The 54,661-nt window shown below is 71.8% G+C and carries 55 protein-coding genes and 2 riboswitches (2 of these 57 only partly in view); of the genes, 24 read left to right on the top strand and 31 right to left on the bottom strand.

The window, feature by feature from the left end:
* From ACNYS0_RS29315 to ACNYS0_RS29305, 3 genes are all read right to left on the bottom strand, one after another.
* A protein-coding gene (locus ACNYS0_RS29315) for a DUF3040 domain-containing protein (protein WP_399234661.1) crosses the window boundary here: on the bottom strand, nt 1-370 show its 5' portion. Its footprint begins 53 nt before the window's first position; the window shows 370 of its 423 coding nt (coding positions 1-370); its start codon is at nt 368-370; the stop codon falls past the left edge of the window.
* Between the two features lie 284 nt (nt 371-654).
* The gene (locus ACNYS0_RS29310; RefSeq protein WP_422477666.1) at nt 655-1,458 is read right to left on the bottom strand and encodes a class I SAM-dependent methyltransferase; all 804 of its coding nucleotides are present in this window, start codon (nt 1,456-1,458) and stop codon (nt 655-657) included.
* A 117-nt stretch (nt 1,459-1,575) separates the two neighbouring features.
* On the bottom strand, nt 1,576-2,136 hold the full coding sequence (locus tag ACNYS0_RS29305; protein ID WP_422477664.1) for an SAV_6107 family HEPN domain-containing protein: 561 nt from the start codon (nt 2,134-2,136) through the stop codon (nt 1,576-1,578).
* A 162-nt stretch (nt 2,137-2,298) separates the two neighbouring features.
* Here ACNYS0_RS29305 and ACNYS0_RS29300 point away from each other — a divergent pair, with 162 nt between their 5' ends.
* The 4 genes from ACNYS0_RS29300 (at nt 2,299) to ACNYS0_RS29285 (ending at nt 7,832) form a co-directional block, all read left to right on the top strand.
* A complete protein-coding gene (locus ACNYS0_RS29300) occupies nt 2,299-3,159 on the top strand; it encodes an ATP-binding cassette domain-containing protein (RefSeq protein ID WP_422477662.1) in 861 nt (286 codons plus the stop codon).
* Nucleotides 3,131-5,215: a YhgE/Pip family protein gene (locus ACNYS0_RS29295; RefSeq protein ID WP_422477660.1), complete on the top strand. Its 2,085-nt coding sequence runs from the start codon at nt 3,131-3,133 to the stop codon at nt 5,213-5,215. Before ACNYS0_RS29300 ends, ACNYS0_RS29295 begins: the two co-directional genes overlap by 29 nt.
* 35 nt (nt 5,216-5,250) lie before the next feature.
* Entirely contained in the window at nt 5,251-5,877 is a 627-nt protein-coding gene (locus ACNYS0_RS29290) for a TetR/AcrR family transcriptional regulator (RefSeq protein ID WP_399234650.1), read from the top strand.
* A 458-nt stretch (nt 5,878-6,335) separates the two neighbouring features.
* Nucleotides 6,336-7,832 carry a phytoene desaturase family protein gene (locus ACNYS0_RS29285; protein ID WP_422477658.1) on the top strand — a complete coding sequence of 499 codons (1,497 nt, stop codon included), beginning with the start codon at nt 6,336-6,338 and terminating at the stop codon, nt 7,830-7,832.
* 37 nt (nt 7,833-7,869) lie between these two features.
* On the opposite strand, the gene ACNYS0_RS29280 is transcribed toward ACNYS0_RS29285, so the two are convergent.
* From ACNYS0_RS29280 to ACNYS0_RS29255, 6 genes are all read right to left on the bottom strand, one after another.
* Nucleotides 7,870-8,742 (bottom strand): hypothetical protein, encoded by an 873-nt coding sequence (locus tag ACNYS0_RS29280; protein WP_422477656.1) that lies wholly within the window; start codon nt 8,740-8,742, stop codon nt 7,870-7,872.
* A 45-nt stretch (nt 8,743-8,787) separates the two neighbouring features.
* The gene (metF, locus tag ACNYS0_RS29275) at nt 8,788-9,708 is read right to left on the bottom strand and encodes a methylenetetrahydrofolate reductase [NAD(P)H] (protein WP_422477654.1); all 921 of its coding nucleotides are present in this window, start codon (nt 9,706-9,708) and stop codon (nt 8,788-8,790) included.
* Nucleotides 9,709-9,825: 117 nt separating this feature from the next.
* Nucleotides 9,826-10,473 carry a thiamine phosphate synthase gene (gene thiE / locus ACNYS0_RS29270; protein WP_422477652.1) on the bottom strand — a complete coding sequence of 216 codons (648 nt, stop codon included), beginning with the start codon at nt 10,471-10,473 and terminating at the stop codon, nt 9,826-9,828.
* Between the two features lie 81 nt (nt 10,474-10,554).
* Nucleotides 10,555-10,920 carry an Rv2175c family DNA-binding protein gene (locus tag ACNYS0_RS29265; protein ID WP_422477650.1) on the bottom strand — a complete coding sequence of 122 codons (366 nt, stop codon included), beginning with the start codon at nt 10,918-10,920 and terminating at the stop codon, nt 10,555-10,557.
* A 116-nt stretch (nt 10,921-11,036) separates the two neighbouring features.
* A complete protein-coding gene (locus tag ACNYS0_RS29260; RefSeq protein WP_422477648.1) occupies nt 11,037-12,269 on the bottom strand; it encodes an NAD(P)/FAD-dependent oxidoreductase in 1,233 nt (410 codons plus the stop codon).
* Nucleotides 12,270-12,388: 119 nt separating this feature from the next.
* Entirely contained in the window at nt 12,389-12,736 is a 348-nt protein-coding gene (locus ACNYS0_RS29255) for an avidin-fold protein (RefSeq protein ID WP_422477646.1), read from the bottom strand.
* A 53-nt stretch (nt 12,737-12,789) separates the two neighbouring features.
* A riboswitch (TPP riboswitch) is annotated at nt 12,790-12,903 on the top strand.
* On the opposite strand from ACNYS0_RS29255, the gene thiO reads away from it, so the two are divergent.
* The 6 genes from thiO (at nt 12,901) to ACNYS0_RS29225 (ending at nt 18,632) form a co-directional block, all read left to right on the top strand.
* Nucleotides 12,901-14,097 (top strand): glycine oxidase ThiO, encoded by a 1,197-nt coding sequence (gene thiO / locus ACNYS0_RS29250; protein WP_422477644.1) that lies wholly within the window; start codon nt 12,901-12,903, stop codon nt 14,095-14,097. (Overlaps the previous riboswitch by 3 nt.)
* Complete coding sequence (gene thiS / locus ACNYS0_RS29245; protein WP_399234639.1) at nt 14,094-14,294, top strand: sulfur carrier protein ThiS; 201 nt, start codon at nt 14,094-14,096, stop codon at nt 14,292-14,294. Before thiO ends, thiS begins: the two co-directional genes overlap by 4 nt.
* Nucleotides 14,295-14,301: 7 nt before the next feature.
* Nucleotides 14,302-15,096, top strand: a complete 795-nt coding sequence (locus ACNYS0_RS29240) for a thiazole synthase (RefSeq protein WP_422477642.1) — start codon at nt 14,302-14,304, stop codon at nt 15,094-15,096.
* 101 nt (nt 15,097-15,197) lie between these two features.
* Nucleotides 15,198-17,153 carry a Stk1 family PASTA domain-containing Ser/Thr kinase gene (pknB, locus tag ACNYS0_RS29235; RefSeq protein WP_422477640.1) on the top strand — a complete coding sequence of 652 codons (1,956 nt, stop codon included), beginning with the start codon at nt 15,198-15,200 and terminating at the stop codon, nt 17,151-17,153.
* 48 nt (nt 17,154-17,201) lie between these two features.
* Nucleotides 17,202-18,065 carry a deoxyribonuclease IV gene (locus ACNYS0_RS29230; RefSeq protein WP_422477638.1) on the top strand — a complete coding sequence of 288 codons (864 nt, stop codon included), beginning with the start codon at nt 17,202-17,204 and terminating at the stop codon, nt 18,063-18,065.
* A 66-nt stretch (nt 18,066-18,131) separates the two neighbouring features.
* Nucleotides 18,132-18,632, top strand: coding sequence for a DUF4396 domain-containing protein (locus tag ACNYS0_RS29225; protein ID WP_422477636.1), 501 nt, complete (start codon nt 18,132-18,134; stop codon nt 18,630-18,632).
* 39 nt (nt 18,633-18,671) lie between these two features.
* Here the strand turns inward: ACNYS0_RS29225 and ACNYS0_RS29220 are convergent, their stop codons facing one another.
* Nucleotides 18,672-19,304, bottom strand: a complete 633-nt coding sequence (locus ACNYS0_RS29220) for a sulfite oxidase-like oxidoreductase (RefSeq protein ID WP_422406837.1) — start codon at nt 19,302-19,304, stop codon at nt 18,672-18,674.
* Between the two features lie 174 nt (nt 19,305-19,478).
* Between ACNYS0_RS29220 and bfr the strand changes: the two genes are divergently transcribed.
* Nucleotides 19,479-19,958, top strand: coding sequence for a bacterioferritin (gene bfr, locus ACNYS0_RS29215; protein ID WP_399234629.1), 480 nt, complete (start codon nt 19,479-19,481; stop codon nt 19,956-19,958).
* Between the two features lie 15 nt (nt 19,959-19,973).
* Here bfr and ACNYS0_RS29210 read toward each other — a convergent pair whose 3' ends face one another.
* Nucleotides 19,974-20,231 (bottom strand): (2Fe-2S)-binding protein, encoded by a 258-nt coding sequence (locus ACNYS0_RS29210; protein WP_422477634.1) that lies wholly within the window; start codon nt 20,229-20,231, stop codon nt 19,974-19,976.
* A 157-nt stretch (nt 20,232-20,388) separates the two neighbouring features.
* Nucleotides 20,389-21,741: a class II 3-deoxy-7-phosphoheptulonate synthase gene (locus tag ACNYS0_RS29205; RefSeq protein WP_422477632.1), complete on the bottom strand. Its 1,353-nt coding sequence runs from the start codon at nt 21,739-21,741 to the stop codon at nt 20,389-20,391.
* A gap of 108 nt (nt 21,742-21,849) precedes the next feature.
* On the opposite strand from ACNYS0_RS29205, the gene ACNYS0_RS29200 reads away from it, so the two are divergent.
* Complete coding sequence (locus tag ACNYS0_RS29200; protein ID WP_356388850.1) at nt 21,850-21,909, top strand: trp operon leader peptide; 60 nt, start codon at nt 21,850-21,852, stop codon at nt 21,907-21,909.
* Between the two features lie 119 nt (nt 21,910-22,028).
* The gene (locus tag ACNYS0_RS29195; protein WP_422482806.1) at nt 22,029-23,915 is read left to right on the top strand and encodes an anthranilate synthase family protein; all 1,887 of its coding nucleotides are present in this window, start codon (nt 22,029-22,031) and stop codon (nt 23,913-23,915) included.
* Here the strand turns inward: ACNYS0_RS29195 and ACNYS0_RS29190 are convergent.
* From ACNYS0_RS29190 to ACNYS0_RS29170, 5 genes are all read right to left on the bottom strand, one after another.
* A complete protein-coding gene (locus ACNYS0_RS29190) occupies nt 23,861-24,865 on the bottom strand; it encodes a 2-hydroxyacid dehydrogenase (protein ID WP_422477630.1) in 1,005 nt (334 codons plus the stop codon). The two genes, ACNYS0_RS29195 and ACNYS0_RS29190, sit on opposite strands and share 55 nt — an antisense overlap.
* A 71-nt stretch (nt 24,866-24,936) precedes the next feature.
* Entirely contained in the window at nt 24,937-25,965 is a 1,029-nt protein-coding gene (locus ACNYS0_RS29185; RefSeq protein WP_422477628.1) for a 6-phosphofructokinase, read from the bottom strand.
* Between the two features lie 53 nt (nt 25,966-26,018).
* A complete protein-coding gene (locus ACNYS0_RS29180) occupies nt 26,019-26,714 on the bottom strand; it encodes a response regulator (protein ID WP_422477626.1) in 696 nt (231 codons plus the stop codon).
* Nucleotides 26,715-26,778: 64 nt separating this feature from the next.
* Nucleotides 26,779-27,993, bottom strand: coding sequence for a MacS family sensor histidine kinase (macS, locus tag ACNYS0_RS29175; RefSeq protein ID WP_422477624.1), 1,215 nt, complete (start codon nt 27,991-27,993; stop codon nt 26,779-26,781).
* A 43-nt stretch (nt 27,994-28,036) separates the two neighbouring features.
* On the bottom strand, nt 28,037-28,774 hold the full coding sequence (locus ACNYS0_RS29170; RefSeq protein WP_422477622.1) for a lysophospholipid acyltransferase family protein: 738 nt from the start codon (nt 28,772-28,774) through the stop codon (nt 28,037-28,039).
* 209 nt (nt 28,775-28,983) lie between these two features.
* Between ACNYS0_RS29170 and ACNYS0_RS29165 the strand changes: the two genes are divergently transcribed.
* Nucleotides 28,984-29,781, top strand: a complete 798-nt coding sequence (locus tag ACNYS0_RS29165) for an alpha/beta hydrolase (protein WP_422411401.1) — start codon at nt 28,984-28,986, stop codon at nt 29,779-29,781.
* A complete protein-coding gene (locus ACNYS0_RS29160) occupies nt 29,672-30,439 on the top strand; it encodes a hypothetical protein (protein WP_422477620.1) in 768 nt (255 codons plus the stop codon). The genes ACNYS0_RS29165 and ACNYS0_RS29160 overlap by 110 nt, the downstream gene beginning before the upstream one ends.
* Here the strand turns inward: ACNYS0_RS29160 and ACNYS0_RS29155 are convergent.
* The 6 genes from ACNYS0_RS29155 to ACNYS0_RS29130 form a co-directional block, all read right to left on the bottom strand.
* On the bottom strand, nt 30,436-31,215 hold the full coding sequence (locus ACNYS0_RS29155) for an endonuclease/exonuclease/phosphatase family protein (protein WP_422477618.1): 780 nt from the start codon (nt 31,213-31,215) through the stop codon (nt 30,436-30,438). The two genes, ACNYS0_RS29160 and ACNYS0_RS29155, sit on opposite strands and share 4 nt — an antisense overlap.
* A gap of 67 nt (nt 31,216-31,282) precedes the next feature.
* A complete protein-coding gene (locus ACNYS0_RS29150; RefSeq protein WP_385770772.1) occupies nt 31,283-32,236 on the bottom strand; it encodes an ROK family glucokinase in 954 nt (317 codons plus the stop codon).
* 53 nt (nt 32,237-32,289) lie between these two features.
* Nucleotides 32,290-32,778 (bottom strand): DUF5304 domain-containing protein, encoded by a 489-nt coding sequence (locus ACNYS0_RS29145; RefSeq protein ID WP_422477616.1) that lies wholly within the window; start codon nt 32,776-32,778, stop codon nt 32,290-32,292.
* Between the two features lie 68 nt (nt 32,779-32,846).
* The gene (locus ACNYS0_RS29140; RefSeq protein ID WP_422477614.1) at nt 32,847-33,947 is read right to left on the bottom strand and encodes an ArsA family ATPase; all 1,101 of its coding nucleotides are present in this window, start codon (nt 33,945-33,947) and stop codon (nt 32,847-32,849) included.
* 102 nt (nt 33,948-34,049) lie between these two features.
* The gene (locus ACNYS0_RS29135; protein ID WP_422477612.1) at nt 34,050-34,487 is read right to left on the bottom strand and encodes an SRPBCC family protein; all 438 of its coding nucleotides are present in this window, start codon (nt 34,485-34,487) and stop codon (nt 34,050-34,052) included.
* A 92-nt stretch (nt 34,488-34,579) separates the two neighbouring features.
* The gene (locus ACNYS0_RS29130; RefSeq protein ID WP_422477610.1) at nt 34,580-35,341 is read right to left on the bottom strand and encodes a metallophosphoesterase family protein; all 762 of its coding nucleotides are present in this window, start codon (nt 35,339-35,341) and stop codon (nt 34,580-34,582) included.
* Nucleotides 35,342-35,673: 332 nt separating this feature from the next.
* Between ACNYS0_RS29130 and ACNYS0_RS29125 the strand changes: the two genes are divergently transcribed.
* Complete coding sequence (locus tag ACNYS0_RS29125; RefSeq protein ID WP_422477608.1) at nt 35,674-37,470, top strand: AMP-dependent synthetase/ligase; 1,797 nt, start codon at nt 35,674-35,676, stop codon at nt 37,468-37,470.
* Between the two features lie 838 nt (nt 37,471-38,308).
* On the opposite strand, the gene ACNYS0_RS29120 is transcribed toward ACNYS0_RS29125, so the two are convergent.
* Nucleotides 38,309-39,460 carry a glycosyltransferase family 4 protein gene (locus tag ACNYS0_RS29120; protein WP_422477606.1) on the bottom strand — a complete coding sequence of 384 codons (1,152 nt, stop codon included), beginning with the start codon at nt 39,458-39,460 and terminating at the stop codon, nt 38,309-38,311.
* Nucleotides 39,461-39,552: 92 nt separating this feature from the next.
* On the opposite strand from ACNYS0_RS29120, the gene ACNYS0_RS29115 reads away from it, so the two are divergent.
* Nucleotides 39,553-40,794: a glycosyltransferase 87 family protein gene (locus ACNYS0_RS29115; protein ID WP_422477604.1), complete on the top strand. Its 1,242-nt coding sequence runs from the start codon at nt 39,553-39,555 to the stop codon at nt 40,792-40,794.
* 10 nt (nt 40,795-40,804) lie between these two features.
* Here the strand turns inward: ACNYS0_RS29115 and ACNYS0_RS29110 are convergent, their stop codons facing one another.
* The 5 genes from ACNYS0_RS29110 to ACNYS0_RS29090 all read right to left on the bottom strand — a co-directional run bounded on the left by ACNYS0_RS29110 (nt 40,805) and on the right by ACNYS0_RS29090 (nt 46,287).
* Complete coding sequence (locus tag ACNYS0_RS29110; RefSeq protein WP_422477602.1) at nt 40,805-41,974, bottom strand: hypothetical protein; 1,170 nt, start codon at nt 41,972-41,974, stop codon at nt 40,805-40,807.
* 77 nt (nt 41,975-42,051) lie between these two features.
* The gene (locus tag ACNYS0_RS29105) at nt 42,052-43,086 is read right to left on the bottom strand and encodes a C40 family peptidase (protein WP_422477600.1); all 1,035 of its coding nucleotides are present in this window, start codon (nt 43,084-43,086) and stop codon (nt 42,052-42,054) included.
* A 235-nt stretch (nt 43,087-43,321) separates the two neighbouring features.
* Nucleotides 43,322-44,347, bottom strand: a complete 1,026-nt coding sequence (locus ACNYS0_RS29100) for a C40 family peptidase (protein WP_422406859.1) — start codon at nt 44,345-44,347, stop codon at nt 43,322-43,324.
* Between the two features lie 315 nt (nt 44,348-44,662).
* A complete protein-coding gene (locus tag ACNYS0_RS29095) occupies nt 44,663-46,015 on the bottom strand; it encodes an NYN domain-containing protein (RefSeq protein WP_422477598.1) in 1,353 nt (450 codons plus the stop codon).
* 32 nt (nt 46,016-46,047) lie between these two features.
* Complete coding sequence (locus ACNYS0_RS29090; RefSeq protein ID WP_009309707.1) at nt 46,048-46,287, bottom strand: hypothetical protein; 240 nt, start codon at nt 46,285-46,287, stop codon at nt 46,048-46,050.
* A gap of 113 nt (nt 46,288-46,400) precedes the next feature.
* On the opposite strand from ACNYS0_RS29090, the gene ACNYS0_RS29085 reads away from it, so the two are divergent.
* From ACNYS0_RS29085 to ACNYS0_RS29055, 7 genes are all read left to right on the top strand, one after another.
* A complete protein-coding gene (locus tag ACNYS0_RS29085) occupies nt 46,401-47,144 on the top strand; it encodes a rhomboid family intramembrane serine protease (RefSeq protein ID WP_422477595.1) in 744 nt (247 codons plus the stop codon).
* Complete coding sequence (locus ACNYS0_RS29080) at nt 47,141-47,422, top strand: Lrp/AsnC family transcriptional regulator (RefSeq protein ID WP_266720470.1); 282 nt, start codon at nt 47,141-47,143, stop codon at nt 47,420-47,422. Before ACNYS0_RS29085 ends, ACNYS0_RS29080 begins: the two co-directional genes overlap by 4 nt.
* Before the next feature lie 98 nt (nt 47,423-47,520).
* Nucleotides 47,521-47,814 carry a small secreted hydrophilic protein gene (locus ACNYS0_RS29075; RefSeq protein WP_422477593.1) on the top strand — a complete coding sequence of 98 codons (294 nt, stop codon included), beginning with the start codon at nt 47,521-47,523 and terminating at the stop codon, nt 47,812-47,814.
* Complete coding sequence (locus ACNYS0_RS29070) at nt 47,729-49,261, top strand: sensor histidine kinase (RefSeq protein ID WP_422477591.1); 1,533 nt, start codon at nt 47,729-47,731, stop codon at nt 49,259-49,261. Before ACNYS0_RS29075 ends, ACNYS0_RS29070 begins: the two co-directional genes overlap by 86 nt.
* Nucleotides 49,258-49,920, top strand: a complete 663-nt coding sequence (locus ACNYS0_RS29065) for a response regulator transcription factor (RefSeq protein ID WP_422477589.1) — start codon at nt 49,258-49,260, stop codon at nt 49,918-49,920. The genes ACNYS0_RS29070 and ACNYS0_RS29065 overlap by 4 nt, the downstream gene beginning before the upstream one ends.
* 127 nt (nt 49,921-50,047) lie before the next feature.
* Nucleotides 50,048-51,460 carry an SLC13 family permease gene (locus tag ACNYS0_RS29060; RefSeq protein WP_422477587.1) on the top strand — a complete coding sequence of 471 codons (1,413 nt, stop codon included), beginning with the start codon at nt 50,048-50,050 and terminating at the stop codon, nt 51,458-51,460.
* Between the two features lie 19 nt (nt 51,461-51,479).
* Nucleotides 51,480-52,673 carry a glycerate kinase family protein gene (locus ACNYS0_RS29055; protein WP_422477585.1) on the top strand — a complete coding sequence of 398 codons (1,194 nt, stop codon included), beginning with the start codon at nt 51,480-51,482 and terminating at the stop codon, nt 52,671-52,673.
* On the opposite strand, the gene ACNYS0_RS29050 is transcribed toward ACNYS0_RS29055, so the two are convergent.
* A complete protein-coding gene (locus ACNYS0_RS29050; RefSeq protein WP_422477583.1) occupies nt 52,625-54,010 on the bottom strand; it encodes an aminotransferase class V-fold PLP-dependent enzyme in 1,386 nt (461 codons plus the stop codon). The genes ACNYS0_RS29055 and ACNYS0_RS29050 overlap by 49 nt on opposite strands.
* Nucleotides 54,011-54,185: 175 nt before the next feature.
* Nucleotides 54,186-54,319: riboswitch (SAM riboswitch) on the bottom strand.
* 87 nt (nt 54,320-54,406) lie between these two features.
* Nucleotides 54,407-54,661, bottom strand: partial view of an anthranilate phosphoribosyltransferase gene (gene trpD, locus ACNYS0_RS29045; protein WP_422477581.1) — the end only. 810 nt of this gene lie beyond the right edge of the window; only the last 255 of its 1,065 coding nucleotides appear in the window; the start codon falls outside the window, past its right edge; the stop codon is at nt 54,407-54,409.

Raw genomic sequence — 54,661 nt, 5'->3', positions numbered from 1 at the left:
CCATCATGGAGCGCTTCTGCTTGCCCTGTCGGCGGGCCGGTGGCGCGCCCGCGCCCGGCACAGCTCCCGCTGCTCCGGCCGCCGGCTGCTCCCCCGGCTTGGGGGCCTTGCGCCAGCCGGTGACGGCGAGCACCGCACATCCCAGCATGACGAGGAACCCCACCACGCTGATCCAGATCTGCTGCGCGACCATTCCTGCCATGAGGAGCGCGATACCCACCAGGAAGCCCACGACTGCCTGGTAGACCCGACGTCGGGTGTATGTACGCAGCCCGCTTCCCTCAAGCGCTGTCGCGAACTTGGGATCTTCGGCGTACAGCGCTCGCTCCATCTGCTCGAGCATGCGCTGCTCGTGCTCCGAGAGCGGCACGGAGTCCTCCTCATCGTGCAGTCGCCGGGGCGACCGGGGGTCCCCTTCAGGATAGGCAGGGAATCGCCCCCGTGAAACCCGCCCCTCTACGCCAACATTCGCCATTGCCGACCGCGACACGGCGCCCCGGCTCACAGGGCGACATGCCCCATCGGCCGACCCGTCATGCCGAGCGGTCTCCTCAGATCATACGGCGCCGAGCCTCCGATCGGGGGGCCTGTGGCGTACTCCATCGATCGCTGCGCCGCTGATCAGCGGCGGCTCCCGGCCACCGGCCGGGCCGATCAGCCCTCTTCGGCCACTCGCTTCTCACCGAGCACGTGCAGCTGCGTGGCCACTGCATGGAAGGCGGGCAGCTCGGCGGCGGCGGCCTCGAGCTTCAGCAGCTCCTGCTGCGCGCTCGGTTCGGTGTCCACGAGGACGCCGGGGACGAGGTCCGCGAAGACCCGCACACCGTGCACCGCGCCGACGTCCACTCCGGCCCCGCCGAGGAGCTCGGTGAGCTGCTCGGCCGTGAAGCGGCGCGGCACCGGGTCGCCCTCGCCCCAGCGGCCCGCCGGGTCGTCGAGCGCCTGCCTGGCCTCCTTGAAGTGCCCGGCGAGGGCCCGCGCGATGACGGCGCCGCCGAGGCCCGCGGCGAGCAGGCTGAGCACGCCGCCGGAGCGCAGCGCGCCCACGGCGTTGCGCACGCCCTCCGCGGGCTCCTCCACGTACTCGAGAACGCCGTGGCACAGGACCGCGTCGTAGCCGTCGCGGTCGACGACGTCGAACAGGCCCGAGACATCGCCCTGGACGCCGCGCACCCGGTCCTCGACGCCGGCCTCCGCCGCCCTGCGCTCCAGGGCGAACAGCGCGTTCGGACTCGGGTCGACGACGGTGACGCGGTGGCCCAGCTGGGCGACCGGCACCGCGAAGTTGCCGCTGCCGCCCCCGGTGTCGAGGACGTCGAGGATCTCGGTCCCGGCCGACTTGGCCCGCCGGTCGAGGGCGTCCTTGAGGACGTCCCAGACCACGGCGGTACGGAGGGAGGCGCGGGGTCGCGAGGAGTCGGAGCGCGGCGACGTGGTTCGAGGGCGGTGATCCGACACGGCAGGTGACTCCTCGGGGCGGCTCCGACCGGCGGCGGAGCATGTACTGGTTCGGGCGCCTCCACCCTAATGGGCGCCGCCCTGCGCCCACGCCATCCGTGCGCACGGCCCCGCGCGCTATCCGGCGTCCTGCACCTTCCTCCGGCTCGCGCGCTCGTCCCCCTCCTGCCGGGGCTGGGGCAGCACCGGCTGGAGCACGAGCGCGCGCTCGACGAGGCGCAGGAACATCGCCACGTCACGCAGCAGGTCGTCGGCGTCGCGGGCGGTGGCCGCGTCGCGGATGCCCGCCTCCGCGCGGGCCCGCTTGGTGGCGCCGGAGGCGAAGAGGGCGCTCCACTCCGCCAGTTCGGGTGCTATCTCGGGGAGCACCTCCCACGCGCTGCGTATCCTGGCGCGCCGCCGCGGCGTGGACTCGGGCCTGCCGCGGGCCGCGAGCACGGCGGCGGCGGTGCGCAGCGCGGCGAGATGGGCCGTGGCGTACCGCTCGTTGGCCGTCTCGAGCACGGACGCCTCGTCGAGTCCCGCGCGGGCCTGGGCGAGCAGGTCGAGGGCGGCGGGCGGGGCGCCGGCCCGGCGGAGCACCGGGTGGATGTCGCTCGCCGGTCCGGTGGGTGAAGGGGCAGGGCCGGTGGCGCCGCGGCGGGTGGCAGCTGTGGTGGGTGCCTTGTGTCCAGCCATGACGAACCTCCTGTCGTCTGTGTGACGGCACTGTGGCCGTATGTGCCCATCGTGGGGTACGCCACTGACAATCAGCCCTGACCAGGCATTTTGCTTCGATCGGAAGTTCGGGCTAACTTTTGCACTGACCAGTCAGTTCAAAGAAGTGCCCAGGGGGGACCCATGGACGGCCCGGCGAGCGGGGCGACGAGCCCGGACAACCCAGCCGACGCAGCCAGCGCCGACGAGCACGGGGCGGCGGCAGGAGCCTCGGTGGCCGCCACGGGGTTCGGCCTCAAGGGACCGCGGGGCTGGGCCTTCCGCGGCATCGACGTCGACGCGGCGGCGGGCTCGCTCGTCGCCGTCGAGGGCCCCTCCGGCAGCGGCCGCACCTGCCTGCTGCTCGCGCTGACCGGCCGGATGAAGCCGAGCGAGGGCACGGCGCGGGTCGGCGGTATGCGGCTGCCGAAGCAGCTGACCGCCGTACGCAGGATGAGCGCGCTCGCCCACGTGCCGGGCGTGACGGAGCTGGACCCCGCCCTGACCGTGGCGGAGCACCTGCGGGAACAGGCGCTGTTGCAGCGGAGGTTCGACGGCACGCTCCGCGGGCTGCTGCGCACGCCCGCCGAGCGGCGGGCCGAGGCGAGCCTGCGCATCGACGCCGCGCTCGCCGCCGCGGGGCTCGACACCGAGACCCTGCCGAAGGGCTCCCGCACCTCCGTGCGCGACCTGGAGCGACTCGAAGCGCTGCGCCTGTCCCTGGCGCTGGCGCTCATCGGCCGCCCGCGCCTGATCGGCGTCGACGACACCGACCTGAAGCTCGCGGACGCCGAACGGGCCGAGATCTGGGCCCAGTTGCGGTCCGTGGCCGACGCGGGCACGACGGTCGTCGCCGTGTGCAGCGAGGCCCCCGCGGGGGCGGTCGTCGTGTCGACCGCCCCGGTGAACACCACGAACGACACCACGAACGACACCGCGGACGAATCCGCGGACGAGACCGCGAAGGAGACGGCCGATGCGCTCGCCGAAGCTCGCCGCGCTTGAACTCAGGCGCTTCGGCAGGGGAAAGCTGCCGCGGGCCGCACTCGTCGCGCTCCTGCTGCTGCCCCTGCTCTACGGGGCGCTGTACCTGTGGTCGTTCTGGGACCCGTACGGGAAGCTCGACAAGATCCCGGTCGCGCTCGTCAACGACGACAAGGGGGCGTCGGCCGCGGGCCAGAAGATCAGCGCGGGCGACGACATCACCAAGGGCCTGTACGACAGCGACACCTTCCAGTGGCACGAGGTCAGCTCCGCGCAGGCGAAGAAGGGCGTGGAGGACGGCACGTACTACCTGTCGCTGACCATGCCGGAGGACTTCAGCAAGCGCATCGCGTCGAGTTCGGGCGACTCGCCGGAGACCGGCGCCCTTCAGGTGCGCACGAACGACGCGAACAACTACATCGTCGGCCAGATCTCCCGGACGGTCTTCTCCGAGGTGCGCTCCGCGGCCTCCACCAACGCCTCGCGCTCGTTCCTCGACAAGATCTTCGTGTCCTTCTCGGACATCCATGACGCGACGAAGAAGGCGGCCAAGGGCGCTGACCAGCTCGAAGGCGGCATCGGCAAGGCCAAGAAGGGCTCGAAGGACCTGGCCGACGGCCTGAAGGACGCCAAGAAGGGCAGCGGCGACCTGGAGAGCGGCCTGACCAAGCTCACCACCGGAGCCGGTGACCTGGAGTCGGGCTCCCGACAGGTCTCCGACGGCACGCAGCAGCTCGCCGACAAGGTGAACGGCGCCGCCGACCAGGTGCGCCCCTTCCTGAAGGGCAACAAGAAGGCGATCGCCGACACGGCTCGCCTGGTCGCCGACTCCGCGCAGGGCGTGCGGCACAACCTGGACACCCTGGTGAAGATCGCCCCCACCGCGCGCACGGGCGCGCACGCGGGCTCCGACGCCCTGGACGCCGTCTACGAAAGGCGCTGCGAGAAGTCGGTCATCGACGACCCGGCCTGCCCGGATCTGAAGAAGGCGAAGACGGCGGCGAACGACGTCGCCACGATCTCCGACGACCTGAACACGCTCATCCAGGACGAGCACGGCAACCTCGCCCAGATGGACAGCCACTTGGCGATGCTCCAGAAGCAGTCCGAGAACCTGGCCGCGCACGCCCCGACGCTCGACCAGGACGTCGAGAACGCGGTCGCCCAGATCAACAAGCTCAACGACGGGGCGGGACAGGTCGCCGCGGGCGCCAAGAAGCTGCACACCGGGCTCGGCACGGCACACACCGGTTCGGCGGAACTCGACGCCGGGGTCGGCAGGTTGAACACCGGTGCGGACGACCTGAACGGCGGCATGTTCCAGCTGGCCGACGGCTCGGGCGAACTGGCCGGAGGACTGCACGACGGCGTGCAGAAGATCCCCGACTACGACAAGAAGGACCGCGATCAGCGCACCGGGGTGATGTCCGACCCCGTCAAGCTGGCCTCCCAGTCGCTGCACAAGGCGCCCAACTACGGGACGGGCTTCGCCCCGTACTTCATCCCGCTCTCCCTGTGGGTGGGCGCGATGGTCGCCTACATGCTGATCCAGCCGATGAACCGGCGCGCCCTCGCGGCCGGCGCCTCGTCCTGGCGGGTGGCGTTCGCGGGCTGGCTGCCCGTGGCCGCGCTCGGCTGCCTCCAGGTGGCGGCCCTGATGTCCGTACTGCACTGGGCGCTCGGCCTGGAGATGCTGCACGCGGCGGGCACGGTCGGCTTCCTGGGGCTCGTCACGGCGTGCTTCGCGGCGATCGTGCAGTGGCTGAACGCGCGCTTCGGGGCGGCGGGCCGCATCCTCGTGCTCGCCTTCCTGATGCTCCAGCTGACGTCGGCGGGCGGCACGTATCCCGTGCAGACGAGCCCCGGCTTCTTCAACGCGCTGCACCCGTTCCTGCCGATGAGCTACGTCGTGGAGGCCCTGCGGCGACTGATCTCCGGCGGTGATCTCGGACCCGTGTGGCAGGCGTGCGTGGTGCTCACGGCGTTCACGGCGGGCGCCCTCGCCCTCACCGCGTGGACGGCCCGGCGCAAGCAGGTCTGGACGCTCGACCGGCTGCACCCGGAGCTGAGTCTGTGAGCGCGCCCACCGCCGCTCCTGTGAGAATCAGCGGCATGGAAAGCAGCACACGGCGTCAGGCCACGCGGCAGAAGCTCTACGAAGCCGCGGTCACGCTCATCGCGGAGCAGGGCTTCTCGGCCACGACGGTCGACGAGATCGCCGAGCGGGCCGGGGTCGCGAAGGGCACGGTCTACTACAACTTCGCCAGCAAGTCGGTCCTCTTCGAGGAGCTGCTGCGGCACGGCGTCGGGCTCCTCACCGCCTCCCTCCGGGAGGCGGCACGGAAGGCGGACGAGAACGGCGGCAGCAAGGTCGACGCCCTGGACGCGATGATCCGGGCGGGTCTCGTGTTCATCGACGAGTACCCGGCCTTCACCCAGCTCTACGTCGCCGAGCTGTGGCGCACCAACCGTGCCTGGCAGTCCACGCTCGCCGTGGTCCGCCAGGAGGCGGTGGCCGTGGTCGAGGGTGTCCTGCGGGCCGCGGTGGACGGCGGCGAGCTGAGCGAGGAGATCGACGTTCCGCTCACGGCGGCGGCACTCGTGGGGATGGTCCTCGTGGCCGCACTTGACTGGCAGGCGTTCCAGCCCGAGCGTTCGCTCGACGATGTGCACGGGGCGCTCTCGCTGCTGCTCCAGGGGCGCGTGGGCGGCGGGCAGCCGCTGACGGGCAAGGCCTGAGGCACGGTGACCGGGCAGGGGCCCGGCACAAATGAAGCGCCGGTCCGGCAGGGCCTGTGGTCGTTCTCAGGCCTCACCGGACCGGCGCATCCCCCGTGGATCCCCCGTTTCCCCCGTGGATCCCCCGTTCCTCCCCCGTTGGACCCCCGTTCGGTCTCCCCCAGGGTCCCCCGTCCTCACTCCCGCCCTTGCGGGCGAGAGGAGCGGCAAGAGGCACTCGATCCGTTCCGCCGCCCCGTGTCGGCGGTGCCGTTCCCGTGCCTCTCTCCGTGCCCACCACTCTCCCGTCTGCGCAGGTCGGCCCCCATCCGCATCCCTACTCATCTCCCCGACTAGGTACGGATACTCAGGCGTGCGTGCTCAGGCCCAGGGGAACTCCGTGCCAGCACTCAGCGGCCCCCTGAACCGGGTACGACCTGACGGCGGCGTTGTCGGTGGCGGCGGATAAAGTCCCTGGCATGGCACGAATTGCGGTGATCGGCGCGGGGATGGGCGCCATGGCGGCCGCCGCTCGGCTGGCCGTCGCGGGCCACCGACCGGTGGTCTTCGAGCGCGCGTCGACATACGGCGGCTCGCTGGGCCTGATCGAGCGCGACGGCTTCGCGTTCGACACGGGCCCGGGGCTGCTCCATCTGCCCGCGGTCCCCCGGGACTTGTTCATCAAGACCGGCAAGGAGCCGCTGGAGGACCTCGTCGGCCTCACCCAGATCGAGCCCGCAGTGCGGCACGTCTTCGCGGACGGCACGACCGCGGACCTGCCGAACGCGCGGCGAGGGGGCGTCGCCGAGGCGCTGGACGCGGCGGTCGGCTCCGGTGCGGGCGGGCGCTGGTCGGCGTTCATGGGCCGCGCGCGGGAGGCCTGGGACCGCTCGCGGCGCCCGCTGCTCGAAGAGCCGCTGTGGCCGAACTGGCAGGTGCTGGCCGACCGCGAGCCCTACCCCGCGGTCGTGCACAAGCGGGTCCTGCGCAAGGCCCGCGCGGCGGCGACGCTCGCCGAGATCGGCGCGCTCGAACTGGGCGGGGAGCCACGCCTGGTGGCGCTCCTCGAGCAGTACGCTCTGGCGTCCGGGCTCGATCCCCGTACGGCACCGGCGAGCGCGGCCGTGCTCCCGTACATGGAGCAGACCTTCGGGACGTGGGCGGTGACCGGCGGGATGCGGGCGCTCGCGGACGCCGTGCACGCGCGCTGCGTGAAGCGGAAGGTCGAGTTCAGATTCGGTTCGGCCGTCACCCGGATCGTGGAGAAGGACGGCCGCGCGGCCGGTGTGGAGCTGGCCGACGGCACGGTGGAGGACGCCGAGTTCGTGGTGGCGGGCGTCGCTCCGGGCGTCCTGGGCGGGCTGCTCCCCGGGCGGCCCGTGCGCGCCGAGGGGCCGGCCCAGCGCGAGTCGTCGTGGCCGAGCCGGCTGACCGTGCATCTCGCGCTGCGCGGGGCCCGGCCGGAAGGCACCCCGCACCGCACGGTCGTGCACGCGTCCGACCGGGACGCCGAGTTGGCATGGCTCTTCGAAGGCGGCGCGCCGCCCCGGAGACCGACGGTTGCGGTGCTGCGCACCGGGGACCCTGCCGGGGTGCCCGACGCCGGGCACGAGGCGATCACCCTCACGGTGACCGTTCCGGCCCACGCGCGCGTGGCCGAGGCCGATGTGGAGCGGGTCCTCACGGCGGCCGAGCGGGCGGTACCGGAGCTGCGCGAGCGGCTGCTGTGGCACGAGGTCCGCACGCCTCAGGACATCGCCGAGGCCACCGGGGCCGAGGGCGGCGCCGTGCCGGGACCCGCGCTCGCGGCGGCGCGCGGCGAGCTGCTGCACGCGCCGAACACGACGGCGCTGCCTGGTCTGACGACCGTGGGCGGCTGGTCCCACCCCGGCGGCGGACTGCCGCACGCGGGCATGTCGGGCGCGCTGGTGGCGGGCCTGATCGTGGAGGGGCCGGACTTCCGCGGCTCGCAGTGAACCGGGGGCCGCGACCTCGGCGACCCCCGGAAGGGACTCAGTACCTGTACTGCTGCTCGTTGTACCCGTTGTTGTCGTACCCGGTGTTCGGGTCGTGCTGCGGGTACGCCGCCGGGTACTGCTGCTCGGGCGGCAGTTCACCGCCGTAGTTCTGCTGCTGCTCATCGCCGTTGCGCTGCTGCGGCACCCAGACACCGCCGGGAGGCGTCTCCCCGCCGTAGCCCGCGGCCGTCGCGTACGGGTCGACATAGGCCTGCCCGGTGGCGTACGGGTCGCCGTACTGGGGCTGCTCCGGGTAGCTCTGCGCCCCGATGTACGGGTCCGAGTACGGGGCGGCGTACGGCTGCTGAGCCGGGTCGTAGCCGTAGCTCTGCTGGTCGTAGCCGTAGGTCCCGGCGTCGTAGCCGTAGGCCTGCGTCCCGTGCGCCGCCTGGGCGGTCTGGGCGTACGCCGTGTCCTGGTAGACGCCGTACTGGCTGGTGTCGTCCGGCATCGGCTCGGGGGCGTACACCGCCGTGCTCTCGGCCGCCGACTCCGGGACCGGCGCGTACTCCTGCCGCGCCGGCTCGTACTCCAGGTCGGACACCTGGAGCGTCGGTTCCTGGTGCAGCTCCTCCTCGGAGCGGCGCCCCCGGTCCATGCCCGGGACACCCGGCACGCCCTTGAGCGACCAGCCCGCGGCGAACCCGCGGCGGAACGACAGCGTCACGTATGTCTGCCCGATCGCGAACGCGATGGCCCCGGCCCCGATGACGAGCACCGAAGGAATCAGGACGCCGATCACGACCCCGAGGAAGCCGCCGAAGGCGAGCAGCCGCCAGCGCAGCCTTGCCTTGTACTGCAGCAGGACCTCACCGAGGAGCCACAGTGCCACCAGTCCGAACGCGACATAGAGGACCGCCCAGCCCATGTACGCCCCTCTCGTACGGCCGTAGCCCATGTGGGTACGGCGGAATCAGCCCCGCTCTTGGTGCAGGCCCAGGTTCTCGTAGATCTCCAACGTTGCCGTGGAGTTGTTGAGCGTAATGAAGTGCAGACCCGGCACTCCCTCGTCAAGCAGCTTGGCGCAAAACTCCGTAGCGAACTCGATGCCAATGGAGCGTACAGCGGCGGGATCGTCTTTTGCTGTGAGGATTCGCTCTTTCAACTCCGGGGGGAAGTCCGCGTTGCTCAACTTGGGCAGGCGTTCGAGCATGCGCACGCTCGTCACCGGCATGCATTCCGGGATGATCGGCGTCTCGCAGCCGGCCGCGGCGACCTTGTCCCGCAGCCGCAGGTACTCCTCCGGGTAGAAGAACATCTGCGTGATCGCGTAATCGGCGCCCGCGCGGCACTTGTCGACGAAGTGCCGCACGTCGGAGTCCCAGTCCGCGGAGCGCGGGTGCATCGCGGGGAATGCCGCGACACCGACGCAGAAGTCGCCGGACTCCTTGATCAATTCAACGAGTTCGGCCGCGTACGTGAGGCCTTCGGGGTGCGAGATCCAGTCGCCCATGGGGTCACCCGGCGGGTCACCGCGCACCGCGAGCATGTTCCGGATCCCGGCGTCGGCGTACTGGCCGATGATGTTGCGCAGCTCGGCGACCGAATGTTCGACGGCGGTGATGTGGGCCACCGGCGTCAGCGTCGTGTCGGCGACGATCTGCTGGGTCTCCTTGACGGTGCCGGCGCGCGTGGAGCCGCCCGCGCCGTACGTCACGGAGACGAAGTCGGGCGAGACCGCCTCGACCCTGCGCAGGGCGTTCCACAGGCTGCGCTCGCCCTTCGGGGTCTTCGGCGCGGAGAACTCGAACGAGAAAGCCGTCTTGCCGGGCGCGAGCATGTCACGCACGGTGCGGGCGCGATCAGTCCTGGTGGAAGCGGTACCTAGGGCCATACGGGCAGGTTACTGACCGATATCCAAAGCCCCTAATCCCCGTCCACCTTGCGGACAGGCCGGCAGAACGGCCGTCACCGGCGGTTTCCCCCGGGTTCACGGACGGGTCCGCGCACGTCAGACCGCACGCAGGCGCTTCGCGAACTCGGCCGCCGCCGCGGCCGGATCGTCGGCCTCCGTGATGGCCCGGACGACGACGGCCCTGCGGGCGCCGGCCTCCAGGACCTCGTCCAGATTCGCGAGGTCGATGCCGCCGATGGCGAACCAGGGGCGGTCCGTGTCCAGGCCCGCCGTGTACCGCACCAGGTCGAGGCCCGGCGCGTACCGCCCGGGCTTGGTCGGGGTCGGCCAGCAGGGGCCCGTGCAGAAGTAGTCCACGCCCTCCTGGACTGCGGCCGCGGCGGCCTCGTCCTCGGCGTGCGTGGAGCGGCCGATGAGCACGTCCTCGCCGAGCACCGCGCGGGCGGCGGGGACCGGCAGGTCGCCCTGGCCCAGGTGCAGCACGTCCGAGCGGATCGCGTGGGCGACGTCCGCGCGGTCGTTCACCGCGAAGAGCTTCCCGTGGCGGCGGGCCGCGTCGGCGAACACCGCGAGGTGCTCCAGCTCCTCGCCCGCCTCCATGCCCTTGTCGCGCAACTGCACGATGTCGACGCCTGCGGCCAGCACGGCGTCGAGGAACTCCGGCAGATCGCCCTGGTGCCTGCGCGCGTCGGTGCACAGATAGAGCCGTGCGTCAGCGAGCAGGGCGCGCTTGGAGTCCGCCATGGAAGTCCCCCCGTGGGTCGTGCGGTGTCGGTGGCGTGCGCACCACGAGGGTCGCGGTGCGCACGCCGGACGGTTGTCAGGTCAGACGGCGAGCGCCTGGGCGCGGCGCTTCACCTCCGTGCCGCGATTCTCGCTCAAGGCCTGCGCGGGCGTGCCCGGCAGGCTCGGGTCGGGGGTGAAGAGCCACTCCAGCATCTCTTCGTCGCTGAAGCCGTCGTCCCTCAGGACCGTCAGGAGGCCGACGAGCCCCTTGACGATCTTGTCGCCGTCGATGAAGGCGGCGGGCACGTGCAGTGCCCTGTTCTCACCGCGGCGCACGGAGATCAGCTGGCCTTCCTTGACCAGCTGCCGCACACGCGTCACCTCGACATCGAGCTGTTCCGCGATGTCGGGGAGGGTGAGCCAGGCAGGGACGAGAGCATCGATCTTTGCGTCAATCTCGGTCACAGGACAAGCCTGCCATCCCGGACTGACACTCGGAAGCCGGGCCGGTGCGGATGGGCCACGACTCCTCCCGTTTCACCCTCTCTGTCACGCTTTGGAGGGCCGACAGGGCGATGGACTCACGCCACCGCGGACTTCAGCGGACGGGCCGGGTCCGCGAGGAGCTCCGGGTCGAGCGGGGCCCCCGACAGGATGAGCTTGCGCCCCTGGGCCAGGTCGCGCGGCTTGCCGACGGCGAGCACCGCCACCAGGGCGCCGTCGCGCAGCCAGCACACCGACCAGGCGGCACCGGCGGGGTCGCCGCGCCACACCGTCGCGTCGGCGCCCTCGTGGTGCCCCGCGTACTGCACGAACCGGCCGAACTGCTCGGACCAGAAATAGGGCACCGGGTCGTACACGGCCGGGGTCTGGCCGACGATGTTCGCCGCCACCGTGCGCGGGCCCTGGAGCGCGTTGTCCCAGTGGTGGACCATCAGGCGCTCCCCGTAGCGCCCCGAGGGGAACGAGGAGCAGTCCCCCACCGCGTACACGTCGGGCACGGAGGTGCGCAGCCGCTCGTCCGCGAGGACCTCGCGGTGGGCGCCGAGTTCGATCCCGGAGCCGGCCAGCCAGCGGGTGGCGGGGCGGGCGCCGATGCCGACGACGACGGCTCCGGCGGGCAGCCGCGTGCCGTCGTCGAGGACCACGACGCCCGGCTCGATGCGCTCCACGCGCGCGTGGGTGCGCAGCTGGGCTCCGGCGTCGGCGTACCAGGCCGCCATGGGGGCGGCGATCTCGGCGGGCAGCGCCCCGGCCAGCGGCCGCTCGGCGGCCTCCACCACCGTGACCCGGCAGCCGGCCTCACGGGCCGCGGTGGCGAACTCGGCGCCGATCCAGCCGGCGCCCACGACCACCACGTCGTGCTGCTCGGCGAGGACGGGCCGCAGCCGCTCGGCGTCGTCGAGCGTGCGCAGCAGATGCACGCCGGGGGCGGAGTGCGTGCCGGGCAGCTGGACGGGTTCGGCACCGGTCGCGACGACCAGCACGTCGTACGGGACGGGCCCATCGGCCGTGTCCAGCTCATGGTCGCCGGGCCGCAGCCCGGTCACCTCGCGGCCCAGCTCCAGGGAGACGCCGAGCGCCTCGAAGTCCACGTCGAAGGCCGAGCCCTCGGCCTTGCCGAGCAGCACCGCCTTGGACAGCGGTGGCCGGTCGTACGGCTGGTGGGGTTCGGCGCCGAGCAGCGTGACCGCGCCGGTGAAGCCCTGTTCGCGCAGCGCCACGGCGGTCTGCACACCGGCCATGCCCGCGCCCACGATGACGACGTTCCGCTGCCCCGAAGGCGCTCCGCTCCCGCTCCGCTGCTCACTCACGGGATCAACCTTAGGCACCTGATCTTGCCCCGGTCAGCGGTGCGGGCCACTCCCGCGCCGTGACGTCCTGCACATGTCCCGGCGGTTTAGCGATCAAGGTCGGGGCGGCGCTCCGGGGTTCACGCCCGGCCCGGGAGCTCCTCGACCACGCTGGTGCCGCTGCCCTCCTGCGACTCCCACTCCCAGGTCTCGTCGAGGCGCACCCGGCCGTCCGGCAGCTCGGACACGGTCGAGACGCAGTGCCCGGAGGAGGTGGTCCCGTCGGTCTTCAGCTGGACGTAGCGGAAGTCGAGCCGGTCGCCGGAGCGCGTCCCCACGAGGTGCCCCTCGACGACATCGCCGCCTGCGTAGTCGGCCGAGACCCGGCCGTCCCGCTCCCGGTACGTGAAGCGGGTACGGGTGCCCACCTGACCGGGCGCCTGGTCGGCGACGGGGGACATCACGAGACCGTCGAGGGATCGGGTCACTGGTTCGAGGCTCCCTTACTGGGGGTCGCGGGGAACGGCTAGGGTGGCCAACGTAGAGCACTCGCGGGAGCCCGTACGCAGCGGGCTGAGAGGGAGGCTGGAGCGGCCTTCGACCGTACGAACCTGATCCGGGTCATACCGGCGAAGGGAGGGGCTTGACGCCCATGTCGTCGACGCCATCCGTTCATTCGCACACCTGCGACCGTTCGCGCACCCGCGACGTCCTCGTCGTCGGTGGCGGCATCATCGGTCTGGTCACCGCCTGGCGGGCCGCGCAGCGCGGCCTTTCCGTCGCGGTCGCGGACCCCGAACCCGGCGGCGGTGCCGCCCAGGTGGCGGCCGGAATGCTGGCCGCCGTCACCGAACTGCACCACGGCGAGCAGACGTTGCTCGGCCTGAACCTGGAGTCCGCGCGCCGCTACCCGGACTTCGCGGCCGAGCTGTCCGAGGCCACCGGGCAGGACCTCGGCTACCGCGCCTGCGGCACGCTCGCGGTCGCGCTCGACGCGGACGACCGCGCCCACCTGCGCGAACTGCACGCGCTCCAGACGAAGTCGGGGCTGGAGTCCGAGTGGCTCTCGGGCCGCGACTGCCGCCGCCTCGAACCGATGCTCGCGCCGGGCGTGCGCGGCGGACTGCGGGTCGACGGGGACCACCAGATCGACCCGAGAAGGCTCGCGAGCGCCCTCGTGACGGCCTGCGAGCGCGCCGGCGTGACCTTCCACCGGTCGTGGGCCGAGAGGCTCCGTGTCGTCCGCGACCGGGCGAGCGGCGCGGTCCTCGCCGACGGCACCGAACTCTCCGCGGACCAGGTCGTGCTGGCCGCGGGCAGCCGCGGCGGACAGCTCGCGGGCGTCCCCGACGCGGTGCTCCCGCCGGTGCGCCCCGTCAAGGGCCAGGTGCTGCGCCTGACGGTGCCGAAGCGGTACGCGCCCTTCCTCAGCCGCACCGTCCGGGCGGTCGTGCGCGGCGGCAATCTCTACATGGTGCCGCGCGTCAACGGCGAGCTCGTGGTGGGCGCGACCAGCGAGGAGCTCGGCTGGGACACCACGGTCACCGCGGGCGGCGTCTACGAACTCCTGCGGGACGCCCACGAACTCGTCCCCGGCATCACCGAACTCCCGCTCACCGAGACCCGCGCGGGCCTGCGCCCCGGCTCCCCCGACAACGCTCCGCTCCTGGGCCCGACCGCCCTGCCGGGCCTCCTCCTGGCGACGGGCCACTACCGCAACGGCGTGCTCCTGACGCCGATCACCGGCGACACCATGGCGCACGCCCTGACCACCGGTGAACTGCCGGAAGAGGCCCGCCCGTTCACGCCGAAACGCTTCGGCACAGCCCTCGTGGAGCAGCCCGCATGAACGTCCACGTCAACGGCGAGCCGCGCACGGTGACCGCGGGCACCACGCTCGACCTCCTGGTCACCACGCTCACCACGGCGCCCCAGGGCGTCGCCGCCGCCCTCAACGAAACCGTCGTCCCCCGCACCCAATGGCCCGCCACGGCGCTCTCCGAAGGAGACCGCGTCGAGGTCCTCACGGCCGTCCAAGGAGGCTGAACCATCCATGGCCGACGACACTTTCGTCCTCGGGGGCGACCCGTACTCCTCGCGCCTGATCATGGGCACGGGAGGGGCGCCCAGCCTCGACGTCCTGGAGCGCTCCCTGGTGGCCTCCGGAACCGAACTCACCACCGTGGCGATGCGCCGCGTGAACGCGGACGTGCACGGCTCGGTGCTCTCCGTCCTGGAGAAGCTGAACATCCGGGTGCTGCCGAACACGGCCGGCTGCTTCACCGCGGGAGAGGCCGTCCTGACGGCCCGCCTCGCGCGCGAGGCGCTCGGTACCGACCTGGTGAAGCTGGAGGTCATCGCCGACGAGCGCACCCTGCTGCCCGACCCGATCGAGCTGCTCGACGCCGCGGAGACGCTGGTGGACGACGGCTTCACGGTGCTGCCGTACACGAACGACGACCCGGTCCTGGCCCGCAAGCTGGAGGACGTCGGCTGCGCGGCGATCATGCCGCTCGGCTCCCCCATCGGCTCCGGGCTCGGCATCCGCAACCCGCACAACTTCCAGCTGATCACCGAGCACGCGCGCGTGCCGGTGATCCTGGACGCGGGCGCGGGCACGGCCTCCGATGTGACCCTCGCCATGGAACTGGGCTGCGCGGGTGTGATGCTCGCCTCGGCGGTGACCCGCGCGCAGGAGCCGGTCCTGATGGCGGAGGGCATGCGGCACGCGGTCGAGGCGGGCCGGTTCGCGTACCGGGCCGGGCGCATCCCGAAGCGTCATTTCGCGGAGGCGTCCTCGCCGACGGAGGGGCGCGCGCACCTCGACCCCGAGCGCCCCGCCTTCTGACCCCGGGCGCACGCCCGCGCCGGTCACAGCTCTGCTGCAGTACGGCACCGGCCTCACGGCACGGAGTCCGGCTGTCGGTCACTCCTCGTACACTCGCCTGCGTGGACACGACCCTTCAGGACCCGTTGCTCGGGCATGTGCTCGACGGCCGGTACCGCGTCGACGCACGCATCGCGGTCGGCGGGATGGCCACGGTCTACCGGGCCGTGGACACCCGCCTCGACCGCGTGCTCGCACTCAAGGTGATGCACCCCTCGCTGGCCGCCGACGCCTCGTTCGTCGACCGCTTCATCCGCGAGGCCAAGTCGGTGGCCCGCCTCTCGCACCCCAACGTCGTGGGGGTGTACGACCAGGGCACCGACGGCGCGTATGTGTATCTGGCGATGGAGTACGTGGCCGGCTGCACCCTTCGTGACGTGCTGCGCGACCGGGGAGCGCTGCGGCCCCGTGCCGCCCTCGACATCCTGGAGCCGGTCCTCGCCGCGCTGGGAGCGGCCCACCGCGCGGGCTTCGTGCACCGCGACATGAAGCCGGAGAACGTCCTGATAGGGGACGACGGCCGGGTCAAGGTGGCGGACTTCGGCCTGGTCCGCGCGGTGGACACGGTCACGAACACGACGGGGGCGGTCCTCGGCACCGTCTCGTACCTGGCGCCCGAGCAGATCGAGAACGGCACGGCGACGGCGAGCGTGGACGTCTACGCGTGCGGTGTCGTGCTCTACGAGATGCTCACGGGCGGCAAGCCGCACGCGGGAGAGTCCCCCGCCCAGATCCTCTATAAGCACCTTCACGAGGACGTGCCCCCGCCCTCTGCGGCGGTCCCCGGCCTCCCCTTCGAGCTCGACGAGCTGGTCGCGTCGGCGACGGCGCGCACCCCCGAGGTCCGTCCGTACGACGCCGTGGCGCTCCTCGCGCAGGCCAGGGACGCCAGGTCGGCGCTCACCGACGCCCAGCTGGACACGGTGCCGCCACAGGCGCACGACACGGAGTACGTGGGGGCCGACGACCGGACGAGCGTGATCCCGCGCGCGGTGGGCACGCCCGTACAGCTGCCGCTGCCCACGGACTCCGCGGACCAGGCGCGGCTCAACCGGACGAGCCGCCTGGAGATGCCGCCGCCCATGCCGCCCGCGGCCCCCGGTCCTGCTCGCGGCGGTGGTCGCGGTCGCGGCCCGCAGCGCCGGACCCTCGCGATCCTCGCGGCGGTGCTGCTCGTCCTCGGCCTCGGCACCGGCGTCTGGTACATCAACTCCGGCCAGTTCACGAAGGTCCCCTCCGTCCTCAACCAGACGCAGGCGCAGGCCGAGAAGCGCCTCGCCGACGCGGGCCTGGAGAGGGGCACGGTCACGCGCGCGTACAGCGACACCTACAAGCGCGGCACCGTCATGGACAGCGACCCGGGCTCCGGCGACCGTATTCGGGGCGGCGGCGCGGTGGACCTGACCGTGTCCAGGGGCTCGAAGACCGTGAAGGTGCCCGACCTCGCCGGCACCCCGCTGGACACCGCGAAGAGCGACCTCAAGAAGCGGGACCTCGAACCCGGCATGACCACCAAGGAGTTCAGCGACGAGATCGCCAAGGGCTCGGTGATCAGCACGGACCCGGGCGCGGGCAAGACCCGCAAGGCCGGTTCGGCCGTCGCCCTGGTCGTCTCCAAGGGCTCCCCCGTCGACGTCCCCGATGTCACGGGCGAGTCCGAGCAGGACGCCATCGCCGACCTGGAGGACGCGGGCCTGAAGGCCGAGATCTCCACGAAGCGGGTCAACTCCGAGGAGGACAAGGGCAGCATCGCCCGGCAGTCCCCCGCCGAGGGCAAGCAGCTCGCCGAGGGCGACACCGTGACGCTGACGATCTCCAAGGGCCCCGTCATGGTCGAGGTCCCCGACGTCACGGGACTGAAGGTCGACGAGGCGAAGTCGCGGCTCGGCGCGGCCGGCTTCGAGGTGGAGGAGAACCGCGGACTGCTCGGCCTGTTCGGCGACACCGTCAAGAGCCAGTCGGTGGAGGGCGGCGACGAGGCCCCGAAGGGCTCCAGCATCACGATCACCATCCGGTAGCCGCGGCCCGGCCCCGGGCGTTCGAACACCCATGACACCCTGGGCCGGGTGAACAGCAGCATCCGCAATCCGATCGGCGGCCATGTCCCCGTGGCCGGCGGCCTCGCGACCGTAGGGCTCTCCTACGCCCGTGACCTCAAGGCCGAAACCGTCCAGGTCTTCGTGGCCAACCCCCGCGGCTGGGCCACCCCGCCCGGCAACCCCAAGCAGGACGAGGACTTCCGCGCCCAGTGCGCCGAGGCGGACATCCCGGCGTACGTGCACGCCCCTTACCTGATCAACTTCGGCTCGCACACCGAGGCGACCGTCGACAAGTCCGTGGAATCGCTGCGGCACTCGCTGCGCCGGGCCCGCGCGATCGGCGCCCTCGGCGTCGTCGTGCACACCGGCTCCGCGACCGGCGGCCGGGAGCGCGAGGTCGCCCTCGCGCAGGTCCGCGAGCGCATGCTGCCGCTGCTCGACGAGCTGACCCACGACGACGACCCGTTCCTGCTCCTGGAGTCGACCGCGGGCCAGGGCGCCTCGCTGTGCTCGCGCACCTGGGACTTCGGCCCGTACTTCGACGCCCTCGACCGCCACCCCAAGCTGGGCGTCTGCCTCGACACCTGCCACATCTTCGCGGCGGGCCACGACCTCACCGGCCCGGCCGGCATGAAGCAGACGCTCGACCTGCTCGTCGACACGGTCGGCGAGGGCCGCCTCAAGCTGATCCATGCCAACGATTCCAAGGACGTCGTGGGCGCCCACAAGGACCGGCACGAGAACATCGGCTCGGGGCACATCGGCGAGGACCCGTTCCGCGAGCTGCTCGCCCACCCCGCGACCGAGAACGTCCCGCTGGTCATCGAGACGCCCGGCGGCAAGGAGGGCCACGCGGCCGACGTGGAACGGCTGAAGAAACTTCGAACCTGAGGAATACCCCCAGGGGGTATATGGGTTACCTTGGTGCCAGCATCCGCAGCAACCACTGGGGGAACCATGCAGCACGAGACGCACAGCGGGCACGAGCACCACGTGCACCACGGCACGCACGGCGCCGGCGGCAAGGTCACCTGGTCCATGGCCGCCCAGGCCACCCTGCACTGCCTCACCGGCTGCGCCATCGGCGAGGTCCTCGGCATGGTGATCGGGACCGCGCTCGGCTGGGGCAACGTGCCGACGATGATCCTGGCGATCGTGCTCGCGTTCTTCTTCGGCTACACGCTCACGCTGCGCGGCGTCCTGAAGGCCGGTGTCGACTTCCGGACGGCCTTCCGTGTCGCGCTGGCCGCGGACACCCTGTCCATCGCGGTGATGGAGCTGATCGACAACGGCGTCATCGTCCTCTGGCCGAACGCCATGGACGCGCACCTCTCGGACGGCCTGTTCTGGGGCGCGCTCGCGACGTCACTGGCCATCGCCTTCGTGGTGACGACCCCGGTCAACCGCTGGATGATCGGCCGCGGCAAGGGGCACGCGGTGGTGCACCAGTACCACTGACCCCCAGGGGGTATCCGGAGCGGGAGCCCGGGAAGAGGCCTAGAGTTCGGGCCCTTCTCCGGGCACCTCCTGGTACGAGTACCGCTGCTCGCGCCACGGGTCGCCCACGTTGTGGTACCCGCGCTCCTCCCAGAATCCGCGCCGGTCCGCCGTCATGTACTCGACGCCGCGCACCCACTTCGGGCCTTTCCAGGCGTACAGGTGGGGCACCACGAGGCGCAGCGGGAAACCGTGCTCCGCGGTGAGCAGTTCGCCATCCTTGTGCGTGGCGAAGATGGTCCGCTCGGAGGCGAAGTCGGACAGCCGCAGGTTGGACGAGAATCCGTATTCGGCCCACACCATCACATGGGTGACATCGGGCCCGGGAGGGGCGAGCTCCAGGATCGTGGAGGCGCGCACGCCGCCCCATTCGGCGGCGAGCATGCTGAACTTCGTGACGCAGTGCAGATCGCCGACCACGGTCCCGTACGGCAGCGCCGAGAATTCCTCGTGGTTCCAGCAGTGCTTGTCACCGTCGGCGGTCGCGCCGAAGACCCTGAACTCCCAGCGCTCGGGCCGAAACTTGGGCACTGGGCCGTAGTGCGTGACGGGCCAGCCGCGCTGGAGCCGCTGCCCCGGTGGAAGCTCCGGCTGCACTGCTCCCCCAGACTCGCGACCCACCGGATGACCCATGCCTCCATCCTGACAGACCTCGGGCAGTGGACGTGACCACGCCCACCCTCACGGAGCCGCCACGAGCCCCGATTCGGGCAACTCCTACTAAGCATGCACTTACTGGACGCACTCCTGCGCCGGTGCAAGGATGCGCGAAACCTGCCCAGTAACCGCTTGGAAGGAGCCTCTGCGATGCAGGGCGACCCCGAGGTCATCGAGTTTCTCAACGAGCAGCTGACGGCCGAGCTCACGGCGATCAATCAGTACTTCCTGCACGCGAAGATGCAGGACAACTTCGGCTGGACGAAGCTCGCGAAGTACACCCGCTCCGAGTCGTTCGACGAGATGAAGCACGCGGAGGTGCTGACCGACCGGATCCTGTTCCTGGACGGACTCCCCAACTACCAGCGGCTCTTCCACGTCCGGGTGGGCCAGACGGTCACGGAGATGTTCCAGGCCGACCGGCAGATCGAGGTCGAGGCGATCGACCGCCTGAAGCGGGGCATCGAGCTGATGCGCGGCAAGGGCGACATCACGTCCGCAAACATTTTTGAGTCGATCCTCGAGGACGAGGAGCACCACATCGACTACCTGGACACACAGCTGGAGCTGGTGGAGAAGCTGGGTGAGGCGCTCTACATCGCGCAGCTCATCGAGCAGCCGGAGAGCTAGGGCCTGTCGTTTGGATCAGGCCGCTTCCGGCAGCCGGGTCGGCGCCGTCTGCGGCGCGAGGGTCACGGCCGAGTCGCCCTGCCCGGCCACGTCCCGACTGGGGCACGCGCCCCGGCCGAGCAACGCCTGGATCCGGCGGACGCAGGAGCCGCAGTCCGTGCCGGCCTTGCAGGCCGACGCTATCTGGCGGGGGGTGCAGGCACCGTCCTCCGCGTGCTTCTTGACCTGCGCCTCGGTGACACCGAAGCAGTTGCAGACGAACACGCGGTTCACCTCCCGGTCGGACTGTCGTCGGGACTCATGGGTAACGCCGTCCCGATTGATCGGTGAGGCTAACCTAACCTTACCCGGACGACCGGAAGCACAAAAGTGCCGTGGGGCGCGGATCCTGTGATCCGCGCCCCACGGCGTTACGTACAGCGAGCGACGCTCACTGGTCGCGGTACATCTCCGCCACCAGGAACGCCAGGTCGAGCGACTGGCTGCGGTTCAGGCGCGGGTCGCAGGCCGTCTCGTAGCGCTGGTGCAGATCGTCGACGAAGATCTCGTCGCCGCCGCCCACGCACTCGGTGACGTCGTCACCGGTGAGCTCGACGTGGATGCCGCCCGGGTGCGTGCCGAGCGACTTGTGGACCTCGAAGAAGCCCTTGACCTCGTCGAGCACGTCGTCGAAGCGCCGGGTCTTGTGACCGGAGGCCGCCTCGTACGTGTTGCCGTGCATCGGGTCGGTGATCCAGGCGACCTGCGCGCCGGACGCCGTGACCTTCTCCACCAGCTCGGGCAGCTTGTCGCGGACCTTGTCGGCGCCCATGCGGACGATGAAGGTCAGCCGGCCCGGCTCGCGGTCGGGGTCGAGGCGCTCGATGTACTGGAGCGCCTCCTCGGCCGTCGTCGTCGGGCCGAGCTTGATCCCGATCGGGTTGCGGATCTTCGAGGCGAACTCGACGTGCGCGTGGTCCAGCTGACGCGTGCGCTCGCCGATCCAGACCATGTGGCCCGAGACGTCGTACAGATTGCCCGTACGCGAGTCCACGCGGGTCAGCGCCGACTCGTAGTCGAGCAGCAGCGCCTCGTGGGAGGCGTAGAACTCGACGGCCTTGAACTCGGCCGGGTCGGTGCCGCAGGCCTTCATGAAGTTCAGCGCGTTGTCGATCTCGCGGGCCAGCTGCTCGTAGCGCTGCCCGGCGGCGGACGACTTCACGAAGTCCTGGTTCCAGGCGTGCACCTGTCGCAGGTCCGCGTAGCCACCGGTGGTGAAGGCACGCACCAGGTTGAGCGTGGAGGCGGACGCGTTGTACATCTGCTTCAGGCGCTCGGGGTCCGGGACGCGCGCGGCCTCGGTGAACTCGAAGCCGTTGACCGAGTCGCCGCGGTAGGTCGGCAGGGTCACGCCGTCGCGGGTCTCGGTGTTCTTGGAGCGCGGCTTGGAGTACTGGCCCGCGATGCGGCCGATCTTCACGACCGGCACGGAGGCCGCGTACGTGAGGACGGCGCTCATCTGGAGCAGCGTCTTCAGCTTCGCGCGGATGTGGTCCGCGGAAACGGCGTCGAAGGCCTCGGCGCAGTCGCCGCCCTGGAGCAGGAACGCCTCTCCCTTGGCGACGGCGGCCAAGCGGTTGCGCAGCTGGTCGCACTCGCCTGCGAAGACGAGCGGCGGATACGACTCGAGGTCCGCGATCACATCGCGCAGAGCCTCGGCATCGGGGTACTCGGGCTGCTGCGCCGCGGGCAGGTCTCGCCAGGTGTTGCCAGCGCTCGCGCTGGTCTTAGCGTTCACGGTCACCTCGTAAACATTACGGGGTCGGGTCGCCCGTCCATTCCCCCGCTCATCTTTTGAGACGGACGCGACACGTCTGAGCCCCGCCGCCCGGCATCGGGTACGGTGACGCTCATGTTCGCGCAATCGCTGCACCGCACCTGGTGGTGGACCGCACATCCGGCGGCCCACTGACTGCGCGTACCTGAAACCGCGAAGGCCGCCCGAGGGGCGGCCTTCAGTGTTTTCACGGGCTGTTCCTCCCTGACGACTCCCGCAGTCGACGACTCCCGAAGTCACCGGAAGGAACCTCCCTGATGCTGGAAGCACTGCTCACCGACGACCGCCCGTTCGCCCTGCTGCGCCGCCGCACACCCGGCCGCGAGCACGACACGGTCGAGGTGCTGGTCGGGCCTGTCGCCGAGTACGAACGCCTGGCCGACATCCCCGAAGGCCTCGCCCTCGTCCCCTTCCGCCAGATCCGCGAACGCGGCTTCGACGTGCGCGACGACGGCACGCCGCTCACGGTCCTCACCCCCGAGGAGTCGTACGAGATCCCGCTCGCCGAGGCCCTGTACCGGCTTCCGGTGCACGACGTCCAGGTCCGTGACGGCGGCTTCGACGTCGACGACGACACGTACGCGGGCATCGTCGGCCGGGTGCTGCGCGAGGAGATCGGGCAGGGGGAAGGGGCCAACTTCGTCATCCGCCGTACGTACGAGGGGGAGATCGCGGGGTTCTCGCGGGCCGACGCGCTGGCGCTGTTCCGGCGGCTGCTCGACGGGGAGCGGGGCGCGTACTGGACGTTCGTCGTGCACACGGGAGAGCGGACGCTGGTGGGCGCGAGCCCCGAGGTGCACGTGCGGATGTCCGGCGGCACCGTCGTCATGAACCCGATCAGCGGCACCTACCGCTACCCGGCCGAGGGGCCGACGCCCGAGCACCTGCTGGACTTCCTCGCCGACGGCAAGGAGATCGAGGAGCTGTCGATGGTCGTCGACGAGGAGCTCAAGATGATGTGCACCGTCGGCGACATGGGCGGTGTCGTCGTCGGCCCGCGGCTCAAGGAGATGGCGCACCTCGCGCACACCGAGTACGAGCTGCGCGGCAGGTCGACCCTCGACGTGCGGGACGTGCTGAGGGAGACCATGTTCGCGGCGACCGTCACCGGCTCACCGGTGCAGAACGCCTGCCGGGTCATCGAGCGGCACGAGGTCGGCGGCCGCGGCTACTACGCGGGCGCACTCGCCCTCGTCGGCCGGGACGCGGGCGGGGCGCAGACCCTCGACTCCCCCATTCTGATCCGCACCGCCGACATCGACGCCGCCGGGCGGCTCCGTGTCCCGGTGGGCGCGACGCTCGTGCGCGGCTCGGAGCCGGCGAGCGAGGTCGCGGAGACGCACGCCAAGGCGGCCGGCGTGCTGGCCGCGCTGGGCGTACGTCCGGCGCGCCCGCGCGGCGAGGGCGCGCGGGCGCCGCTCGCCGACGACCCGCGGGTGCGGGCCGCGCTCGACGGGCGACGGGCGGCCCTCGCGCCGTTCTGGCTGCGGATGCAGAAGCGCGAGAACGAGCTCTCCGGGCACGCGCTCGTGGTCGACGGCGAGGACACGTTCACCGCGATGCTGGCGCACGTGCTGCGCTCGACGGGGCTCGACGTGACGGTGCGGCGATACGACGAGGAGGGGCTCCGGGAGGCGGCGCTCGCGCACGAGGGGCCGATCGTGCTGGGCCCGGGCCCCGGGAACCCCTCGGACCTCGGCGACCCGAAGATGCACTTCCTGCGCTCCCTGACCGCCGAGGTGATCCGCGGTCACGAGCACGGGGTACTGGGTGTCTGCCTCGGCCACGAGCTGATCGCGGCGGAGCTGGGCCTGGAGATCGTCCGCAAGGAGGTGCCGTACCAGGGTGCGCAGACCGACGTCGAGGTGTTCGGGCGGACCGAGAAGGTCGGGTTCTACAACAGCTTCGTGGCGTCCTGCGACGAGGAGACCGCGACCGAGCTGGCGGCGCACGACGTGGAGGTCAGCCGGGACCGGGCGACGGGCGAGGTGCACGCGCTGCGGGGGCCTTCCTTCGCGGGCGTCCAGTTCCACCCGGAGTCCGTGCTGTCGCTGCGCGGCGCCGGGATCGTGCGGGAGCTGCTCGCTCAGCTGGTGGACTCGGCGGGGACCAGCACGTTCTCGGAGCGGCGGCCCGCCTGATAGTCGAGGACGTTGCGCACCGTGGCCTCGATGATCTGCCCGACGGCGTCCACGGTGTAGTACGCCTGGTGGGACGTGACCAGGACGTTCGGGAAGGTGACGAGGCGGGCCAGGGTGTCGTCCTCGACGACGTCGAGCGACTTGTCGAGGAAGAACAGGCCCGCCTCGGCCTCGTACACATCGAGGCCGACGCCCGCGAAGCGGCCCTCGCGCAATTCGGTGACGAGGGCCTTCGTGTCGATGAGACCGCCGCGGCTGGAGTTGACCAGGATCGCGTCGTCCTTCATGGCGCGCAGCGCGGCGGCGTCGACGATGTGCTCGGTGGCGGGCAGCAGCGGCACGTGCAGGCTGATCACGTCGGCCTCGGCGAACAGCTGCTCCTTGTCGACGTACTTCATGCCGAGGGCCGTGCAGTTCGGGTTCTCGGCGACGTCCCAGCCCAGCAGGTTCATGCCGAAGCCGTGCGCGATCCGGGTGAAGGCCTCGCCGATCTTTCCGGTGCCGAGCACGCCGACGGTGCGGCCCCGCAGGTCGCGGCCCATCAGCCCGTCGAGCCTGAAGTCGAAGTCGCGGGTGCGGGTGCTGGCCCGGACGATGCGGCGGTTGACGGCCATCGCGAGGGTCCAGGCGAACTCGGCGACCGAGTACGGCGAGTAGTACGACACGCGCGCCACGGTCAGGCCGAGCCGCTCGGCGACCTGGAGGTCGATGTTGTTGAAGCCCGTGGAGCGCTGGGCGATCAGCTGCGTGCCACCCGCCGCGAGGGTCTGGAGCACGCGGTTGTTGAGGGTGGCGTTGACGCTGGTGGAGATGATCTCGTAGCCGGCCGCGATCGGGGCGGTGTCCTCGTTGAGGAAGACGTCGAGGCAGCGGACGTCGTGGTGGCCGGCGAAGGCCTTCTCGATGAGGGGCTTTTCATCGGATTGCACACCAAAAGCGAGAATCTCCATAAGGGTGAGGGTAAGACAGACAGGCCCCTGCGGCGATTGAGCAGCGGGGGCCGGGGCGGAGCCCCGTGGCCTCAGCCGAAGAAGACCCCCACCTCTTCGTACAGAGCGGGATCGACCGTCTTCAGCCGGGACGTCGCCTCGGCGATCGGGACGCGCACGATGTCCGTCCCCCGCAGCGCCACCATCTTCCCGTAGTCCCCGTCCCGCACCGCGTCGATGGCGTGCAGCCCGAACCGGGTGGCCAGCCACCGGTCGAAGGCGGACGGCGTGCCGCCCCGCTGCACATGGCCGAGGACCGTGGTCCGCGCCTCCTTGCCGGTGCGCTTCTCGATCTGCTTCGCGAGCCACTCCCCCACGCCGGAGAGGCGCACGTGCCCGAAGGAGTCGAGCGACTCGTCCTTGAGCACCACGTCGCCGTCGCGCGGCATCGCCCCCTCGGCGACGACCACGATCGGGGCGTACGAGGAGCGGAAGCGGGAGGTGACCCAGGAGCACACCTGGTCGACGTCGAAGCGCTGCTCGGGGATGAGGATGACGTTGGCCCCGCCGGCCAGGCCCGAGTGCAGCGCGATCCAGCCCGCGTGCCGGCCCATGACCTCGACGACGAGGACCCGCATGTGGGACTCGGCGGTGGTGTGCAGCCGGTCGATGGCCTCGGTGGCGATGCCGACGGCGGTGTTGAAGCCGAAGGTGTAGTCGGTGGCGTAGAGGTCGTTGTCGATGGTCTTCGGTACGCCGACGGTCTTGATGCCGTACTCGTCCGAGAGCCTCGCCGCGACGCCGAGGGTGTCCTCGCCGCCGATCACGATGAGGGCGTCGACCTCCTGCTTGGCGAGGTTCTCCTTGACGCGGCGGATCCCGTTCTCGGCCTGGAGGGGATTGGTCCGCGAGGAGCCGAGGACGGTGCCGCCGCGGGGCAGGATGCCGCGCACCGCGGGGATGTCGAGCGGGACGGTGTCGTTCTCCAGGGGCCCGCGCCAGCCGTCGCGGAACCCCACGAAGTCGTAGTCGTACTCCTGGACGCCCTTGCGCACGATGCCCCGGATGACAGCGTTCAGTCCGGGGCAGTCACCGCCTCCGGTCAACACTCCGACCCTCATGGCGTAACTCCCTTGTCACGGCGAGTGGTTGGGGGCCACTCTCCCGCGCGGGGTCAGTCGTCGTCCAGACCCCGCTCGATCGCGTACCGGACGAGCTCCACGCGGTTGTGCAGCTGGAGTTTGCCGAGGGTGTTCTGCACGTGGTTCTGGACCGTGCGGTGCGAGATGACGAGGCGTTCGGCGATCTGCTTGTAGCTCAGGCCCTTCGCGACGAGGCGCAGCACCTCGGTCTCGCGGTCGGTGAGCTGCGGCGCGGCGCCCTGCTCGTCGGCGTCGCCGGCCGGGGCCGGGTCGGAGGCGAGCCGCCGGTACTCGCCGAGGACCAGGCCCGCGAGCCCCGGCGTGAACACGGGGTCGCCCGCGGCGGTGCGCCCCACCGCGTCGATCAGCTCGTCCGTGGAGGCGGACTTGAGCAGATAGCCGGTGGCGCCGGACTTCACCGCTTCCAGCACGTCGGCGTGCTCCCCGCTCGCGGAGAGGACGAGAACGCGCAGCGAGGGGTCGGCGCCGACGAGCTCCTTGCACACCTGGACACCGGGCTTGGCCGGCAGGTTCAGGTCGAGGACGAGGACGTCCGGTCCCACGGCCTGCGCGCGGCGCACCGCCTGCTCGCCGTCGCCCGCCGTGGCGACGACCTCGAAGCCGGCCGCGCCCAGGTCGCGGGCGACGGCGTCGCGCCACATCGGGTGGTCGTCGACCACCATGACCTTGACCGCCGCCGCCCCGTCGCCCTGCTGCTGTTCGCTCATCGTTCCTGTCCTGCCTTCCCCCGTGGCCCGCAAGGGGCTCTTCCTCAACTCTTCGGTACGCGAACTAGGTCTTCGGTACGCGCAGTTCGACCTCGGTGCCCTGGCCGGGGATCGAGATCAGCTCGGCGGTGCCGCCGATGTCGCGCAGCCGGCCCCTGATCGACAGGGCGACGCCGAGCCTGCCCTCTCCCTCGGCCTGCGCGAGGCGGCCCTCCGGGATGCCGGGGCCGTCGTCCCGCACCGTCACGATCACCGCGTCCGGCTCGTCCTCGACGAGGATCCACGCGCTGGCGTCCTCGCCCGCGTGCCGCCGCACATTGTCCAGGGCGGCACTGACAGCGGCAGCCAGTTCGCGGGCCGCGCCGGGCCTCATCGGCACCGGCGCGCCCGGCTCCGAGAAAGTGATGCGTCCACCGGCGTGCCCCGCGAGCAGGGGGCGCAGATCGCTCGGGCCCGCGCCCTCTTCCTCGGCGGGCTCCTCCGGTTCGAGCACCGTCCGGACGACCGCGCCGTCCTCCGCGTCCTCGGACGCGCGCGAAGTGGGCACCAGGCCCCCGGCCACCAGCGTGCGCAGCGCGACCTCCTGCTCACCCGCCATCCGGCCGAGCTCCGCCGCCTCGCCGCCCAGGGCGGTGCCGCGGCGCTGCACCATCGCGAGGACCTGGAGCACGCTGTCGTGGATGTCGCGGGCGAGCCGCTCACGCTCGCGGGTGGCCGCCTCGATCTCCAAGGCGCGGGCGAGGGTGCGCTCCGAGGCGCGGGCCACCTCCACGACGTAGCCGATCGCGATGGAGGCGATGCAGACGAGCAGCACGCTGTGGATCAGGCCGCGGGTGATGTCACCGCGCTGGACGACGTTGGCGACGCCGACCAGCAGGGACGCGCCGGCCGCCCAGCGCCAGCCGCCCTTGAGTGCCCAGGCGAGGACCGCGCCCGCCGTCCAGATCGACGGCAGCGTGGCACCTCCGGTGACGGCCCGCTCGTGGCCTGCGACCGGAGAGAGCAGGATGCCCGCGACGGCGATCGTCAGGTCGGCGGTGAGGAACCGCTTGGTGCAGCGCCGGGCGCCCGACACCTGCGGCAGCGTCGCCAGCGTCCACCCCGCGAGGACCGCGAAGTAGGCCACGCCGACCCACGGGCGCTCGTACACCTCGTACGAGGAGCCGAAGAGCCCGATCGCGTAGACGAGGGTCAGCAGGCGGTAACCGGTGAGGGCGCGCCACAGCGGCTGCTCGACCGACATCCGTACGACCCGCTCGCGCCCGACCGTGTTGCCCATGTCCTCTGTCCCCCGCCTTCGGCGCTTCTGGGGAACGACGCGGCTATGAGCCGCCCCGTTCCTTCTCCAGTGCCTTCTTCGCCGCGTCCTTCTCGGCCTTGGCCGCCTTCTCCGCGTCCGCGATCTGCCGCTTCGCGGCGGTCGCGTACATGTCGACGTACTCCTGGCCGGAAAGCTTCATGATCTCGTACATGACCTCGTCGGTGACAGCCCTCAGGACGAAGCGGTCGCCGTCCATGCCGTGGTAACGGCTGAAGTCGAGGGGCTTGCCGATGCGGATGCCCGGCCGCATCAGCTTCGGCATCACCTTGCCCGGGGGCTGGATCTTCTCCGTGTCGATCATGGCGACGGGGATGACCGGGGCGCCGGTGGACAGCGCCACGCGCGCGAGGCCGCCCGGCTTGCCGCGGTAGAGGCGGCCGTCGGGAGAACGCGTCCCCTCCGGGTAGATGCCGAACAGCTCGCCGCGCTCCAGGACCTCGATGCCGCTCTTGATGGCGGCCTCGCCCGCGCCCCGCGAACCCGAGCGGTCCACGGGCAGCTGGCCGACGCCCTTGAAGAAGGCGGCCGTCATCTTGCCCTTGACCCCGGGGGTGGTGAAGTACTCGGCCTTCGCGATGAAGGTGACCTTGCGGTCGAGGACGGCCGGCAGGAAGAACGAGTCCGAGAACGAGAGGTGATTGCTGGCGAGGATCGCGGGCCCCTCGGCGGGAATGTTCTCGAGGCCCTCCACCCACGGCCGGAAACCGAGCTTCAGCGGCCCTCCGATGGCCACCTTCATTGCGCCGTAGATCAACCCTCTGCCTTCCCTAGTGCCCGGACCTCGTACCGGACCAGTCCGAGGAACCGACCTTAACCCGCGGGGGCGCTCCGGGGCCCGACGACCCTGGTCGGTGTCAGTCCGGTCGCGTACCGTGAGGTGCACGTCTTCAAGCTCGTTCCCCCCGCACGTCCGTCCACCGTTTCTCTGCCATGAACAGGAGACCGAAGGTGCCGGTCCTTCCTGGAGCCGAGCCGTACCGCCATGAAGGCGGCGAGGTCGGCGTCCTCCTCTGCCACGGATTCACCGGATCGCCCCAGTCGCTGCGGCCCTGGGCCGAACACCTCGCCGCGCGCGGCCTGACCGTCTCGCTCCCGCTGCTGCCGGGCCACGGCACGCGCTGGGAGGACCTGGCCGTCACCTCGTGGCAGGACTGGTACGCGGAGGTGGACCGCGCCCTGCGCGAGCTCAGGGAGCGCTGCTCCAAGGTCTTCGTGTGCGGCCTGTCGATGGGCGGCGCGCTCGCCCTGCGCCTCGCGGCCAGGCACGGGGACGAGATCGCGGGCCTCGTCCTGGTGAACCCGGGCAACAAGGTGCACGACCTGGCCGCGCACACGCTCCCGGTCACCCGCCACCTCGTCCGCTCGGTGAAGGGCATCGCCAGCGACATCGCGAAGGAGGGCGTGGAGGAGCTCGGCTACGGCCGGATGCCGCTGCACGCGGTGTACCAGCTGCGCCGCTTCTTCCAGGTCGTCGACCGTGAGCTGCCGCAGGTGACGCAGCCGCTGATGGTGCTGCACAGCGTGAACGACCATGTGGTGCCGCCCGTCGACTCCGCGCGCGTGCTCGGCCGCGTGTCGTCCACGGACGTCACGGAGATCCTGCTGGAACAGAGCTACCACGTGGCGACGTTGGACCATGACGCGGACCGGATCTTCGAGGAGAGCTACGCGTTCTTCGACCGGCTCGCCCCCGAAGTCGGCAAGATCCCCAGCGCGGGCGTGGAAGGGACGACCACCGGTGACTGAGCAGGAGCGGGGCGGATCGGAGCGGCCGGACAGCTCGGAGCCGCACGGCCAGGAAGAGACCGGCGAGCAGTCGCACGACCCCCTCCTGCCGAACGACGAGGACGCGGCGTGGGCGGAGATCGTCGCCGGTTACGGGGAGGAGCCGCCGGACCCGCCGGGCGCCAAGCCCTTCAAGTCGGTGGAGGACCTGGCCCTGCTCGAACCGGAGACGAACGACGCCCCGGACCCGCCGTCCGAGGCGGAGCGGGGCGCCGCGAAGAAGGACGAGCCGGAGCCGGATCAGAACCGGGACCAGGGCGGCCGGCGCCCCCTCGGCTCCTCGGTCTCCTTCGCCCCGAACCTCACCCCCGGGCCGCGCGACCACTCGGCGCCCGAACCCTCGGACGACGACTTCGACGGTGCCGACGAGGGCCACTTCGTCCCGCCGGAGCCGCCCCCGCTGCCGGAGGGGGACGTCACGGCCAGGTTCGCCTGGCTCGCGGTGGTCGGCGGCCCGGTCCTGCTGCTCCTCGCCGTGCTGCTGGGCTGGGACATGACATGGTGGCTGGCCACACTCTGCATCGGCGGCTTCCTCGGCGGCTTCGGCACGCTGGTCGCCCGGATGTCCCCGGGCGACGACGAGGACGGCGACGACCCGGGCCGCGGCGCCGTGGTCTAGGACCGCTCGGCGGGCACCCGGAGGGCGGCCAGGACCGGCAGATGGTCGGTGGCCGCCCTCAGTTCGTGCCGGTCCAGGAAGTCCGGCACCCCGCACCCGAGCACCTCGATGCCCTTCGTGGCGAGGATCGCGTCGATGCGCTGATGGGGATCGGTCGGCGTCGAGGTGTACTCGCCGCCCCAGGGCCGCGTCGCCCAGGCGTCGTTGAGGGCGGCGGCGAGACGCCGGAAGGTGCGCCCGCCGGGCCGCTCGTTGAGATCTCCGCCGACCACGACGTGCGGCACCCCCGAGGCCTCCATCGCCCCGACCCGGTCGAGCAGCATCCCGCCCTGCGCGTACCGCTCGTCCTTCTGAAGGCTCAGATGGCAGCTGACGACGCCGAGCCGCGCGTCCCCGAACCGTACGACGGCGGTCGCGAAGCCGCGCCGGTGCAGACCGGGCGTGAGCGGCAGCAGCACGTCCTCGGTGCGCTCGACGGTGGCCCGCAGCGAGCAGAGCAGCGCGGGCCCCGCGGCGCTGCCGCCCCCGGAGAGGATCACCAGGTCGGCCGCGCGGGCGAGCCGGGCGAGGTGCTTGCGCCAGCGGAAGAACCGGGGCGCCTCCTGGATCAGCACGAGGTCCGGGGCGCAGGCCTTCATCACGCGGGCGAGGGCGACGGGGCTGTCGCGCATCGAGCGGATGTTGTAGCTCAGGACACGGATGACGGCCGAACCGTCCGATTCCGTAAGGGACTTGGGGAGTTCGGTGCGTTCTTCGGGGAGCGAGCCGGAGTCCATGAAGATCAAGATACGCCGGTGCCCGCCGCCCCCACGGGGAACGACGGGCACCGGGTGCGGATGTACGTCACATGACGGGGTCGGGCTCCCGCGCCAGGTCGGCGGCGCCGACCATGCCCGCCTTGTTGCCCAGCTGGGCGGCGATCACGTCCGCGACCGGCCGCCAGTTCCCGCCGACCAGCCACCGCTTGTACGACTTGCGGATGGGGTCGAGGACCAGCTCGCCCTCGTCGGAGAGGCCGCCGCCGACGATGAACGCCGACGGGTCGAACAGCGAGGCCAGGTCGGCCAGGCCCGCGCCGGCCCAGCGGGCCAGCTCGCGGTACGAGTCGACGGCCACGGGGTCGCCCTCGCGGGCGGCCGTGGAGATGTGCTTGCCCTCGATGCCCTCGGGGCTGCCGTCGCCGAGCGAGAGCAGGTACGAGGCGTTCTCCGGCGTCGCGTTCGCCCGCTGCTTCGCGTAGCGGACGAGCGCGCGGCCCGAGGCGTACTGCTCCCAGCAGCCCTGCGAACCGCAGCCGCACAGCAGACCGTCCGGCACCATGCGGATGTGGCCGAACTCGGCGGCCACGCCGAAGTGCCCGCGGCGCAGCTTGTTGCCGATGATGACGCCGCCGCCGAGGCCGGTGCCGAGCGTGATGCAGATGACGTTGCGGTGGCCCTTGCCCGCGCCGAACTTGTACTCGCCCCAGGCGGCCGCGTTCGCGTCGTTCTCGACGACGACGGGCAGCTTGACGCGCGCCTCGACCTTCTCCTTGAGCGGTTCCTGGCGCCAGTCGATGTTGGGCGCGAAGTACACGGTGGAGCGCTGGCGGTTGACGTACCCGGCGGCACCGATCCCCACGCCCACGATCTCGTGTCCGGCCCTGGCGCCCTCGACGGCCGAGGCGATCGCGTCAACGATGCCGTCCGGCGTGGAAGGCGTCGGCACCTTGAACGTGGAGAGGATGTTGCCTTCCTCGTCGACCACGCCGGCCGCGATCTTCGTGCCGCCGATATCGACGCCGATGGTGAGTCCCATGAATCCCTCAGTTCGGTCGAGCCCCGCTATGGCCCACCCTAACCGAGCGGCCTTCAGTCCAGGTCGATGTGCTCCCCGCCGCCCGGGCCCTCGTCGTCCTTGGGGTCCCGGATGTCCTTGGCGTCCTTGGTGTCCTTCGGCTGCCCGGGGTCCTGGGTGCGCTGGGTCCAGCGGCGCTCCTGGCCCTCGACCGCGGAGCGGTAGGCGGCGAGCAGTTCGCCGCCCGCGGCGGCCAGGTGGTCGAACACGTCCGAGTTCCGGTCGATGACCGGCTCGATGACGGAGCGGGCCTGGCGTACGGCCTGCTTGGCGACCTGCTCGGCGGTGCCCTGGGCGACCGAGCCGAGGAACGGGGCCTGCACGGACGAGAGCTTGTCCGTGACGGCGTCGACGAGCTTCTTCAGCTCCTCGGCCGCGGACCCGGGCGGCGGACCGTACTCGGACCTGCGGCGGGCCCGCTCCTTCTCGAGGTCCTCGGCGCACGCCTTCTCCCACGCGTCGTCGTCGACCTGGTGGGCGGGCTGCTCGGTGGCGTCGCTCATGACGGCTGACTCCTGCGGAGAGCTGGACCGGTTACCCCTTCGACGTTACCCGAACGGGTGCGCCCCGTTCACCGGGTCTGCGGCCACAGATCCGGGTCGGGGGCGAAGCGGACCCGCAGCTCACCGTCGACGAGTCCCGCGCCCGCGACGGTGCAGCGGCGCGGGGCGGAGGGCAGCGGGACGACGCGCCGGAACGGGCCCGCGCCGACCACCAGTTCGTCGCCGCGCCGCACCAGGCTCAGCTCCTCGCGGACGGCTCCGGGCAGCGGTATCCGCCACACCAGGACGCCGTCCTCGCCGAGCCGGTCCTCCACGGGCCACGGCTCCCGGGGCCCCGGCACGGTCGCGGGCACCGGCACGTCCAGGTCCTCGGGGCGCGGGTCGCGGCCCAGGTGGGGCAGCTCGTGCGCACCGGGCCACTCGGCGACGACCTTGCGCTGACGGGCGGCGGCGTCGGCGAGCCACGGGTCGGTGGAGCCGTCGGGGAGCATGCGGTTGGCGACGACCGTCTCCACGGCGAGCCCGTGCAGAGCGAGGCCGGTCCGGGTGGTGCGCAGGGTCTCGGCGGCGGCCGTGGTGGGCTCCGCGACGAGCCGTACGCGGGTGGTGCCGGCGTCGATCACGGCCTGCGCGGCGGCGAGTTCGGCGTCCCAGCGGGCGGCGGACTCGTACAGCCACTGCGCGGGCATCGGCACCCCGGCCAGCCTGCCGAGTACGGGGCGCAGGGCGCGCGCGGCCTGGCGCTCCGCGGGGAGCAGGCGGCGCAGATAGCGGCGGAGCTGTTCGGGCAGGGCGAGGGTGGCGACGGCGCGGGGCGCGGCCGGCAGGTCGACGACCACCAGGTCGTAGGGGCCCTCGGCGGTGTCCCGCAGGGCGCGCAGCAGGGCGAGTTCCTCGCTGCCGGGCAGGGGCGTGATCTCGTCCGCGTCCAGCCGGGCGGCGCCGAGGAGTTCGAGGCCGGAGGCGGCACGTTCCTGGAGGGCGAGGAGGTCGCGGCGGAAGTCGTCGGCCGGGGTGAGCCGGGCGACGTCGACGTCCCCGACCTCACCCACGGGGTCCGCGGTGATCAACCTCGTACGCAGCCCCTGCCGGGCGGCCTTCAGGGCGGTGGCGGCGGCGACGGTGGTGCGGCCGGCGCCGCCGGGGCCGGTGACGAGGAGGGTGCGCATGGTGTGTGAGGTTACCCGTGGTGGGCGGCCTCGTGATCGGCGCGCGGCACCGGGGGTTCGGGGCTCTGCCCCGGACCCCGCTGCTCAATCGCCGCAGGAGCTTTAGTTGCCCGACTCGACGCGCTTCTTCAGGCCCGCCAGTGCTCGGTCGATGATGACCTTCTCGGCCTTGCGCTTGATCATGCCGAGCATGGGGATCTTCACGTCGACCGTGAGGGAGTACGTGACCTCGGTCCCCTCGCCCGCCGGCTTCAGCACGTACGAGCCGTCGAGGGAGCGCAGCATCTGGGACTTCACGAGGGTCCAGGACACCTCGTTCTCACCGGCCCAGGTGTACTTCAGCGTCTGGTCGTCCTTGATCGCCCCGGCGTCCATGACGAGCCGGACCTGTTCGGCGCGGCCCGCCCCGTCCTCGGCGATGACCTCCGCCTCCTTCACCTCACCCGTCCAGTCGGGATAGCGGGCGAAGTCGGCGATCACCCCCATGACATCGGCGGGTGCCGCCTCGATCGTGATGCTCGAGCTGGTGTGTTCCGCCATCGCCGTGGCTCCTCCGGATACCGGTCAGGGGTGCGCCGTACCTGCCTGCGTGTGTGTCCCGTGAAGGCTATCGCGCGCATCCGCTCCCGCTGTCACCACTCCAGCGCCCACGGCCTGCCCGACCCCGCGAAGTGGCCGACATTCACGCATTCCGTGGACCCGATCCGCATCCGGCGCGCGAGCGGCTGGTGGACATGGCCGAAGAGCGAGTACCGGGGTCTGGTCCGGCGGATCGCCTCCAGGAGGGCGCGGCTGCCGCGCTCGAAGCGGCGCGCCACGGTGTCGTAGACGAGGTCGGGGACCTCGGGCGGGATGTGCGTGCACAGCACGTCGACCTCGCCCACGGCCTCGATCTTCGCGGCGTACTCCTCGTCGTCGATCTCGTACGGCGTGCGCATCGGCGTACGCAGACCTCCGCCGACGAAGCCGAAGACCCAGCCGCCGATCTCGACGCGCTCCCCGTCGAGCACGGTCGTGCCCGGCGCGGCGTACTCGCGCCAGAGTTTCGGCATATCGACATTGCCGTAGGTCGCATACGTAGGTGAGGGGAACGCCGCGAACATCTCCGCGTACTGCTTGCGCACCGCTTTTTCGATGGCGGGCACCCGGTCTATGCCCGCCCACAGCTGCGCCCCGAAGGCGCGTGCCTCCTCGAAGCGGCGGGCCGTACGCAGTTCGACGATGCGGTCGGCGTTCTCGACTCCGAACAATTCGGGGAAAATGCCGCGTGCGTGATTTGCGTAATCAAGGAACAACACCAGGTCACCAAGGCAGACGACGGCATCGGCGCCGTCCCCGGCTCGTGCGAGGTCGGTGGAGTTTCCGTGCACATCGCTGACTACGTGTACGCGCATGGCGATCACCCTAGGACGATGGGTCGCAGAATGGATAGAGGCCGCCGGACCTGCGGTTACTTCCGAGTCGGTCGGCTTCTGGACTAGGGTGCGAGAAGAGCCGCGGCGACATGTGACGCAGCGTACATCTGGTCCGACCCCCCTATCGAAGAAGCAGTACCGGTGGGTAACGTCCGGGCAGTCCAGTCGTGTTCAGTTCAAGCAATGAGTACCGACGAGTTCAGCCGAGTTCAGGCGGACAATTCATTGATGCACTGTGCACCTGCCCGATCTTGGACCGCACCGACGCATCACAGAAGAGTGGCGCCGGCGCCCTACGAGGAGCAGCAGTCTTGCGCGAGTTCAGCCTTCCCGCTTTGTACGAGGTCCCCGCGGACGGCAATCTGACCGACATCGTTCGCAGAAACGCCGCGCAGCACCCGGACGTCGCCGTGATCGGCCGAAAGGTCGGCGGCACGTGGACGGACGTCACGTCCGTCGAGTTCCTCGCCGAGGTGCGCGCCGCCGCCAAGGGCCTGATCGCGTCCGGCGTACAGGCCGGCGACCGCATCGGGCTCATGTCGCGCACGCGCTACGAGTGGACGCTGCTCGACTTCGCGATCTGGAGCGCGGGCGCGATCACGGTTCCGGTGTACGAGACGAGCTCGCCCGAGCAGATCCAGTGGATCCTCGGTGACTCGGGCGCGGTCGGCATCCTCGTCGAGCTGGACGCGCACGCCGCGGCCGTCGAATCCGTGCGCCACGGGCTGCCGCAGCTGACGCACGTCTGGCAGATCGAGGGCGGCGGCCTGGACGAGCTGTACCGCGCCGGTGCCGAGCTCTCCGACGGGATGGTCGACGACCGCAGCGCCATCGCGAAGGCCGACGACCCGGCGACCATCGTCTACACGTCCGGCACCACGGGCCGCCCCAAGGGCTGCGTCCTCACGCACCGCAGCTTCTTCGCCGAGTGCGGCAACATCGTGGCGCGCCTCGGCCCGCTCTTCCGCACGGGCGACTGCTCCGTACTGCTCTTCCTCCCGGTGGCGCACGTCTTCGGCCGCCTCGTCGAGGTCGCCTCGCTGATGGCCCCGATCAAGCTGGGCCACGCCCCCGACATCAAGCACCTCACCGATGAACTGGCCGCGTTCAGGCCTACGTTGATCCTCGGCGTGCCGCGCGTCTTCGAGAAGGTCTACAACTCGGCGCGGGCCAAGGCGCAGGCCGACGGCAAGGGCAAGATCTTCGACAAGGCCGCGGACACGGCGATCGAGTACAGCCGCGCGCTCGACACCCCGAGCGGGCCTTCGCTGGCGCTGAAGCTCAAGTACAAGACGTTCGACAAGCTCGTCTACGGCAAGCTGCGCGCCGTTCTCGGCGGGCGCGGCGAGTACGCGATCTCGGGCGGCGCGCCGCTCGGCGAGCGGCTCGGCCACTTCTTCCGCGGGATCGGCTTCACGGTCCTTGAGGGCTACGGCCTCACGGAGTCCTGCGCGGCCACGGCCTTCAACCCGTGGGACCGCCAGAAGATCGGCACGGTCGGTCAGCCGCTGCCGGGGTCGGTCGTCCGGATCGCCGACGACGGCGAAGTCCTGCTCCACGGCGAACACCTCTTCACCGGCTACTGGAACAACCAGGGCGCGACGGAGGAGGCGCTGGCCGACGGCTGGTTCCACACCGGCGACATCGGCACGCTCGACGAGGACGGCTACCTCCGGATCACCGGCCGCAAGAAGGAGATCATCGTGACGGCGGGCGGCAAGAACGTCGCCCCGGCCGTCATCGAGGACCGGATCCGCGCGCACGCGCTGGTCGCGGAGTGCATGGTCGTCGGCGACGGCCGCCCGTTCGTGGGCGCGCTCATCACCATCGACGAGGAGTTCCTCGGCAAGTGGGTCGCGGACCACGACAAGCCGGCCGGGTCCACGGTGGCCTCCTTGCAGCACGACCCCGACCTGCTGGCCACGGTCCAGGCGGCCGTGGACGACGGCAACGCGGCGGTCTCCAAGGCGGAGTCCGTCCGCAAGTTCCGCATCCTCGGCGCCCAGTTCACGGAGGAGTCGGGCCACCTGACGCCTTCCCTGAAGCTGAAGCGCAATGTGGTGGCGAAGGACTACGCGGACGAGGTCGAGGCGATCTACCGCGGTTAGCGGTACGGGTGGCATCCGCCGGGCGCGTGTGGTGCGTTGCGGCGGATGTCGCTTTGCGGCGGGCCGTGCTGTGGCGGATGTTGGTTTGCCGCGGGCCGTGCTTGCGTTGCGGCGGGCATCGCCTGCGTCACGGGGCCCCGTGACGTTCACGCCCAGTCGGCCCACGCCACGGGGCTCCGCCCCGGACCCCGCTGCTCAATCGCCGCAGGGGCTTGAATGGTCCGGCCTCCCGATCCCGCTCCGGGAGCGTTGTTCCGTCTCCCCTGCCCGTTGCGGTCGACCGCACGTGCCTCGACCTGCGGGCCCACCGCCACGGCGCGTGGCGCCGCGCAACAGGGTCCAGCCCCTCCGGGCCGGAGCCCCCGGAGGGGGCGGGAGGGTGGGAGATGAGCGAAGCCCGACGAGGCACGGGGGCAGCGCACCGGCCCCACGCGGCGAGGGCTCTGGACTCCGGTGTGACGTTCCCGGAACCACAAGCGCCGACCCAGTACAGCCCCGAACCCGACGCCGCGCGACAAGCACCACCCCGGCCGGGGCCGGAGCCCCCGGAGGGGGCGGGAGGGTGGGAGATGGGCGAGGGCCCGTGCGGATGCGCACGGCGAAGCGCCATGCCGTCCTCGCCGTAGCGCCACGCGCAGCACCTCAGGCGCCGCTGGCACCAGTCACCCGGAACCCCCAAGTACCAGCCACCCAGCACCCCCGGAACGCGGAACCCCAGGGACCCCAGGCACCCGCCACGCGAAACCCGGCACCCGCCAGCCGACTCCCAGCCCCTGGCCCCGCCACACGGCCCCCCGTACCCGGCCTCCCGCACCCGCCCCGCGGAACCCCGTACCCCCTACAACAACCCCCGCAAGCGATCCGCCAGGAGGTCCCAGCGCCACTTTTCCTCGACCCATGCGCGGCCCCGCTCGCCCATGCGGCGGCGGAGTTCCGGGTCCTGGAGGAGCGTGATGATGCGGTCCGCCGACTCGGATTCCGAGCCGCCGCGGACGACCCAGCCCGTCTCCCCGTCGAGCACCGCGTCCGGCGCGCCCCCGGAGTCGCCGGAGACGACCGGAAGCCCGGTCGCGGAGGCCTCCAGGTAGACGATGCCGAGGCCCTCGACGTCGAGCCCGCCCCGCCGCGTACGGCACGGCATCGCGAAGACGTCCCCCGCCCCGTAGTGCGCGGGCAGCTCCTCCCACGGCACGGATCCCGTGAAGCGCACGGAGTCCGCGACCCCGGTCTCGGCAGCCAGCTTGCGCAGGTCCTTCTCGTACGGGCCGCCGCCCACGATCAGCAGCACCGCGTCCGGCACCGCCGCGAGGATCCTCGGCATGGCGAGGATCAGGGTGTCCTGGCCCTTGCGCGGGACCAGGCGGGACACGCACACGACCACCGGGCGGTCGGTCAGGCCGAGTCGGGCCCGGACCACGTCGCCGCCCGAGCCCGGGTGGAAGGTCTTCTCGTCGACCCCCGGCGGGAGTTGTTCCATCCGCCCCGCCGCCGCGGGCGTGAGCGCCGACGCGATGCGCGAGCGCGTGTACTCACCGAGGTACGTGATCGTGTCCGTGCCCTCGCCGATCCTCCGCAGCAGCTGCCGGGACGCCGGGAGTTGGGCCCAGCCCGCCTCGTGCCCGTGCGTCGTCGCGACGATGCGCGAGGCGCCGGCCCTGCGCAGCGCGGGCGCCATGAGGCCGAGCGGCGCCGCCGCCCCGAACCACACCGACGTACAGCCGTGCGCCCGAAGCAGTCCCGCCGCGCGCCGCGTCACACGCGGGGTCGGCAGCAGCATCGTGGTGTTGTCCCTGACGACCGTGAACGGCTGCTCCGCGTCGAAGGCCGCCGTGGCCTCGACGCCCTCCCGGCTGCGCTTCCACGTCGAGGCGTAGACGACGAGCCGCTCCGGGTCCAGGCGCAGCGCCATGTTGTGCAGGAAGGCCTGGATCCCGCCGGGGCGCGGCGGGAAGTCATTGGTCACGAGCAGAGTCTTCGGTGTCTGGCGCATCACCGCCGACAGTACCGAACCAGCCCGACGGGGGCCGCCGCGCCGCAGGGGTCCATGGCCAGGCCATGGGTCGGCCCGGCATCATGTTTCGAATGAAGACGCGAACGCCCGCCGGGCTCCTGGTCACCTGGGTACTGACCCGGACGCTGCTCCTGCTGTGCGTCTTCAAGGTGATCGTGGTCCCGGGCCCCGACGTCACCAGCGACGTCCACGTGATCTACCAGGGCTGGTTCGACGTCCTGCGCACAGGAACGTTCCCGCTGGACGACGTGACATGGCAGTACCCGCCGGCCGCCGCGATGGCGATCCTCTCCCCCGCGCTGCTGCCCTTCCTGTCGTACGCCTCCGCCTTCTTCCTGCTCGCGTTCCTGACGGACGCCGTCGTCCTGCTGACGCTCCTGCACGTCTCCGAGCGGCAGGGCGGGTCGCGGCGCGGCACCTGGGTGTGGGTCATCGGGCTGCCGCTGCTCGGCCAGACCGTCTACGCGCGCTACGACGTGATGGTGACGGCCGTCGCGATCGCGGCGCTGCTCGCGGCGGCCAGGCACCCGCGGGCCGCGGGCGTCTTCGCGGCGATCGGCGCGATGATCAAGGTGTGGCCCGCGCTGCTGCTGCTCGGTACGCGGCGCGGCCGGGCCACGCGGCAGACCTGGGGCACGGCGGTCGTGACGGCGGCCGTCCTGCTGGTCACCTTCACGTTCGCGATGCCGGGCGCGCTCGGCTTCCTCACCTTCCAGAAGGACCGGGGCACGGAAGTGGAGTCCCTGGGCGCCCTGGTCTTCCACGTGGCGCGCCAGTTCGGCTGGAACGGCACGGTGCAGCTGAACTACGGCTCGATGGAGTTCCTCGGCCCGCACGTGGACGTGGTGAGCACGCTGGCGCAGGTGCTCACGGCGCTCGCGTTCGGCTGGCTGGTGCTGTGGCGGTTCAAGGCACGCGCCTGGCAGTCCGCGACGCTCGCCGACGCGGGCCTGACGGCGGTGCTGCTGTTCACGACGACGAGCCGGGTGATCAGCCCGCAGTACATGGTGTGGCTGGTGGGCGTGGCCGCCGTCTGCATGCTGTTCCGGGACAGCCGGATGACGCTGCCGGTGTGTCTTGTGCTCGCGGCGACGTTCGTGACGTTCCTGGAGTTCCCGCTCTGCTTCGGGAACGTGGTCAGCAGCGACCCGCTCGGCGTCACCCTCCTCCTCGTGCGCAACGGCCTGCTGGTGGTGGCCTCCCTCAGCGCCTGCCGCCGGCTGTGGCGCGCCACGGTGACCGAGCCCCGCGAGGCCGGGCGGGCCGCCGTGCCCGCCCCGGCCTCCCGCGACGACGCGGTGCCGGCGCCGTAGGCCCCGAACCTCAGCCCAGCTCGGAGCGTACGTACGCCCGCCACTGCGCCACGAACTCCTGCTCGTCGATGCCGAGGGCCTGCCGCAGCGCCCCGTCGACGGCCCCGGCGCGCTCCTTGTGGCCGCCGACCGCCGTGTAGAAGGCGTTGAGCTTGGCCTCGCCCCACCGGTCCGCGATCATCCGGCAGGCCAGCCAGCCGCTCTCGTACGCGCGGGCGAGCTTCGCGGAGTCGCCGGAGAAGCCGAAGGCCGCGTCGCCGGGGAGTCCGGCGGGGGCCGTGCCCTGCTGGACGGCACGGCGCAGCTCGGGCGCGGCCTGCTCCGGGGTGCGGTCGCTCTCGCGGTAGCCCGCCCAGTCCGCGTAGCCCTCGGAGAGCCACAGCGGCGTCGCGGCGGACGTCGCGCGGCGGGTGGCGACGTGGGCCGTCTCGTGGGTGAGGACGACCTGCTTGCCGACCTCGCCGAGCACCCCGTACGCCTCGGGGTTGAGGATCACCCGGTCCGCGGGCGCGGTCTTCGGGCCGCCCGCCTCTCCCGTGGTGACGGCCGCGATCCCCTGATAGCCGGCGGCGGGCGCGCCGAGCAGCTCGCCCATCTCGTCGAGGGACTCGGGCACCAGGACGACGACCCGGCGCGCCCAGTCGTCTCCCCAGGCGCGCTGGACCGAGGGCACCGCCTCGTCGGCCAGCTTCGCGTACGAGCCCAGTTCGGAGCGCGGTTTGCCGACCCCGAGCACCAGGCTGTGCGCGCCCTTCACCGCGGTCACCGGGCCCTGCTCCCACAGTTGTTCGCCCGACTTCTTCGCGGGCCGGTCCCCGGTGACGTACCAGCCGTCGTCGCCGTGGCCCAGGGTCAGCCGGCGCTCGGCGACCACGGGCGCCTTGTCGTAGCCGTCGACGCGGTAGCGCAGTTCGGCGGTGGCGGTGGCGCGGGACCCGGAGCGCTTCAGGTGGGTGAGCTTGTACTGCCAGGAGTCGAGCGGGACCTCGGAGAGGTCGTCGAGGAGGCCGGGTTCCGCGCTGCCCGTCGACCGGTACGTGGGCCCGTCCCCGGCGACGACGGCGTGCGCCCGCTGGTCCAGGAGCCGCTGCACGGCAGACGCGTCCGCGCCCTTCGGCCCGTCGTCACCGGCGCATCCGGAGAGCGCGGAAAGCCCGACGAGCAGGGCGCCCAGTGCCATCGCACTCCCCGCCCTGCCCACCGCACACCGTCGACCAGCCATCCTTTCGATCGTACGGCGAAGTCGGGCGAGGAGCCTCAGACCCGGGTCACGGATGAGACGGGCATCATGCCCACCGGGTCGTAGCGCACGGGGGCGCCCGGGTGCGGCGCGTGGATCACCTGACCGTTGCCCGCGTAGATGCCGATGTGGTGGGCGTCGGAGCCGTAGGCCACGAGGTCACCGGGCCGCGCCTGGGACAGCGGGACCTGGCGGCCCGCGTACCGCTGCGCCTGCGAGGTGCGCGGCAGACCGACGCCCGCCTGCCCGTACGACCACTGCATGAGGCCCGAGCAGTCGAAGCCGGAGGGGCCCGTCGCGCCCCAGACGTACGGCTTGCCGAGCGCCGACTTGGCGGCGGCGAGCGCGGCGGCCGCGCGGGCGGAGGAGGCGGGTCCCGCGCCGGCGAGGTCGGGGCGCAGCTCGGAGCGCGAGGCCCGTTCGTAGGCGGCCCGCTCCCCGCTCGGCAGCGCGTTCAGCAGCTGCCGCGCCTTCGCCAGCTTCTTCTCGACGCTGCGCTTGTGCTGCCGGACGGCCTTGCGGCTGGCCTCCAGCTCCGCGAGCTCGGCGCGCGCCTCGGCCCTGCGCTGGTCCAGGTCGCGCTGGGCGCCCCGCAGTTCGACCAGCTCGCCCGCGTTGCGCTCGCCGATCCGGTCGAGGGTGCCGGCCTTGTCGAGGTAGCCGTCGGGGTCGGAGGAGAGCATCAGGGCGAGCGAGGGGTCCATGCCGCCGGACCGGTACTGGGCGCCGGCCACCACGCCGAGCGCGCGCCGCATCGCGTTGATCCGCTCCTGCCCGCGGGCCACCTGGTCCTGGGTGTCGGCGAGTTCCTTGCGGAGCCTGTCCGCGCGCTCGTCGGCCCGGTTGTACGCCTCGGTGGCCTTCTCGGCCTGCTCGTACAGGCGGTCCACGGCGGCCTTGCCTGAGCCCGGCCTGTCCTGCGGCGCGGCGCCCGCCGGGGCGGCGCCGAGGGCCGCCGCCGCGGAGGCCGCCGCCACGCCGAGAACGGTCGCGCGGGTGCTCCGGTCGAGGCCCGAGTGCCGAGAATGCGAGATACGGCGATGAGAACCCACGGGTTGCCGCTCCCCCTTCCGCTGACGGACCCCCGTGATCGGGGGAATGCGCGCCGACAGTAGTCGGGCGACTACCCCCTGACCAAAGACCGTTCAGGGGGCACACAGCGCGGCGCCCCGCCTCTGACGCAGGTCATGGGCGGGGCGCGGGGGTCAGCGCGGGGTCGTGGAATTCGCCCGAACGGGCGCGTTTCCAGGGCGCGTTGAGGGGCGGAAGGCGGGGCCTTCCGGTGGGTCAGATGCGGCGGGCGGTCTGGTACGGGCCGACGGTGTCCATCGACTCGTAGCGCACGCTGGCACCGGGGTGCGGGGCGTGCAGGACCTGGCCGTTGCCCGCGTACAGGCCCACGTGCTCGGTGTTGTTGAAGAAGACCAGGTCACCGGGCTTGAGCTGGCTCCTGGCCACCTCGGTGCCCTCGCCGATCTGCGTGTACGTGGTCCGGGTTATGGAGACGCCGGCCTGGTTGTACGCCCACTGGGTCAGGCCCGAGCAGTCGTAGGAGTTGGGGCCCGAGCCACCGGAGACGTACGGCTTGCCGATCTGGGTGGCGGCCGCGGACAGGGCGGCGGAGGCGCGGCCCGAGGCGGGCACCGCGTTGCCGAGGTCGACGCGGCTGGCGGAGTCGCGGCTGGCGCGCTCCTGCTCGGCGGCCATCTTGGCGCGCTGCTCGGCGGTGAGCGTGTTGAGCAGCTTGCGGGCCTCCGCCAGCTTGCTCTGGACCTGGTCCTTCTTCTTGCCGAGCTCCGTGCGCGTGTCGGCGAGGTCCTTGAGCTTCTGGGAGGCCTCGGCGCGCTCCTGGGCGAGCGTGCGCTGCTTCTCCTGGACCTTCTTGAGCGACTCGAGCTGCTGGGCGCTCAGCGAGTCGAGCGTGGAGGCCTTGTCGAGGTAGCTGTCCGGGTCGGACGAGAGGAAGAGCTGGACCGAGGGGTCGATGCCACCGCTGCGGTACTGCTGACCGGCGAGCGAACCGAGGCCGGAGCGCAGATCGTTGAGCTCCTCCTGGCCGCGGGCGACCTTGTCCTGGAGGTCGCCGATCTCCGACTCGAGCTTCTTCTGCTTCTCCTTGGCCCCGTTGTAGTGGTCGGTCGCCAGACCAGCCTCTTCGTAGAGCTTGTCGACCTTTTCCTTGACTTCGCTCTTGCTGGGCTTGGGTGCGGCGTTGGCGGCCTGAGAGGTGAGGGCCACGGCAGCGGCGGCGGTCGCGGTGAGCACGGTCACGCGGGTGCGGCTCGGCTGCTTGGGTCGACGGTGGGACGCCACGAAGGCGAGCTCCTTCTTCCTCCAGCCGCCTGCCGATTGTGCCGGCGGGCGGTGTCCCTCCACCGTCACCCCTTTTAGGTGATCACCCGAGCGGAGGTTCGAGCCAGACCCTAGTGACCTCTTCGTGATCAGTTCAAATCCCTCAGAGAAAAAACTCCGTCACTCGCTGCATTCTTTGCACTCAACTCACATGCAGTGATGTCCGCTTGACGCTACGTTGCGTGAAGGTTTCGCCAATTCGGGCATACGACACGGATGTTGCGGGTGTGACGTAGGTAACTCCCCGCCCCTTTTGGGTGAAGATCGACCCCTCGCTCAGCTGTGCGAGAGCCGTTTGAGGAGCACGACGGAGGCGACGGGACGCGCACCCGCCTTCGCGACGCCGTCCGCGACCTCCCGGTCGGTCGACACGACGATGACGGGCCGCCCCGACGGCTCGGCGCGCACGAGCTGGCGGATCAGCTCGTCCGCCGTGACCCCCGGCTTGGAGAACAGCACCCGCACCCCGCGCGGTGGCGCGAGCAGCACGGGAGCGGCCAGTTCGGCCCCGTCGAAGACGCACGTCACCTCGGCGCCGGTCTGCGCCGCGAGCTGCGAGAGCGAGCCGAGCAGGCGCAGCCGCTGCTTCTCCAGGGGCATCGTCGGATACCCGGTCTTCGTGACGTTGTAGCCGTCGACCACGAGGTGGGCCTGCGGCAGCGCGAGCAACTGGTCCAGGATCGCCGGGTCGTGCTCGTGCAGGGCGCGCGCCGCGATGTCCTTCGGCGTCATCCGGCCCGGCTCGACCGCGTCCACGGAGTCGGCGGGCCGCGCGGACACCGGCGGCAGCGCGAGCTCCCTGCGCAGCCCCTGGGCCGCGTCCAGGACCGTGTCGAGCAGCAGCCGGACCCGCATGTCCTCGATGCTGCGCCCCTCGCGGGCCGCCCGGCGGGAGGACTCCAGGGCCGACTCCGCCTCACCGAGCCGCGACTTGAGCCGGCGGGTCTCGCTCTCCGCGGCGGACACCTGGGCCTGCCCCTCGGCGCGCACCGCGTCGGTCTCGGCCCGCGCCTTGCGCGCGGCGGCCTCGCCGCGCTTCACGTCGCTGAGCGCGGCCCGCAGCTTGCGCTCCGCGGAGGCGACCTCGCGCTTGGCCGCGTCGAGCTCGGCGCGCAGCCGCTCCGTCTCGGCCCTGGTCTGGGCCCTGGCCTCGGCCAGCTCGGCGCGCAGCCGCTCCAGTTCGGCGCGGGTCTCGTCGTCGGCCCGCTCGGCGTCGGCCCGCTCGGCGTCCTCGCCCGCGGCGGCGACGAGCTTCACCCAGCCGACGGGCCGCAGCACATAGGCGGCCGCCGCCACGTCGAGCGGATCGGCCGCGGGCGGCGGGGACCCCGCCTCCAGGGCGGCCGCCAGTTCGGGCTGCGCGTCCCGCAGGCGCTCACCGATCCGCTGCCGGAACAGCGGGTCGCTCTCCAGGGCCGCCGCCATGGCGTTTCCGGCGAACTTCATCCGCCGGGTCGGGGTGAAGCGGGCATACTGCCGCAACTGGGGCGGTAGTTCACCTACCGTCAGACCGCCGAAGCCGTCCGACGCGATCTGCACGACGCGCCGCCGTACGCCCTCGGGCAGCGGACGGTCGAGCACCTCGGCGGCGCCGCCCTCCCCGGCCTCCCCGCCTGTGCTCTCCACCATCAGTCACCCCAATGTCGCTGTGGAGCCGCTCCTCAGGAGTCGGCGCCCGGCCTGTCCACCAGTTCCACCTGATCCACCGCGTTGCACCAGCGGCAGCGCACCGACTCGATGGTCTCACTGACCACCTCGCGCTCCTCCACCTTCGGCTCACCGGCCAGGTCCAGGTGGACGTACTCGACGACCTTCGAGGACCGCGTGACGTCGAAACGCGTCAGATTGCCGCACAGGGTGCAGCGCCAGCGGGTGGTGGCGGTCGGCAGGGGAACCGTCATCGGGTGGTGCCTTCTTCCGGGTGCATGCGGGTTGCGTGGTGCTTGCTTTATTGCCCGTAACCCTACGGCCTGCCGCACGCCGCCCGCTCCCCGCCTTGCGTCATGCTCTGTCCATGATCGGCAATGGGCGCTCCGCGATCGACAGGCTGACCGCATTCCTCAGAGGTCACCCGGCTCCGGTCACGTACGGCATCATCGCGGTCTGCTGCGTGGTCTTCGTGCTGTCCCCCGCCTCGGGTCTGAACCCCGGCTACGGCACCGGGGACCGGCTGCTCGCCGCGCAGAGCGCGTACTTCGAGCGCTGGGGCGTGGTCCCCGACGAGCTGTTCGGCGGTTCGGCGCGGGCCCTGCTCACCCCGCTCACTGCTTTGTTCGTGCACGGCAGCTGGCTGCACCTGCTGGGCAACATGCTCTTCCTCTATGTGTTCGGGGCCATGGTCGAGGAACACATGGGCCGCCTCTCGTACGCCTTGTTCTATGGGGTCAGCGGCTATGTGGCGCTGCTCGGGTACGCGCTCGCGCACACCGATTCCGATCAGAGCCTGGTCGGCGCGTCGGGGGCGATCTCGGCTGTCCTCGGCGCGTTCCTCTTCCTCTTCCCCGAAGCGCGCGTGACGAGCCTGTTCCCCTTCCTGTTCTTTCTGCCGCTGCGTTTCCCGGCTTGGGTGGTGCTGCCGTTCTGGGTGGCGCTCCAGTGGGTGGCGGCGGGGCAGCAGAGCCAGGGCCCTGGGGTGGCGTATCTGGCGCACCTGGTGGGGTTCTCGGCCGGGTTCCTGTGGGCGTGGGCGCGCTACAGGGAGCGGGCTAAGGTTGAGGCGAAACCAGCCACGGCCACCGAGGGAGACAGCCAGCCGTGATCACCGCGATCGTGCTCATCAAGACCAGCGTGGACCGGATCCCCGAGATCGCCGAGTCGATCGCGGCCCTGGACAACGTGAGCGAGGTCTTCTCCGTCACCGGTACCTACGACCTGATCGCCATGGTCCGGGTCGCCCGCCACGACGACCTGGCGGACGTCATCCCCGGCAAGATCAGCAAGATCCAGGGCGTCGAGGGCACGGACACGCACGTCGCGTTCCGTACGTACTCGCAGCACGACCTGGAGGCGGCGTTCGCGATCGGCCTCGACGCGTAGCACCCGCAGGGGCCCGGCCCCGCTTGAAGGCTCCGTATGAAGGTTTCTTCATCCGGGGCTCATGATGACGACCGGGTTGGCCACCGAACGTGGCTGCCATGGCCTTCTCCCACCGCATGGCGGCCCTCGCCGCGGTCGTCGCGATCCCCCTCGGCATCGCGGCGACCAGCTACGCCCTGACCGACAGCCCGGACCCCCCGAAGTCGCCGCCGAAGGTGCAGCTGGAGAGCGGCTCGCCCTCGCCGCGCCCGACGCCCAGTGACGAGACAGTGTCCCCGCCACCGGTGAGCGAGAAGCCCTCAGCCGATGACAGCTCAGACGACTCGGACGACGACGGAAACGACGACCGCGGCGGCGCGTCCGACGACGACGGGCCCGGCGACGACGGCTGAGCCCGCGCACCGCTGGATCTCCGCCCGCGTCCGCATCCTGCTGTGGCTGCTCGTCGTCATGACGGCGGCGCTGACCGCGGTCGCCACCACCACCCGCTCGGTGCTGCTGCGCGACGTGGACCACCGCGTCGACCGGCTGCTCGCGCAGGAGACCGGCGAGTTCGCCAACTTCGTGCGCAAGGGCGTCGACCCGCGCAGCGGCAAGCGGTTCACCGACCCGGACCCGCTGCTCAAGCTGCACCTGGAGCGGCAGTACGCCGACCCCGACGAGGAGCTGCTCGGCCTGATCGACCGCGGCGCCGACCGCACGCCCGCCAAGAAGGAGCAGTCGCGGGCCCCCGACGTCGACCACGCGCTCGCCCGGGACCCGGCGGACCTGCGCGCCGTCTTCGGCTCCCCGGACGCCAGCGGCACCCTGCACCGGGCCGACGGCGTCATCCGCTGGTCGAAGGTGGAGATCGGGGCGGACGCGGGGCGGCCCGCGGCGGCCTTCGTCGTGGCCTTCCACCCGGAGCGCGAGCAGGCCAAGGCGGAGGGCGTCTTCCACATGCTGCTCGCGATCTCCGGGGTGGCGCTCCTGATGACGACCGGCATCGGCTGGGCGGTCGCGGGCCGGATACTCCGGCCTGTACGCCTCGTGCGCACGACGGCCGCGCAACTCACCGAGCAGGACCTCACCCGGCGCATCCCGGTGCAGGGCAGGGACGACATCGCGGCGCTCGCCGAGACGTTCAACGGGATGCTCGACCGCCTGGAGCGGGCGTTCGCCGCGCAGCGCGAGTTCGTCGACGACGCCGGGCACGAGCTGCGTACGCCCATCACCATCGTCCGCGGCCATCTGGAGCTGATGGGCGAAGAGCCGCGCGAGCGCGAGGAGACGGTGCGGATCGTGATGGAGGAACTGGACCGGATGAGCCGCATCGTCGAGGACCTGCTGCTCCTCGCGAAGGCGGAGCGCCCGGACTTCGTGACGCCCGAACCGGTGCAGCTCGCCGAGCTGACCGCCGACGTCTTCGTCAAGGCGCGAGCGCTCGGCGAGCGGGACTGGAAGCTGGCCGAGGTCGCCGACACCGAGGCCGAACTCGACCCGCAGCGGATCACGCAGGCGATGGTCCAGCTCGCGCAGAACGCGGTGCAGCACACGGTGCCCGGTCAGCGCATCGGGATCGGCTCGCGGGTCGTGCGCGACCGGGCCGAGCGCGAGCGCGTCGAGCTGTACGTCGCCGATGCCGGGCCCGGTGTCACCGAGCAGGACGCCGCGGTGATCTTCGAGCGGTTCCGGCGGGGCACCGCGCGCCGCGGCTCGCGCGGCACGGGCGCCGGGCTCGGCCTCGCGATCGTCCGGGCCATCGCGGAAGGCCACGGTGGGCGTGCCGAATTGAGCCGTACGGACAGTGGTGGCGCCACCTTCACCCTCGTACTCAACCGGAGGACCGAGCCTCGATGAACCGCATCCTGATCGTGGAGGACGAGGAGCGCATCGCCTCCTTCGTGGAGAAGGGACTGCGCGCCGGCGGCTTCACGACGACCGTCGTCGGGGACGGCGACTCCGCCCACGACTACGCCCTGACCGGCGGCTTCGACCTGATCGTCCTGGACATCGGGCTGCCGGGACGGGACGGCTTCACGGTGCTGCGGCAGTTGCGCGAGGCCCGTGTGACGACACCCGTCATCGTGCTGACCGCGCGGGACTCGGTGCGGGACACCGTGGCGGGCCTGGAGGGCGGCGCCGACGACTGGATGACCAAGCCGTTCCGCTTCGAGGAGCTCCTCGCGCGGGTCCGGCTGCGACTGCGGACTGCCTCCGGCACTCCTGAGGTGACGATGCTGGGGAGCGGGGATCTCACGCTCGACCTGCGGACGCGGCGGGCGCGCGCCGAGGGGCGGACGGTGGACCTCACGGCGCGTGAGTTCGTGCTGCTTGAGCTGTTTCTGCGCCATCCCGGCCAGGTCCTGTCCCGTGAGCAGATCCTGTCCCACGTGTGGGGGTACGACTTCGATCCGGGGTCGAACATCGTGGACGTGTACGTGCGGGCGCTCCGCAAGAAGCTGGGGGCGCGGCATGTGGAGACGGTTCGGGGGGTGGGGTACCGGTTGCGGGAGTGAGGGTTGCGGTCGCGGGGCTCTGCCCCGGACCCCGCGGGCTCTCGTCCAAAGGCGGGCTTGACTTGGGTGAACTTCCCTTCATGTGTCGCTCATTGGAGGCTCACCGCGCCGCACCACGCTGAACGGCGTGACCCTGAACCTTCGCCACGCCGCGACCCTGTGCATCGCCCTCAGCATCTGCGCGCTGCTCGTGGTCCCCGGCAACTTCCCCGGCCTGACCGGCGAGGCCCGCCTCACGCTCGCCGTGTTCGCCCTCGCGACCTGTGCGTGGATCGGCACGTCGATCGACGACACGTACATCGCGCTCGGCGCGGGCCTCGCGCTCACCGCGACGGGCGTGATCAGCAGCGAGACGCTGTTCAGCACGCTGGGCGACGCGACGGTGTGGCTACTGATCTGCGCTTTCGTGCTCGCCGCCGCCGTCGCCCGCAGCGGGCTCGCGGGGCGGGCCGCGGCGTTCCTGGTCAGCGGGGCGCGCGGGGTACGGCAGTTGACGCATCTGACGACGGCGGCGCTCGTCGTCACCGCCTTCGCGGTACCGGCGACCTCGGGCCGCGCGGCGCTCGCGCTGCCCGTGTTCCTGGCCCTCGCGAAGGTGCTGGCCGACCGGCGCCGCCTGGTCGTGATGCTGGCCCTTCTCTTCCCGACGGTCATCCTGCTCTCCGCCGTCGCGACGCTGATCGGCGCGGGCGCGCACCTCATCACGGTGTCCGTGCTGTGGGAGGCGACGGGCGAACGGATCGGCTTCACGCAGTGGCTGCTGCTCGGCCTTCCGCTCGCCGTCGTCTCCTCCCACCTCGCGGCCGAGGCCGTCCTGTTGACGACGACGCGGCGCGCGGACCGCGAGGGCCCGGTGCGGATCACGCTCGACGAGCTCCAGGAGCACAGCGAGCGGCCGGTCACGGGGCCCTGGGAGCCGGCCGAGACCCGCTGCGCGCTGCTGCTCGCCACGGTCGTCGCCCTGTGGTGCAGTGAGCCGCTGCACCAAGTACCGCCCGCCGTCGTCGCGCTGATCGGCGCCGTGGTCGCGGCATCCCCCGCGCTCGGCACCGTACGCCTGAAGGACGCGCTCGGGACGGTCCCCTGGTCGCTGCTCCTGTTCATGGCGGCGACGATGGCGATGGGCGTCGCACTCGCCGAGTCCGGCGCCGCGAAGTGGCTGGTGGGCGGGGTCCCCCTGGACGTACCACCGTGGCTGTTCCTCGCCGTGGTGATCGCGGTGAGCACGGCCGCCCACCTGATCCTCCAGTCCCGCTCGGCCCGCTCCTCCGTGCTCGTGCCGCTGGTCGTGGCGGCGGCCGTCGGCGCGGGCGTCAACCCGGTCGCCGCCGCCCTCGCCTCCACCGCCGCCGCGGGCTTCTGCCACACGCTGCCCGCGTCCGCGAAGCCGGTGACGCTGTTCGCCGCGATACCCGGCGTACCCACCTACACCCCGCGCGACCTGCTGCGCCTTTCCGCCGTCCTGGCCCCGCTCACCGCGGCCGTCGTCCTGCTGTGCGCGCTCGCCCTGTGGCCGCTGCTCGGCGTCCCCGTCCGCTGAACCCTCCCTGGAGTCCGACGTGTTGACCCATTTCGCCATCGCCCCCAGCGGCTTCAAGGAGTCCCTGTCCGCGGGTGCCGCCGCCGAGGCCATCGCCGCGGGCGTACGCCGCGTCGTCCCGGGCGCCGAGATCGACCTCATCCCCCTCGTGGACGGCGGCGAGGGCACGGCCCGCGCGCTGGCGGCCGAGGCCGGCGGGCGCCTGGTCGCGCTGCCCGCCACGGGCCCGGTCGGCCAGCGCGTCGGCACGCACTTCGCGCTGCTCCCCGACGGCACCGCGGTCGTCGAGATGGCGGCCGTGGCCGGGCTCTCCCTCGTCCCGCGCGAGCTGCGCGACCCGGGCGCCACGACGACGTACGGCGTGGGCGAGCTGATCCGCGCGGCCCTCGACGCGGGCGCCCGCCGCATCCTCGTGGGCTGCGGCGACTCCGGCACCTCGGACGGCGGCGCGGGTGCCCTTCAGGCCCTCGGCGCCCGGCTGCTCGACGCGGACGGCCTGCAACTCCCACTCGGGGGCCGGGAGTTGGCGCGTCTGCGGCGCATCGACCCGAGCGGCCTCGATCCACGCCTGAAGGACACCGAGATCCGGGTGGCGTGCAATCCGTTCAACGTGCTGTGCGGGGAGCGCGGCGTCGCCCGCGTGTTCGGCCCGCAGAAGGGCGCGACGCCCACACAGGTCGAGCAGCTGGCGGCCGGCCTCGAACACTGGGCACACGTCCTGACGCGTGATCTGAAGGTACGGGACGACCTCTTCACCGGCCCCGGCACCGGCGCGTCCGGCGGGCTCGGCGCGGGCCTCGCCGCGCTCGGCGCCCGGCTCCTCCCCCGCTTCGACGTCCTCCTCGACCACCTCGACCTGGACGCCCGCCTGGCCCGCGCCGACCTCGTCGTCACCGCCGAGGGCGCCCTCGACCACCAGACGCCGCGCGGCAAGGTCCCCGCCGAAGTGGCCCGCCGCGCCAAGCGGTCCGGCCGCCCGGTGCTCGCCCTCGCGGGCACCATCGGCGACGGCGCGCACACGGTGACGGCCACCGGCGTCGACGCCTACAGCTCGATCCTGCCCGCGCCCGTGACGCTCGCGGAGGCGCTGGGCAGGGGCGGCGAGTTCCTCACCGACGCCACCGAGCGCGCCCTGCGGATGATCGTCCTCGGCTCCCGGCTGCCTCAGGCGTTGGTGGTGTCCGGCACGCAGCGCCCGTCCTCGGTGCGGTAGTTCCAGCGGGCGCCGTCCCGCACCAGCTCCTTCACGGCGGACACGAACCGCTCCACGTGCTCGTCGGGCGTCCCGGCTCCGAAGCTGACGCGGATGGCGTTGAGCGACTTCTCGCCCAGCGCGGCCTCCGGGGCGCCGCACTCGCCCTGCTGCTGCGGGTCGGAGCCGAGCAGCGTGCGCACCAGCGGGTGGGCGCAGAACAGGCCGTCGCGGACCCCGATGCCGTACTCGGCGGAGAGCGCGGCGGCGAAGTGCGAGGAGTTCCACCCGTCGACGACGAAGGAGAGCACGCCCACGCGCGGGGCGTCGTCCCCGAACAGGGAGAGCACCTTCACCTCGGGCACCTCCGCGAGCCCGTCCTGGACCTTCTGGATCAGGTACTGCTCGCGGGCCACGAGGTTGTCGAACCCGGCCTCGGTGAGCGCCTTGCAGGCGGAGGCGATGGAGTACACGCCGATGACGTTCGGGGAACCGGCCTCGTGGCGGGCCGCGGTGGTCTGCCACTCGACGTCGACGCCGCCGTCGACGCGCCGCGCGACCTTCTTGGAGGCGCCGCCACCGGCGAGGTACGGCTCCGCGGCCGTCAGCCAGTCGGAGCGGCCCGCGAGCACGCCCGAGCCGAACGGGGCGTACAGCTTGTGCCCGGAGAAGGCGACCCAGTCGACGTCCAGGTCCTGGACGGAGACGGGGTGATGGGGCGCGAGCTGCGCGGCGTCGAGCACGATGCGGGCACCGTGCGCGTGAGCGGCCGCCGCGAGCTCGCGCACCGGCCAGAGTTCACCGGTGACGTTGGAGGCGCCGGTGACACAGACGAGGGCGGGGGCGCCGCTTCCCGACGGGGTGGCGCGCTCGGCGAGGGCGCGCTCCAGGGTGTCGACGGCCTCGCCGGGCGTACGCGGCGCGTTGAGGTACGTGACCCGCGCGTCCCGCCAGGGCAGCAGCGAGGCGTGGTGCTCGGTCTCGTAGACGAACACCTGGCAGTCGGCGGGCAGCGCGGCGGCGAGCAGGTTCAGCGAGTCGGTGGTGGAGCGGGTGAAGACGACCTGGTCGTCCTCGCGGCAGTCAAGGAACTCGGCGACGGCGACCCGGGAGTTCTCGAACAGGTCGGTGGACAGCTGCGAGAGGTACCCGGCGCCGCGGTGCACGCTGCCGTAGTACGGCGCGTAGGCGGCGACGTCGTCCCACACCCGCTGGAGGGCCGGTGCGCTGGCCGCGTAGTCGAGGGCGGCGTAGCTGACCTCGCCACCGGTGACGAGCGGCACGGTGACGTCCCGGCCGAGGACGGGGAGCGGGGCGATGGTCTCGGTACAGGCGGCGGCGTCGACGGAAACAGACATGGGTGAACTCCCTGGCGCGGTAAGCGAATTGACCATGCCGGAGCTCTGGACGACAGTGCTCGACGGCATGGAAAAAAGATGAAACGGGTACGCGGAGGCGGGGCCGGAACGCCCTATCGCATTCGCTTGCTCACGAGACTGCTCCCTTGAGGACCAGGACCCCAGGGTTGCGAGGGGTCCGCGCTTGCCACGCGCCTTGCTGCGCACGGCCTGGTCTTCACCCAGGGCACCCCGCCACGGACGGAGGGTTGCCGGACAGCGGGCTGGGGCCTTCTGCAGTGAATAAACACAGCGCTGTCACTCATGACCTTGAAGAGCATCTTGCCACACGTCTCAGAAACAGCAAGGGCGCAGTCCAGGATCCGGACTGCGCCCTGCGTCACATCTCGTACGCGCCTACCTGTTGCTGGCCGCCACCCACCGCTCAAGGGCGGCCTTCGCCGCTCCCGAGTCGATCGACTCGGCGGCCCGGTCCATGCCGGCCCTGATCTGCTCGACGAGCGTGCCCTCGCCGGGCCGCACGGCCACAAGGGCCGCCGCCGCGTTCAGCAGCACCGCGTCGCGCACGGGCCCCTGCTCGCCGTCGAGGAGACGCCGGGCGACCTCCGCGTTGTACGAGGGGTCGCCGCCGCGCAGCGCCTCGATGGGCAC

The sequence above is a fragment of the Streptomyces anthophorae genome, from assembly GCF_049310305.1.
Lineage (GTDB): Bacteria > Actinomycetota > Actinomycetes > Streptomycetales > Streptomycetaceae > Streptomyces.
The sequence above is the reverse complement of the archived record's forward strand: the minus strand, read 5'-3'. Positions and strand labels throughout refer to the sequence as shown.

What these genes read in the sequence shown, in the direction of transcription:
- ACNYS0_RS29240 (WP_422477642.1), top strand. Translation starts at nt 14,302, where the DNA reads ATGGCCGACGACACTTTCGTCCTCGGGGGCGACCCGTACTCCTCGCGC.
- ACNYS0_RS29285 (WP_422477658.1), top strand. Translation starts at nt 6,336, where the DNA reads ATGGCACGAATTGCGGTGATCGGCGCGGGGATGGGCGCCATGGCGGCC.
- thiS (WP_399234639.1), top strand. Translation starts at nt 14,094, where the DNA reads ATGAACGTCCACGTCAACGGCGAGCCGCGCACGGTGACCGCGGGCACC.
- bfr (WP_399234629.1), top strand. Translation starts at nt 19,479, where the DNA reads ATGCAGGGCGACCCCGAGGTCATCGAGTTTCTCAACGAGCAGCTGACG.
- ACNYS0_RS29180 (WP_422477626.1), bottom strand. Translation starts at nt 26,714, where the DNA reads ATGAGCGAACAGCAGCAGGGCGACGGGGCGGCGGCGGTCAAGGTCATG.
- ACNYS0_RS29065 (WP_422477589.1), top strand. Translation starts at nt 49,258, where the DNA reads ATGAACCGCATCCTGATCGTGGAGGACGAGGAGCGCATCGCCTCCTTC.
- ACNYS0_RS29150 (WP_385770772.1), bottom strand. Translation starts at nt 32,236, where the DNA reads ATGGGACTCACCATCGGCGTCGATATCGGCGGCACGAAGATCGCGGCC.
- ACNYS0_RS29220 (WP_422406837.1), bottom strand. Translation starts at nt 19,304, where the DNA reads ATGGGTCATCCGGTGGGTCGCGAGTCTGGGGGAGCAGTGCAGCCGGAG.
- ACNYS0_RS29050 (WP_422477583.1), bottom strand. Translation starts at nt 54,010, where the DNA reads ATGTCTGTTTCCGTCGACGCCGCCGCCTGTACCGAGACCATCGCCCCG.
- ACNYS0_RS29280 (WP_422477656.1), bottom strand. Translation starts at nt 8,742, where the DNA reads ATGGGCTGGGCGGTCCTCTATGTCGCGTTCGGACTGGTGGCACTGTGG.
- ACNYS0_RS29145 (WP_422477616.1), bottom strand. Translation starts at nt 32,778, where the DNA reads ATGAGCGACGCCACCGAGCAGCCCGCCCACCAGGTCGACGACGACGCG.
- ACNYS0_RS29075 (WP_422477593.1), top strand. Translation starts at nt 47,521, where the DNA reads ATGGCCTTCTCCCACCGCATGGCGGCCCTCGCCGCGGTCGTCGCGATC.
- ACNYS0_RS29305 (WP_422477664.1), bottom strand. Translation starts at nt 2,136, where the DNA reads ATGGCTGGACACAAGGCACCCACCACAGCTGCCACCCGCCGCGGCGCC.
- ACNYS0_RS29170 (WP_422477622.1), bottom strand. Translation starts at nt 28,774, where the DNA reads ATGAAGGTGGCCATCGGAGGGCCGCTGAAGCTCGGTTTCCGGCCGTGG.
- ACNYS0_RS29070 (WP_422477591.1), top strand. Translation starts at nt 47,729, where the DNA reads ATGACAGCTCAGACGACTCGGACGACGACGGAAACGACGACCGCGGCG.
- ACNYS0_RS29135 (WP_422477612.1), bottom strand. Translation starts at nt 34,487, where the DNA reads ATGGCGGAACACACCAGCTCGAGCATCACGATCGAGGCGGCACCCGCC.
- ACNYS0_RS29300 (WP_422477662.1), top strand. Translation starts at nt 2,299, where the DNA reads ATGGACGGCCCGGCGAGCGGGGCGACGAGCCCGGACAACCCAGCCGAC.
- ACNYS0_RS29160 (WP_422477620.1), top strand. Translation starts at nt 29,672, where the DNA reads ATGACGCGGACCGGATCTTCGAGGAGAGCTACGCGTTCTTCGACCGGC.
- ACNYS0_RS29155 (WP_422477618.1), bottom strand. Translation starts at nt 31,215, where the DNA reads ATGGACTCCGGCTCGCTCCCCGAAGAACGCACCGAACTCCCCAAGTCC.
- ACNYS0_RS29120 (WP_422477606.1), bottom strand. Translation starts at nt 39,460, where the DNA reads ATGCGCCAGACACCGAAGACTCTGCTCGTGACCAATGACTTCCCGCCG.
- ACNYS0_RS29115 (WP_422477604.1), top strand. Translation starts at nt 39,553, where the DNA reads ATGAAGACGCGAACGCCCGCCGGGCTCCTGGTCACCTGGGTACTGACC.
- ACNYS0_RS29295 (WP_422477660.1), top strand. Translation starts at nt 3,131, where the DNA reads ATGCGCTCGCCGAAGCTCGCCGCGCTTGAACTCAGGCGCTTCGGCAGG.
- ACNYS0_RS29190 (WP_422477630.1), bottom strand. Translation starts at nt 24,865, where the DNA reads ATGGAGATTCTCGCTTTTGGTGTGCAATCCGATGAAAAGCCCCTCATC.
- ACNYS0_RS29290 (WP_399234650.1), top strand. Translation starts at nt 5,251, where the DNA reads ATGGAAAGCAGCACACGGCGTCAGGCCACGCGGCAGAAGCTCTACGAA.
- ACNYS0_RS29225 (WP_422477636.1), top strand. Translation starts at nt 18,132, where the DNA reads ATGCAGCACGAGACGCACAGCGGGCACGAGCACCACGTGCACCACGGC.
- macS (WP_422477624.1), bottom strand. Translation starts at nt 27,993, where the DNA reads ATGGGCAACACGGTCGGGCGCGAGCGGGTCGTACGGATGTCGGTCGAG.
- ACNYS0_RS29095 (WP_422477598.1), bottom strand. Translation starts at nt 46,015, where the DNA reads ATGGTGGAGAGCACAGGCGGGGAGGCCGGGGAGGGCGGCGCCGCCGAG.
- thiE (WP_422477652.1), bottom strand. Translation starts at nt 10,473, where the DNA reads ATGGCGGACTCCAAGCGCGCCCTGCTCGCTGACGCACGGCTCTATCTG.
- ACNYS0_RS29185 (WP_422477628.1), bottom strand. Translation starts at nt 25,965, where the DNA reads ATGAGGGTCGGAGTGTTGACCGGAGGCGGTGACTGCCCCGGACTGAAC.
- ACNYS0_RS29130 (WP_422477610.1), bottom strand. Translation starts at nt 35,341, where the DNA reads ATGCGCGTACACGTAGTCAGCGATGTGCACGGAAACTCCACCGACCTC.
- ACNYS0_RS29090 (WP_009309707.1), bottom strand. Translation starts at nt 46,287, where the DNA reads ATGACGGTTCCCCTGCCGACCGCCACCACCCGCTGGCGCTGCACCCTG.
- ACNYS0_RS29085 (WP_422477595.1), top strand. Translation starts at nt 46,401, where the DNA reads ATGATCGGCAATGGGCGCTCCGCGATCGACAGGCTGACCGCATTCCTC.
- metF (WP_422477654.1), bottom strand. Translation starts at nt 9,708, where the DNA reads ATGGCCCTAGGTACCGCTTCCACCAGGACTGATCGCGCCCGCACCGTG.
- thiO (WP_422477644.1), top strand. Translation starts at nt 12,901, where the DNA reads ATGTCGTCGACGCCATCCGTTCATTCGCACACCTGCGACCGTTCGCGC.
- ACNYS0_RS29140 (WP_422477614.1), bottom strand. Translation starts at nt 33,947, where the DNA reads ATGCGCACCCTCCTCGTCACCGGCCCCGGCGGCGCCGGCCGCACCACC.
- ACNYS0_RS29110 (WP_422477602.1), bottom strand. Translation starts at nt 41,974, where the DNA reads ATGGCACTGGGCGCCCTGCTCGTCGGGCTTTCCGCGCTCTCCGGATGC.